42 protein-coding genes, 1 tRNA gene and 4 pseudogenes (1 of these 47 running past the window's edge) are annotated in these 57671 nt (G+C 56.5%); 12 read left to right on the forward strand and 35 right to left on the reverse strand.

Translation table 11 applies throughout. The features are described 5' to 3' along the window. Nucleotides 1-213: 213 nt before the first annotated feature. The gene (locus WD071_RS15090; protein ID WP_368049227.1) at nt 214-507 is read right to left on the reverse strand and encodes a hypothetical protein; all 294 of its coding nucleotides are present in this window, start codon (nt 505-507) and stop codon (nt 214-216) included. 199 nt (nt 508-706) lie between these two features. Between WD071_RS15090 and WD071_RS15095 the strand changes: the two genes are divergently transcribed. Further along, complete coding sequence (locus WD071_RS15095) at nt 707-11857, forward strand: DUF6701 domain-containing protein (protein WP_368049228.1); 11151 nt, start codon at nt 707-709, stop codon at nt 11855-11857. Between the two features lie 86 nt (nt 11858-11943). Continuing rightward, nucleotides 11944-13014: a S1C family serine protease gene (locus tag WD071_RS15100; protein ID WP_368049229.1), complete on the forward strand. Its 1071-nt coding sequence runs from the start codon at nt 11944-11946 to the stop codon at nt 13012-13014. A gap of 110 nt (nt 13015-13124) precedes the next feature. On the opposite strand, the gene WD071_RS15105 is transcribed toward WD071_RS15100, so the two are convergent. After that, nucleotides 13125-15068, reverse strand: coding sequence for an ATP-binding cassette domain-containing protein (locus tag WD071_RS15105; RefSeq protein ID WP_368049230.1), 1944 nt, complete (start codon nt 15066-15068; stop codon nt 13125-13127). Between the two features lie 109 nt (nt 15069-15177). Between WD071_RS15105 and WD071_RS15110 the strand changes: the two genes are divergently transcribed. Further along, the gene (locus WD071_RS15110; protein ID WP_368049231.1) at nt 15178-15879 is read left to right on the forward strand and encodes a response regulator transcription factor; all 702 of its coding nucleotides are present in this window, start codon (nt 15178-15180) and stop codon (nt 15877-15879) included. Nucleotides 15880-15887: 8 nt separating this feature from the next. Continuing rightward, nucleotides 15888-17186, forward strand: a complete 1299-nt coding sequence (locus WD071_RS15115; RefSeq protein ID WP_368049232.1) for a sensor histidine kinase — start codon at nt 15888-15890, stop codon at nt 17184-17186. Here WD071_RS15115 and WD071_RS15120 read toward each other — a convergent pair. From WD071_RS15120 to glnA, 6 genes and pseudogenes are all read right to left on the reverse strand, one after another. Next, a complete protein-coding gene (locus WD071_RS15120; RefSeq protein WP_368049233.1) occupies nt 17179-19107 on the reverse strand; it encodes a GldG family protein in 1929 nt (642 codons plus the stop codon). The genes WD071_RS15115 and WD071_RS15120 overlap by 8 nt on opposite strands. Nucleotides 19108-19116: 9 nt before the next feature. Further along, a complete protein-coding gene (locus WD071_RS15125; RefSeq protein ID WP_368049234.1) occupies nt 19117-19851 on the reverse strand; it encodes an ABC transporter permease subunit in 735 nt (244 codons plus the stop codon). 89 nt (nt 19852-19940) lie between these two features. Next, nucleotides 19941-20606, reverse strand: a pseudogene (locus tag WD071_RS15130) (ABC transporter ATP-binding protein); the annotation flags it as partial. Nucleotides 20607-20729: 123 nt separating this feature from the next. Beyond that, the gene (gene glnG / locus WD071_RS15135) at nt 20730-22151 is read right to left on the reverse strand and encodes a nitrogen regulation protein NR(I) (protein ID WP_368049235.1); all 1422 of its coding nucleotides are present in this window, start codon (nt 22149-22151) and stop codon (nt 20730-20732) included. A 137-nt stretch (nt 22152-22288) separates the two neighbouring features. Next, nucleotides 22289-23359: pseudogene (glnL, locus tag WD071_RS15140) on the reverse strand (nitrogen regulation protein NR(II)); the annotation flags it as partial. 283 nt (nt 23360-23642) lie between these two features. Further along, on the reverse strand, nt 23643-25052 hold the full coding sequence (glnA, locus tag WD071_RS15145) for a type I glutamate--ammonia ligase (protein ID WP_368049236.1): 1410 nt from the start codon (nt 25050-25052) through the stop codon (nt 23643-23645). A 442-nt stretch (nt 25053-25494) separates the two neighbouring features. Between glnA and thiI the strand changes: the two genes are divergently transcribed. Continuing rightward, nucleotides 25495-26955, forward strand: coding sequence for a tRNA uracil 4-sulfurtransferase ThiI (gene thiI, locus WD071_RS15150; RefSeq protein ID WP_368049237.1), 1461 nt, complete (start codon nt 25495-25497; stop codon nt 26953-26955). Here the strand turns inward: thiI and WD071_RS15155 are convergent. The 3 genes from WD071_RS15155 to WD071_RS15165 all read right to left on the reverse strand — a co-directional run bounded on the left by WD071_RS15155 (nt 26948) and on the right by WD071_RS15165 (nt 30874). Next, nucleotides 26948-28075 (reverse strand): HupE/UreJ family protein, encoded by a 1128-nt coding sequence (locus WD071_RS15155; RefSeq protein ID WP_368049238.1) that lies wholly within the window; start codon nt 28073-28075, stop codon nt 26948-26950. The genes thiI and WD071_RS15155 overlap by 8 nt on opposite strands. Then, a complete protein-coding gene (locus WD071_RS15160) occupies nt 28072-29313 on the reverse strand; it encodes a tetratricopeptide repeat protein (protein WP_368049239.1) in 1242 nt (413 codons plus the stop codon). Before WD071_RS15160 ends, WD071_RS15155 begins: the two co-directional genes overlap by 4 nt. A gap of 130 nt (nt 29314-29443) precedes the next feature. Further along, nucleotides 29444-30874, reverse strand: a complete 1431-nt coding sequence (locus WD071_RS15165; protein ID WP_368049240.1) for a DUF4331 domain-containing protein — start codon at nt 30872-30874, stop codon at nt 29444-29446. A gap of 438 nt (nt 30875-31312) precedes the next feature. Between WD071_RS15165 and typA the strand changes: the two genes are divergently transcribed. Then, nucleotides 31313-33139 (forward strand): translational GTPase TypA, encoded by a 1827-nt coding sequence (gene typA, locus WD071_RS15170; RefSeq protein WP_368049241.1) that lies wholly within the window; start codon nt 31313-31315, stop codon nt 33137-33139. A 170-nt stretch (nt 33140-33309) separates the two neighbouring features. Next, nucleotides 33310-33747 carry a D-aminoacyl-tRNA deacylase gene (dtd, locus tag WD071_RS15175; protein WP_368049242.1) on the forward strand — a complete coding sequence of 146 codons (438 nt, stop codon included), beginning with the start codon at nt 33310-33312 and terminating at the stop codon, nt 33745-33747. Nucleotides 33748-33972: 225 nt separating this feature from the next. On the opposite strand, the gene tatC is transcribed toward dtd, so the two are convergent. The 19 genes and pseudogenes from tatC to fabA all read right to left on the reverse strand — a co-directional run bounded on the left by tatC (nt 33973) and on the right by fabA (nt 49422). Further along, nucleotides 33973-34761: a twin-arginine translocase subunit TatC gene (tatC, locus tag WD071_RS15180; protein ID WP_368049243.1), complete on the reverse strand. Its 789-nt coding sequence runs from the start codon at nt 34759-34761 to the stop codon at nt 33973-33975. Nucleotides 34762-35175: 414 nt separating this feature from the next. Beyond that, nucleotides 35176-35406 (reverse strand): annotated as a pseudogene (gene tatB / locus WD071_RS15185) (Sec-independent protein translocase protein TatB); the annotation flags it as partial. A gap of 111 nt (nt 35407-35517) precedes the next feature. Continuing rightward, nucleotides 35518-35775: a twin-arginine translocase TatA/TatE family subunit gene (gene tatA, locus WD071_RS15190; RefSeq protein WP_368049244.1), complete on the reverse strand. Its 258-nt coding sequence runs from the start codon at nt 35773-35775 to the stop codon at nt 35518-35520. A 63-nt stretch (nt 35776-35838) separates the two neighbouring features. Continuing rightward, nucleotides 35839-36186: a phosphoribosyl-ATP diphosphatase gene (locus tag WD071_RS15195; protein WP_368049245.1), complete on the reverse strand. Its 348-nt coding sequence runs from the start codon at nt 36184-36186 to the stop codon at nt 35839-35841. After that, on the reverse strand, nt 36183-36593 hold the full coding sequence (gene hisI, locus WD071_RS15200) for a phosphoribosyl-AMP cyclohydrolase (protein ID WP_368049246.1): 411 nt from the start codon (nt 36591-36593) through the stop codon (nt 36183-36185). Before hisI ends, WD071_RS15195 begins: the two co-directional genes overlap by 4 nt. 17 nt (nt 36594-36610) lie before the next feature. Then, on the reverse strand, nt 36611-38179 hold the full coding sequence (ubiB, locus tag WD071_RS15205) for a ubiquinone biosynthesis regulatory protein kinase UbiB (protein WP_368049247.1): 1569 nt from the start codon (nt 38177-38179) through the stop codon (nt 36611-36613). Nucleotides 38180-38189: 10 nt separating this feature from the next. Next, nucleotides 38190-38828, reverse strand: coding sequence for a 2-polyprenyl-3-methyl-6-methoxy-1,4-benzoquinone monooxygenase (gene coq7 / locus WD071_RS15210; RefSeq protein ID WP_368049248.1), 639 nt, complete (start codon nt 38826-38828; stop codon nt 38190-38192). A 64-nt stretch (nt 38829-38892) separates the two neighbouring features. Then, nucleotides 38893-40200 carry a phosphoribosylamine--glycine ligase gene (gene purD, locus WD071_RS15215; protein ID WP_368049249.1) on the reverse strand — a complete coding sequence of 436 codons (1308 nt, stop codon included), beginning with the start codon at nt 40198-40200 and terminating at the stop codon, nt 38893-38895. 12 nt (nt 40201-40212) lie between these two features. Next, entirely contained in the window at nt 40213-41784 is a 1572-nt protein-coding gene (gene purH / locus WD071_RS15220; RefSeq protein WP_368049250.1) for a bifunctional phosphoribosylaminoimidazolecarboxamide formyltransferase/IMP cyclohydrolase, read from the reverse strand. 117 nt (nt 41785-41901) lie between these two features. Then, entirely contained in the window at nt 41902-42219 is a 318-nt protein-coding gene (locus tag WD071_RS15225) for a helix-turn-helix domain-containing protein (RefSeq protein ID WP_368049251.1), read from the reverse strand. Then, nucleotides 42216-43271 carry a tRNA dihydrouridine synthase DusB gene (gene dusB, locus WD071_RS15230; protein ID WP_368049252.1) on the reverse strand — a complete coding sequence of 352 codons (1056 nt, stop codon included), beginning with the start codon at nt 43269-43271 and terminating at the stop codon, nt 42216-42218. The genes WD071_RS15225 and dusB overlap by 4 nt, the downstream gene beginning before the upstream one ends. Beyond that, nucleotides 43264-43764 (reverse strand): DUF3426 domain-containing protein, encoded by a 501-nt coding sequence (locus WD071_RS15235; RefSeq protein ID WP_368049253.1) that lies wholly within the window; start codon nt 43762-43764, stop codon nt 43264-43266. Before WD071_RS15235 ends, dusB begins: the two co-directional genes overlap by 8 nt. A gap of 1 nt (nt 43765) precedes the next feature. Next, on the reverse strand, nt 43766-44653 hold the full coding sequence (gene prmA / locus WD071_RS15240) for a 50S ribosomal protein L11 methyltransferase (protein ID WP_368049254.1): 888 nt from the start codon (nt 44651-44653) through the stop codon (nt 43766-43768). A 33-nt stretch (nt 44654-44686) separates the two neighbouring features. Then, nucleotides 44687-46042 (reverse strand): acetyl-CoA carboxylase biotin carboxylase subunit, encoded by a 1356-nt coding sequence (gene accC, locus WD071_RS15245; RefSeq protein ID WP_368049255.1) that lies wholly within the window; start codon nt 46040-46042, stop codon nt 44687-44689. 12 nt (nt 46043-46054) lie between these two features. Continuing rightward, a complete protein-coding gene (accB, locus tag WD071_RS15250) occupies nt 46055-46513 on the reverse strand; it encodes an acetyl-CoA carboxylase biotin carboxyl carrier protein (RefSeq protein ID WP_368049256.1) in 459 nt (152 codons plus the stop codon). 53 nt (nt 46514-46566) lie between these two features. Then, on the reverse strand, nt 46567-47019 hold the full coding sequence (aroQ, locus tag WD071_RS15255; RefSeq protein WP_368049257.1) for a type II 3-dehydroquinate dehydratase: 453 nt from the start codon (nt 47017-47019) through the stop codon (nt 46567-46569). Between the two features lie 130 nt (nt 47020-47149). After that, on the reverse strand, nt 47150-47605 hold the full coding sequence (locus tag WD071_RS15260) for a protein-disulfide reductase DsbD domain-containing protein (protein ID WP_368049258.1): 456 nt from the start codon (nt 47603-47605) through the stop codon (nt 47150-47152). A 7-nt stretch (nt 47606-47612) separates the two neighbouring features. After that, complete coding sequence (fabB, locus tag WD071_RS15265) at nt 47613-48830, reverse strand: beta-ketoacyl-ACP synthase I (RefSeq protein ID WP_368049259.1); 1218 nt, start codon at nt 48828-48830, stop codon at nt 47613-47615. A gap of 64 nt (nt 48831-48894) precedes the next feature. Then, the gene (gene fabA / locus WD071_RS15270) at nt 48895-49422 is read right to left on the reverse strand and encodes a bifunctional 3-hydroxydecanoyl-ACP dehydratase/trans-2-decenoyl-ACP isomerase (RefSeq protein ID WP_368049260.1); all 528 of its coding nucleotides are present in this window, start codon (nt 49420-49422) and stop codon (nt 48895-48897) included. A 163-nt stretch (nt 49423-49585) separates the two neighbouring features. On the opposite strand from fabA, the gene WD071_RS15275 reads away from it, so the two are divergent. From WD071_RS15275 to WD071_RS15285, 3 genes are read left to right on the forward strand one after another with little or no spacing between them, the layout of a single operon-like run. Continuing rightward, complete coding sequence (locus tag WD071_RS15275) at nt 49586-51088, forward strand: mannose-1-phosphate guanylyltransferase/mannose-6-phosphate isomerase (RefSeq protein ID WP_368049261.1); 1503 nt, start codon at nt 49586-49588, stop codon at nt 51086-51088. A 15-nt stretch (nt 51089-51103) separates the two neighbouring features. Then, nucleotides 51104-51931: a UTP--glucose-1-phosphate uridylyltransferase GalU gene (gene galU, locus WD071_RS15280; RefSeq protein ID WP_368049262.1), complete on the forward strand. Its 828-nt coding sequence runs from the start codon at nt 51104-51106 to the stop codon at nt 51929-51931. 20 nt (nt 51932-51951) lie between these two features. Further along, nucleotides 51952-53322 carry a phosphomannomutase gene (locus WD071_RS15285; protein WP_368049263.1) on the forward strand — a complete coding sequence of 457 codons (1371 nt, stop codon included), beginning with the start codon at nt 51952-51954 and terminating at the stop codon, nt 53320-53322. Here WD071_RS15285 and WD071_RS15290 read toward each other — a convergent pair. The 4 genes and pseudogenes from WD071_RS15290 to pgi form a co-directional block, all read right to left on the reverse strand. After that, the gene (locus WD071_RS15290; protein ID WP_368049264.1) at nt 53309-53767 is read right to left on the reverse strand and encodes a GNAT family N-acetyltransferase; all 459 of its coding nucleotides are present in this window, start codon (nt 53765-53767) and stop codon (nt 53309-53311) included. The two genes, WD071_RS15285 and WD071_RS15290, sit on opposite strands and share 14 nt — an antisense overlap. Then, entirely contained in the window at nt 53764-54723 is a 960-nt protein-coding gene (rimK, locus tag WD071_RS15295; RefSeq protein WP_368049393.1) for a 30S ribosomal protein S6--L-glutamate ligase, read from the reverse strand. The genes WD071_RS15290 and rimK overlap by 4 nt, the downstream gene beginning before the upstream one ends. A gap of 51 nt (nt 54724-54774) precedes the next feature. Beyond that, a pseudogene (locus tag WD071_RS15300) lies at nt 54775-55200 on the reverse strand (ATP-dependent zinc protease); the annotation flags it as partial. Continuing rightward, entirely contained in the window at nt 55197-56861 is a 1665-nt protein-coding gene (gene pgi / locus WD071_RS15305) for a glucose-6-phosphate isomerase (RefSeq protein WP_368049265.1), read from the reverse strand. The pseudogene WD071_RS15300 and the gene pgi, both read right to left, overlap by 4 nt. A gap of 218 nt (nt 56862-57079) precedes the next feature. On the opposite strand from pgi, the gene WD071_RS15310 reads away from it, so the two are divergent. Next, nucleotides 57080-57157: transfer RNA gene (locus WD071_RS15310), tRNA-Thr, on the forward strand. A 28-nt stretch (nt 57158-57185) separates the two neighbouring features. Beyond that, a complete protein-coding gene (locus WD071_RS15315) occupies nt 57186-57578 on the forward strand; it encodes an acyl-CoA thioesterase (RefSeq protein ID WP_368049266.1) in 393 nt (130 codons plus the stop codon). A gap of 1 nt (nt 57579) precedes the next feature. Here WD071_RS15315 and WD071_RS15320 read toward each other — a convergent pair whose 3' ends face one another. Beyond that, a protein-coding gene (locus tag WD071_RS15320; protein WP_368049267.1) for a class I SAM-dependent methyltransferase crosses the window boundary here: on the reverse strand, nt 57580-57671 show its end. 913 nt of this gene lie beyond the right edge of the window; 92 of the gene's 1005 nt are visible here — the last part of the coding sequence; the start codon falls outside the window, past its right edge; it ends in the stop codon at nt 57580-57582.

Consider the following 57671-nt stretch of genomic DNA (forward strand, 5'->3'; position numbering starts at 1 on the left):
ACACCATCACCAGTGAGGGCATCTGTGGTGATATCAGTCGTACTGTGCAGGTGCGGACCAGCTTTGATGACTAACAGTTTGTTGAAAAACTATCTGCGTTGCCATTGTTTCGTTAAAAACGGGCTCAAAATGCTCATTTACTCCGTGTAAACTGCGCTTTTCGCCCGTTTTTGCCTCACACTGGCGGCCTCGAAAACGTTTTTCAGCTCCTTATTAAATGGCACCCACGCCGCGAAGAATCATTAACACAACAGCCGTGGTGATGACGGCAGCTGCGCTGTAGGTGACCCAGTTGCTCAGCCCAACCTGCGTACGGTAGGCGTCAACACTGTGGCTGGAATCACCGGTGCGGTGGCTGATGTCGCGCTGCAGACGGATCTTGTAGTTGTCGAACTTCTCAACCAGCTGCCAGCCGGACTGCGCTTCCTCATCCAGCACCGCTTTGAGATTGCTGGCTTTGGCGAAATGCGGTGTGGTTGATTGCACGATCTTGTATTCCAGTTCCATGTTGAGCTCCGTGTGATTGGCTTTAACTGTTCGTATTTTGTGTTCGGGTGCACAATTTTGCAATCTAAAGTAACTGGGTGTCGGGTAAATATGGGGACAAATAGCGGGCATATTGCTACTGTGTTCCGAATAAAATTGGCTATAGCCGATATAATGCCTAAGTGAATAAAAACCTTTAACTTGTTGGGATCCCCAGAAGATGCCCCAGGCCGGAAAATCCGCCGCCAGCGCCCGCAGTATCCGCACCGTCCGTGACGCCAGTCTGTGGCGTTGGCTGGCGCGTGGCCTGTGCGTCAGCGTCGGCTTGCTGGTGCTCGCAGGCCTGGTGATCGCCCAGGTGCCGGGTCCGGTGAATGTCCGGGGCACGGGTGGCACGATCACGCAGGTGACTTCACCGGTTATTGGCACCGGTGGCACGATCAGTACGCAGGGTGCTTACACGGTTCACGTGTTTAACGGCAACGGCACGTTTGTGCCGCCCCAGGGGTTGAGCAGTCTGGATGTACTGGTTGTTGCTGGCGGTGGCGGTGGCGGCGGCACCTACGGTGGTGGTGGCGGCGCAGGCGGTCTGCGCTGGCTGACCAATGTTACGGTAAACCAGCCTTCTTATGCTGTCGTTGTAGGTGCCGGTGGTGCGGGCGGGGCAGGGATATCGGTAGTTGGTGATCCGACGGGCAGCGGAACCAAAGGCGGTGACTCCTCCTTTGGCGCTAATGTGGCTGAAGGAGGAGGTTTTGGCCAGGGCGGTGCACAAAACAATTCAGGCGGCGGAGGGGCCGGTGGCTCAGGTGGCGGCGGCGGTGGTATTACCGCTGGCACCGCAAGGCCCGGAGGCGCCGGTGCTGTAGGCCAGGGTTCAGCCGGGGGCGCGGGTAACGGGGATACCGGTGCCAACAACCGATCAGGCGGTGGCGGTGGCGGTGCTGGCGCTGTCGGTGCTCCGGGTACCAACGGCGCGGGCGGGGTCGGTGGTCAGGGCCAGAATTTCAGTGCCACTTTCGGTACCGGTGTTGGCCAGGCGGGCTGGTTCGCCGGTGGTGGTGGTGGTGGCAAACGCAGCGGCGGCAACAGCCTGGGCGGTGCCGGTGGCCAGGGTGGCGGTGGTGCTGGCGGAGGGGCGCAAAACGCGACACCGACTGCCGGACAGGCCAATACCGGCGGTGGGGGTGGTGCTTCAGGAGGTACCGGGGGAACACCTGGCGCCAACGGTGGTAGCGGTATCGTGATTGTGCGCTACATTGCACCAATACAACCATTCATAGTTCATACGTTTACTTCGTCAGGCACATTCACGCCGCCTCCCGGTGTCACCCAGGTTGATACACTGGTCGTGGCTGGTGGTGGTGGCGGTGGTACCTCGCAGGCATTTGGCACGGCCGGCGCCGGTGGTGGTGGTGCCGGTGGTCTGGTCTATCGTACCGGGTTTGCGGTGGGTGGTCCGGTGTCGGTGACGGTGGGCGCTGGCGGCACCGGTGCCGATGGTCCGGGTCACGAATTTGGTGTCAATGGCGGCAACTCGGTGTTTGGTTCCTTGACTGCGCTGGGCGGCGGTGGCGGCGCCGGCGGTAATGCGCAGGGTGCCAGTGGTGGCTCCGGCGGCGGGTCCCGTGGTAACAACGGCGGTGCCGCAACACAGCCGGGCGCCGCCACACCGGGCGCGGGTTTTCGGGGTGGCAATATGCCCGGTTCTCCGGGTGGTGCGCCTGCGACGGGCGGTGGCGGTGCTGGTGGCGCGGGTCAGGACATCCCTGGCGTCGCAAACGAAAACGGCGGGCAAGGGGGTATTGGCCTGCAGTACAGTATTTCCGGCACCGCCACGTTCTACGCGGGCGGTGGTGGTGGCGGCGCAGCACAGAACCTGTCTACGCCCGGCGCCGGTGGCCAGGGTGGTGGTGGCGCCGGTGGTCGTACTGATACCCCCGCAACGGCCGGTACACCAGGCAGAGGCGGCGGTGGTGGCGGTGGTAACAACGCTATCAATGGCGCGGCAGGTGGTTCGGGTATAGTCATCGTGCGTTATGCCCCGCCAACGTTAACCATGCAGACGCAGCCATCAGCAACGGCCGATGAAGACGAAGTCTTTGATGACGCGCCAGTTGTACTGTTGCGTGATCGCAACAACAGCCCGGTGGCCAATGCCACGGTGACTGTGGTTATCGAGAGCGGTGGTGGCACGCTGAATGGCACAACATCCGTGCAGACCAATGCCAGCGGTGAGGCGGTGTTTAATGGTCTCAGCATTTCTGATTCCTCAGGTGTACACACCCTGCGTTTCACGGTGAATGGTACAACCGGATCGGTGATTTCCAACGAAATTGATGTGTTCGGTCCGCCGCATTTTGAAATAGAGCATGCCGCACTCAGCAGCACCTGTTCGCCATTCACGCTGGTAACGATCAATGTCGTTGATTCCGGTGGTAACCCGGTCACGGACTACGAAGGTACCGTCACCATTACCAATAGCGAAAATCAGGGGGACTATGCCCTGGTTGCAGGATTCCCGGGCAATTTCACCAATCTGGGCAATGGCTCTGCGACCTACGAGTTTGTCGCGGCGGATAACGGGACCGTCGAGTTGGAATTCAGCACCACTGTCGCCGCCGCCAGTCTTTCGTTTGATGCTAATTCCGGATCGATGGGGACTGAAAACTATGGCCCACCGCTGGAGGTTGGCCAATGTTCGTTCACTGTCGAACACAATATTCAGGGCGGGGTCTGCGCCGCGTCACCCGTCACCTTCACGGTGCTGGGCGCAGACGGCAACCCTCTGGTCGACTACGTGGGCCAGGTGGAGGTCAGCAGCTCATCGGGTACCGGCAACTGGAGCAATATAACCAGCGCCCCCGGGGCGTTCAGCAACGGTACCGCCGGTGATGGCATTGCGACTTACACCTTTGACGCCAGCGATGACGGTGAGGTTGTGCTGGGTTACACCAATGTTGCTGGCACCTATACCTTTGACATCACCTCTCAGGACGGTGATGTGGCAACAGTCAGTGAGGATGATGGTCAACTGACAGTCTCTGCATGTGCGTTCCGTGTGTTTGTTGAGGGTGATGTCGCCGCGCTGGACTCCAGCGTCTGCCGTGTCGAGGAGGTGCGCATCCAGGTCGTTAACGCATCAGCAACGGTTATTCCCTACACCGGCACCATCAATCTCAGTACGGTTGGCGTGACCACCGGCGACTGGAGTAAAACCGGGGTTGCGGCCGATGCCGTTGGTACCTTGACCCCCGGACCAGGTGACGGCAGCGCCACGTATCCTTTTCAGGTTGCGGATGAAGGCGAAATCACCCTGGACTTTGCTGTCGAGTCAGATGAAACCATCAACTTTAATATTGTGGCGGCCAACGTGGCACAGCCGTCGGGTGGTTTCGATCCTACCATCGACTACGAGTCCTGTGTGTTCCGGATTTCCTTCCCTGACGGGACAAATTCTGATGTCTGCTCAATTGTCCAGGTTGATATCACGCTGGTTGACCGTGACGGCGCTGCGGTCACTGACTATGAGGGTCAGGTCGAACTGAGCACGTCGACCGGTTTTGGCAGCTGGGAAGACATCGGGCTGTCCGACGGCACGCTGACCGATGCGTTTGCCGAAGACGGTTCTGCGACTTATCAATTTATTGCCAGCGATCTGGGGACCATATCTCTGGGGTTCCTGCATCGCCGGGGCAACGGTACTGTCAATATCAACCTGTCTGACGGTAACAGTCAGGATGCTGGCAGCAGCGCCAACATGTTTGACCAGAACCTTGAAATTGACCTGTGTACTTTCGAAATCATCCTCCCTGAGGCGCAGAGCAATGCCTGCACTATTACCCAGGTGCAGTTTAATGTGCGTGACCGCAATGCCGATCTGGCAACAGATTTCCGGGGCACCATGCGTATCACCAATAATGCCGGTCGTGGCGACTGGTTTGAAGACGGCGGTACCTACGATGCATTGCCAGCGCCATCCGGCGCCGATGCCGGAGTCGCGGACTACACGTTCACAGCCGGAGATGCGGGCCAGGTTACGCTGGTCTTTAACAGCGAGTCGCCGGCACAATACAATTTCGATGTGGTGGATGATGAGGGCCTGATTGTCGAGACACCGGCGGCGGACCCCAGCCTGTTTTATACCGGTTGTTTCCCGACAATATTCGCCGGCCCGGTTTGTACTGACCGAAGTGCTACGCCCACCAATCTGGCCAGTGTTGCGATTCCGGCGGCCAGTCCAATCGCCGGTACCGACTCCAGAATGGTACTGATGACCTCGCACCAGATCGAAAACCGTGCCAGCGCTAACACGGGTACCTCAGCGACATTCGATGGCGACGCCATGTCACTGGTCAAACGGCAGTTCAATCCGGATGGGCCCTACGCAGACGATGTTGCTGTTGAGATGTGGGCGATATTCGGGGCTGATCTGCCCTCCGGTGCCGGTACTTTCGAAGGGGTATTCAGCGGCGGTGCCGCCGGTACCAGCACCACCATCTGTCTGACCAGTGTGGTGGGTGTGGCGCAGCAGCTGCCAGTCGAAACCGCAAACCCCGAAGCGGGTCCGGTTAATGGCACCAATTATAGCGAGTCAGTAGTAAACGGCGAGTTCCGCCATGATGCAAAAACCACCATCTCGACTCAATCGAACAATTCTTTTGTTTACAGTGTGACCGCGAACGATACCCAGAACGGCGCATCCGGTGCGCTTTACTATTATCTTGCCACGCAACCAAATCCACTGGTGGGCTTGTGGGGCGGCTATGATACCGGACAGTTGAACCCACCTCCGAGAACCGCGGAACTTGAAGCAAGACCGAACAATGGTCGCTCCGGGGGCTCGGCCGGCGTGCTCAGTTCGCTTGGCGTACTCACCGTGGTTGAACCGTTTCAGTCCGGCAATTCCATCGATCTTAATATTGAGCCGACGCGTAACGCCCATATTGTGGCCGCCTTCGAACCGCGTGTGGCAGGAGAGCCGTTGGCGGAAGACTTTGAGCCTGTCATTCTTTACAAAACATTCTCCGGCGCGATGAATTATCGCGCCATTGGCGCATCGTTGCGTGCCCAGCCATCCGGCGCCACCGTGTCCGCCGATGATTGTGCATTCGTTGATTTTGCAGTCGGGACGCAGGCGCCGCTGGATATGCCACCCAATTCAACGGTAACTGCGGCTTATCTGTACTGGGCCGGTCAAGGTGCTACGGGACAGGATCCCGAGCAGATCGACGACACCGTTACCTTTGGCCGTGTCGGCGCACCGTCGGAGTTTCAGGTGGTAGCCGATGACGTGTTCAATATTTTTGGTGCGTCGACGGCCAGTGTTGACTTTTTTGCGGCCTATGCCGATGTCACCGATATCGTGACGCAGAGCGGCGACTACCGTGTGAAAGACTTCGCTGTGTCCAACGACGGAGACTGGGGCGACAATGCAACCTGTGCCGCCGGTTGGTCATTGATTACTATTTACGAAAACGATGACGAACAGCTGCGCGTCGTCAACCTGTTCCACGGTTTCCAGCCGTTCCAATGGGCTTCGTTCACGCTGGTACCACGAAACTTCCGGATGGCGACATACGACGATAGTCGGTATTTGCCAAATGGCCAGGTCACCCACTTTACTCTTGAAGGTGATGAAGCGCTTGCCAATGGTGATGAGTCGCTGAGTATCCAGGACGAGCCTGACTCGGTTGTGTTCAACAATATGTCCCAGGAACACTTTAACAGTTATAACCCGGTTAACAACGAATTTAACGGCACGATCACGCGCCCGATATATGAACTCTATGACAACGGTGTTGATCCGCCGTTTTACTCGTGGATCGGGAAAAATGATCCTCCCGGGCTCATCAACAACAGCCAGAACAATGATGGTTATGAGATCGATTTCGCTGGCCCGGATGCACAGTTTTCGGGTCGCGATGGTGATCAGATCGGCAGCAGCTACGGCGTGGATGTTGATACCCACTATCTGGGCAACGATACCCTGTTTGATTTTTCGCAGCCAAGCAACGAGGCTGAACGAATTACTACACGCTACAGTTCTGGACAGGATCTGGTAATGCTGGTGTCCGAGGTTATCAGTGTGACCAATTTCCCGATCGCTGACCTGGAAGTTTTTATCAGTGAAAACGGTGATTTTAAAGTTGATAGCGAAGGCGAAAACAGCTATGAGATAGTCGTGACCAATAATGGTAACGGCACGTCGACCGGAGGTGAAGCTACCGGGGAAATCATTCTGGCCATGCAGTTGCCCAATGGCATGACATTCTCAAGCGCTGGCCAGGTGTCCGGCACAGGGTGGTCGTGTACGGTAGATGTGGCGCCGGCCAATGGCGCATTTACCTGTACTTACAATATCGGCACAGGGTCGCCGCTGGCATCCGGTGCGAGTCTGCCCACGGTAACGGCTACGATTGACCTGGCGGGTCCGGATATTTTTACCCTGAACGAAAATAACCGGACAGTCACGGCGCGCACTGTGCACACCGGCGGTAACTGTTCCGCCACAACAACAGGTCTGCTGCCGCTGGAAAGTAACTGTGATCGTTCGCCACAGTTCGACAACAAATATGATCTGCAGGGCGGCGCCATCGACGTCAACACACTGATCGCTAAAACAGACAGCAATAACAACGTCGCCAGTGTTGTCACTACAGTGCAGGGCATACGTACCAATCTGCGCATTGTCAAAACCCTGGTGGATACGCTGGAGGTTGACCAGCCTGGTGAATATGAGCTGGTGGTCACCAACCTGGGTCCGGATGACACCTCGGTACCGTTTACCATCTCTGACGCACAACCTTCCGGTGTCACTTTTACCGGCACCAGCAGCGCGGATACAGAATGGTCATGCAGCACACTGACGCCGACACTGAATTGCGAATTCGACGGTGTGCTGGCGTTGAATCAAAGCACCACGCTGACGCTGGAAGTACTGGTCACCGGCAGCGCGCGTGCCAACGTGGTAAACACTGCCCAGGTGGTGGTGGGTACCGGTAATTTTGACAATTTCCAGAGCAATAATACCTCGACCAACAGCACCACCATCGTCGGACCGCCGGTGGGTTCGCAGGAGCGTTTCTTGTTGTCAGTGTCAACACCGGGCAATGACACATCGATTGGTGGTCTGGCGAATTTCGAGAACGATGATCTGATCATTTATGATCCGCAGACTGACGAAGCGATCATGTTTTTTGATGACAGCGGCACCAACGCCGGTCGTATTGATGACATCAATGCCGTGCACCTGCTTAAAAACGGGCACATAATATTGTCTGCCAACGGCAGCAGTGTCATCGGCAGCAATAACCTGGCGTTTGAGCCCTGGGACCTGGTGCGTTACGACCCGATTTCCGGTATCGCCTATATGTTCCTGGAAGGCTCCACAGTTTTTGATGATCATGAGTCCGTCAATATCAACGGTGTTTATGTCAACGATGACTGTCCGACCAGCGCCGAACATTCGGAATGTACGGTGTTGATCTCAACAACAGGTGGTGCGACGACCAGTTTCGACAGCCTGGCATTTACCTCGTCAGACATTATCGCGCTGGATCGCAGTGGCGCCAATGTCACCGCATCCGTCTACATGGAAGGCAGTGACAATGATGTGTTTGGCGCCACCGAAGGCAACGGTAATGTGGATGTTGATGCCTTCTACATTCGTGTTGACCCCAACGATCCAACCGCAACCATTGATTCCATCGCGATCTCGGTAGACAACGAGACCGCCACCATTGGCGACGACCCGACCATGGATCCGGTGGATGGCACCATCGTGACCCGTGACGACGTCACTGAACTGAACCGTACCGACAATACCACCGAGAACCTGTTCCTGGGCGACCAGGAACTGGGTGTGTTTACCCCGGATGCGCTGACTGAACCGACCGCGGCACAGCGTCGGCTGGACGCGCTGCACCTGGTGGAAGACGGGTATATCGGCCACTTCAGTATCAAGGTTGAGCAAAGTGGCAGCGTGTGTGCTTTCGCGCTGGTGCGCATCAGTAAACATGACGGGCTCACGCACACCCGCGACAGTGACTATTATGGATCCGTGCGGCTCGCCACCAGTACCAATCTCGGCAACTGGTCCACCCATACCGGCGTGCAGGGCGTGTTGAATAACGGCACGCTGGACGACGGCGCGGCCATTTATACCTTTGATCCCGACGACAATGGTTCGGTGGTACTGCGACTGAGTTACGATCAGGCAGCCAGCATCAATATCACCGCGACCAATGGCATCGCGTCGGTGCTGGCGAGTGAAAACCCGACGTTTACCTTTAACGAAGAGCTGACGGATATCACCTGGAAAGATCTGTTTGATACGGTGTCTTACAGTCGTAACGATGGTACACGCAACTGGGTTGGTGACTGGATAGAAGTGGACGGTGAAAGCGCCAGCACCGGCGCCGGCCCCGCCGTCGGCAATGTGCAGGTGATCAACGATATCAATAACAGTGCGGGCCACCAAAAGCTGCGCCTGCGCTCCAACAGTTACGCGGTCAACAACAGTATCCAGCCGTCCCTGGCCAGAACGTTCAATCTGGCGGCGGTGCCGGCATCGGAAGATGTGATTCTGAATTTCAATTACAACTTTACCGGGGTAGCAGCAAGCGACGAAGTTGTTGTTGAGGCGCGTGGCACCACCACTGGCGATCCGGCCTGGACTGAGCTGGCGGCGTATACCAGCGCCAGTGCAACTGGCAGCGGCGTAGCATCGCTCAACCTCACCACGGCGCTGGGCGGCAACCCGAATCTGACCACCACATCGCAGATCCGTTTCCGTATTGAAAATGGTTATGCAATCACCGGTCGTTTCTTTGTTGACAACGTGACGGTCGCCACGGCCACTGATGAGTGCGGCTTTACCGGCTCCGGCTCTCTGGATCACTACGCCATTTCGCATAGCGGGTTTGGTATTTCCTGTGTCGGTACACCGATTACGATCACCGCACATGACGCCGCCGATGACCCGATTGATGCCAACGGTGAGACCATCAGTATCACCACCTCGCCGGCTAAAGGTGTGTGGGCCCGGGTTCTGGCTGGCAACGGTGTGCTGACGGCAATAGGCAGTCAGGCCGACAACGGCGCTGCCACCTATACCTTCCCCTCCGGCGAAAACTCGGTGAGCCTGCTGTTGAACTATACTGTGTCAGCGGGAGCGGTGGCGCCAGTCAATATCAATGTCGAAGGGCAGACCAGTACCGCGGTCGAGCTTGAGGACCCGACGCTGCAGATCGCCGAGGCCGGCCTGGTGTTCTACAATGAAACTGAGCTCAGCAACACCATCCTGACACAGATTGCCGGCAAACCATCTAACGTGGCCCCGCTGGGGCAAGTGCTGACCATACAAGGCGTCAGAAGTTCGGATCAGGACCCGATGCAGTGTGTGCCGTTGTTCGACGACGGTCAGACACTGCCCATTGAAATCGCGGCTGAATGCACTGACGCCGACAACTGCGTCAGTGGCGAGAGCTTCAGTGTTAATGGCGAGGCGGTTTCGCTGGTTGACGACAACGGCGCCGCCAGCGCCAGCGCGTACACCGAGATCGATCTGGATTTCATCGAACAGCCTTCGGGTGACATCGGTGCCACCATTGTGCTGAATTATTCCGATGTGGGCATCATGCAGCTGCACAGCCGCTACAATATTCCATTCGGGTTCTTTGGTGACACCAACCCGATCACCTCAAACTCGATTATTCCAAGCGATCCGCTCTCACCACCGGGCGTTTCCGGCGACTACATGCTGGGCAGCAGCAATGAGTTTGTGGTCAGGCCCTTTGGTTTTGCCATCAATTTCCCCGGCGACGAAGGCCTGGACCGCACGCAGGCAGAGGGTTTGCTTGCCGATAACTTCCCGGACCGTGCCGGCAATCCGGCGGATTCATTTGCCGAAGATGAAGACGGTACCGTCTTTGTTTACGCCGGTGAGGGCTTCGACACGGTGGTGACCGCCATGGGCTGGCAGGCTGGCGATGATGTGGATCAGGACGGGCAACCGGATACGGATGCCAACCTCTACGATAACCGGCCGACTCCGAACTTCTTTTATGACACAGTGGGGGCAGCGGATGGTTATGCCGTCAAGCTCACGGTGCTGGAAAACCAGGCTGAGGCGCTGGGCGGTGTGCGAGGCGAGTTGACCAATGACACCCTGACGTTTAATAACTTCGATAACTATGCCGCCATCGCGGGCACTGGCAGTGTCAGTCTGAGCTACAACGAAGTGGGTATCATTGATGTTCAGGCAGCGCTGGTGGATACCAACGATGATCCGCTGACCTATCGCGGCACCGATGTCATTCGCGGTGTGGTTAATGATGTGGGGCGCTTCTACCCACGCCGCTTTGATGTTCTGACCACCATGTTACTGCCGCGTATCGATGCCAGCTGTGTACCGCCGTCCATCTTCACCTACATGGATGAGCCGTTTGCCATTGAGCTGGAACTGGTGGCGCGTAATATTCAGGGAGCCACAACGGTGAACTACCGTGGCGGGTTTGCCAAGCTGTCGGCCTACGCTGACCTGAACTTCCGCGCGATTGAGGAAGTTGCCAGCGCAGACAATAATGATTTGAGTGCGCGGCTGGATAACGTATCGGTACCGACTGACTATGAAGCCGACTGGTCTGCGGTGCAGGGCGGAGAGCTGGCGCTGGAGGGTAACCTGGCGTTCAGCCGTGCTGATCCCGCCGCGCCCGATGGCCCCTTCGCGGATCTCAAGATTGCTTTTGTGCCCATTGACAGCGACGGTGTCACGCTTCCGCCTTATGACTCGGGCGACCCGAACAACCCTGATAATCTCAATACCGAGATTGTTCAGGGGGAGCGTGATTACTATCTGATAGCTGAACATGACTTCCGTTACGGACGTCTGCTGATCAATAACGCCTTTGGTCCGGAAACCGAAGACCTGGCGATTACGTTCCGGGTTGAATACTTTGATGGTGAGCGCTTTGTGGTTAACACCGATGACAACTGCACGGTGATTGATGCTGCGGAGCTGACACTGGTGCCGGGCACCTACACCGGCAACCTGGACGATGGCGACACAGAGATTGTCACGCCCCAGACCACGGAGTTCTATGCCGGACAGGTACAGGGTGTTGAGGCAGCCACCAGCCCCAGTGATGCCACCTTCACCGCAACGGCGCCGGGCGAGAACAACAGTGGCACTGTGGATGTCGAGATTGATCTGGATGCGCTGAACCTGCCCTTCCTGCAGTTCCGCTGGCCTGAAATCGACGCTGACTACGATGAAAACCCGCGCGCCCAGCTTGAGTTCGGGCAATTCCGCAGCCATGATCGGGTGATACACTGGCAGGAGATCTACAACGGTCCCTCCACGCCCTGACGGCATGGCCACTGATCCAGGGTCTTGAAATCAGTGGTCACTGCCGCCATCATCGTCAGTATCTGACAGAAATACCGGAGCGCCGTATGAATCGCCTGTTCGCCCTGCTGCTGGTTGGTTTTGCTGCCATCGCAGCCTCTGTGCCGGCAACTGCCGCCGACTACGAAAGTTTCCGCACCAACGACGAAGAAAACAACATTGATGTGTTCAAGCGCGCCAGCCCGTCCGTGGTGTATATCACCAATTCGCGTATGGTACGGCGTTCAGTATTCAATCTTAATCCGGAAGAAATTCCACAGGGCAGTGGATCAGGTTTTATCTGGGACAAGCGCGGTTATGTGGTCACCAATTTCCATGTCATCCAGAATGCGTCGCGCGTCACGGTAACGCTGCAGGATGGCACGGCGTGGCAGGCACAGGTGGTTGGCGCCGAGCCGGACAAGGACCTGGCCGTGCTGCGCATCGACGCGCCGCCGGAACAGCTGACCCCGGTTACGCTGGGAGACTCATCACTGCTGGAAGTAGGGCGCAAGGTTATTGCGATAGGTAATCCGTTCGGCCTGGATACCACGCTGACGGTAGGTGTGGTTAGCGCGCTGGGCCGGGAGATAAATTCCGTGACCCGGCGCATCATCCGCGATGTGATTCAGACTGATGCGGCCATCAACCCGGGCAACTCCGGTGGTCCTCTGCTCAATTCGCTGGGCCAGCTGGTTGGTGTGAACACCGCCATTTACAGCCCCAGCGGCGCCAGTTCCGGCATTGGTTTTGCCATCCCGGCCAACACGGTGAAAAAGATTGTGCCGGAACTGATTCAGTACGGACGTGTGCAGACACCGACCCTGGGCATCAGTCTGTTTCCGCCGCAGTATGCCGACTATTATCGTAACCGCTGGCGCATCAACGGTGTCATCGTGCTGGACGTGGTGGAGGACAGCAGTCCCGAGCGCGAGGGTATGCGCGGGCTGCGGGAAACCAATCGCGGTATTATTCTGGGCGATGTCATCGTGGAAGTGGATGGTGTGCCGGTGGTCAATGAAGATGATCTGTTGACGGTGCTGGAGAACCGGGAAGCGGGTGATGTGGTTGAGGTGGTTAGCTTGCGCGACAATGCGCGCGTACGCTACCAGATCGAGCTGCAGGCTACCCGTCAGTAGGCAGGAGCCCGCCCAGTACTGCGGGACGTCCGTCGAGGAACAATCAGGGCGTCGCAGACGACCGTTTCGAGACCGACTCCCGTAGTGCTGGGTGGGATCCTGTGGGGCAACTATTGAGTAATCGCCTCCAGCTCGGTGCTCTTCTCCAGCCAGCCTTCTTCGGCCTGGCTCAGTTCGGCTTTGCAGTAGCCTTGCTGTCGCAGTAGCTCAGTCAGCTCATCGCGGCGGCTGTCTTCGTAGAGCGTGGTGTCGCCCAGCTTCTCTTCCAGCGCGGTCAGCTCGGCGCTGAGTTTTTCCATGGTCTTTTCCAGAGTGCGGACTTCCCGGCGCAGCGGTGCCAGCTGCTCGCGTTGCTGGGCGGCCTGTTTGCGCGCCTCCTTTTTATCGACTACCGGCTCTGGTGCAGGCTTGCGCTCAGCGGGCTTGCTGGCACCGGGTTTCAGGTGATCCTTGTTGGTGCCAGGCTGAAAGTCGGCAGTAGCGCCTTTGCCTTGATCCTGCATCCAGCGCGCATAATCATCCAGATCTCCCTCAAAGGGTGTGACCCGGCCTTGATGCACGGTGAAGAATTCGTCGACGGTGTTGTTCATCAGGTGTCGATCGTGTGATACCAGTACCAGTGCGCCTTCAAAACCCTGCAGGGCGACCGTCAAGGCATGCCGCATTTCCAGGTCCAGGTGGTTGGTGGGCTCATCCAGAAGCAACACATTGGGTTTTTGCCAGACGATTAATGCCAGTGCCAGGCGCGCCTTTTCGCCGCCGGAAAAGTTGATAATGGGCTCGGATACGCGATCACCGCGGAAGTCAAAACCGCCCAGGAAATTGCGGATCTCCTGTTCTCTGGCCGAAGGGTCCGCCCGCTGTATCAGCGTAGTCGGACTGGCCTTCATGTCGATAACATCAACCTGGTGCTGGGCAAAATAACCGATGCGCAGATGTTTGGAGGCCACCACTTCGCCACCAAGAACCGGCAACTGCTCAGCCAGTGTCTTCAGCAAAGTGGATTTGCCTGCGCCATTGAAACCCAGCAATCCAATGCGCGTGGTGTCGTGCAGTTTCAGGTTGATGCCCTGCACCAGAGCTTCGTCAAAACCGATACTGACCTTCTTGAAGCTGAGCAGATCACTGGCTGTCTTGTCGGGAGCAAAAAACGAGAAACGAAACGGCGAATCGATATGCGCCGGAGCTATATCTTCCATGCGCGACAGTTCTTTTAATCGGCTTTGTGCCTGCTTGGCCTTGCTGGCCTTGGCGCGAAAGCGACGCACAAAGTCTTCGATCTCGGCTTTGCGGCGCATCTGCTTCTCGGCAGCTGCCTGCAGCTGGGCCATACGCTCGGCGCGCTGGATTTCATAGGCCGTGAAATTGCCTTTGTACATGAACAGATTGTTCTGCTCAAAACTGACCACGTGGTCGATAACCTTGTCCAGAAAACTGCGGTCGTGTGAAATCAGCAGCAAGGTGCCCTGGTAACGATTCAGCCATTGCTCCAGCCAGATCGTGGCTTCCAGATCCAGGTGGTTGGTGGGTTCGTCCAGCAGCAACAGGTCCGAGGGTGCCATCAGTGCAGCCGCCAGGTTCAGGCGCACGCGCCAACCCCCGGAGAAGGCCGATACCGGTTGCTGAAAGCTGTCCACCGCGAATCCCAGGCCCGACAGCAGCTGCTCGGCCCGCACCTGCACACTGTAGCCGTCTATTTTGTCCAGTTCATGGTGCAGATTGGCGATGGCATGGCCGTCATTGCTGTCTTCGGCGCTGCCCAACTGGTCTTCGATCGCACGGTAGCGTTCATCGCCGTCAATTACGTAGTCCAGCGCGGTGCGTCCGGAGCCGGCCGTCTCCTGTTTCATCCAGGCACAGCGCAGACCGTCGGGTATGAACAGGTCGCCGGCATCCAGCGCAATCTGTCCGGTCAGACAGGCGAACAGGCTCGACTTGCCGCTGCCGTTGCGTCCGATGACCCCGGTTTTCTGGCCTTTGTGGATAGTGATGCTGGCGCTGTCGAGCAGGGTATGCTCACCGCGCATCAGGCGCGCGTTGTTAAGACTGATCATGCGTCAACCGTAGTTGTTGTGGTGTGTTGAGGTGCGAAAACGGGCATTATACAGCCAGACGATCACGACAGATTGATTTATGTCCGGCAAATTCGTAAACTTCGGCCCTATGAAGCAGATACTAATAATAGATGATGATGAAAAACTGGGCCAGCTGCTGACGCAGTATCTGGATCGTTATGACATGAAGGTCACGGTCGCCCACACGCCGAGCAAGGGATTCGAACTGCTCAAGCGCTCCAAGCCCGATCTGCTGATACTGGATGTCATGTTACCTGAAAAAGACGGCTTTGAAATCTGCCGTGAAATTCGTGCCAAAACCTCTGTCTACGGCCACCTGCCCATCATGATGCTCACTGCCCACGGAGAAGTGACCGACCGTATTGTAGGGCTGGAGCTGGGCGCTGACGATTACCTGCCCAAGCCTTTTGAGCCCCGTGAACTGGTGGCCCGCATCACCAACATCCTGCGCCGCGCCGGTGACGAGGGTCGTGCCGACGCCGATCTGCCGCGCATTGAAGGGCTGGATGTGGACACCAACCGCCGCACCGTCCATCTTGATGGCGAGCTGGTTGAGCTGACCACCATGGAGTACGAATTGCTGGTGCTGTTTATCCAGTCGCCCAACAAGACGTTTACCCGTGACGAATTGATGAACCGGTTGCGCGGTATCGACGCTGAATTGTTTTCCCGTGCGGTGGATACCCTGGTCAGCCGCCTGCGTCACAAGCTCAAGGATACGTCCAAGACGCCTCGCTTCATCAAGACTGTGTGGGGGCGCGGCTACACCTTTGTCGGTCAACTGCAATGATATCCCTGATGCCGAAAGTGACCGGGTCTTTGTACTTCCGGCTCTTTCTGATATTCAGCGCCACTGTTATTCTGTTTTTTCTGGTTATCACCTTCTCCATACGCCAAATAGATGAGAACTGGCGCCGTGAGCGCCTGAATCCCCTGCCGGTGTTCTACCTGGATAACGTGCGATTGCTGGTGGATGCCATTGGCATCCCGCCCGACCTGCAACGGGCTGCCGAGCTGGCCCGTGATCTGTCACTGACCATCATCATCCGCAGCCCTCATATCAACTGGCAATCCGATGACGAATCCGACCTGGATATTTCCAGTACGGTTTTTGTCCGCACCCTGTCCGATGACTCACAAATGCTGGCGGCGGGTAACGAACAGGTGATTCGTGTCGCACGGGGCGGTTACGAGTATTTTCTCAATCGCAAGGCGCCTTCACTCAGCGACTATGACTACATTGTGGTCTATATCGGTTTGGGTTTTGCGCTGTTCATCCTGTTCTCGAATTATTGGCTGGTACGCCGGTTAATGGAGCCGGTTGGCAAGTTGCGCCAGGGTGCCGAAAAAATATGCGAAGGCGATTTGAGCTACCGGGTTGAAGTAACGCGCAAGGATGAGCTGGGTGAGTTGACTGAAAGCATCAATCATATGGCGGATTCACTGCAGTCGATGCTGGAAGCCAAGCGCCAGTTACTGTTGGCGATCAGTCACGAATTGCGCACGCCGGTCACACGCGCCAAGTTGCAGCTGGAGTTCATGGAAGAAGGCAGTCTGCGCGAAAACCTCAGCGATGATATCAATGAAATTGATCTATTGATTAGTGATCTGATCGAGGCCGAACGTCTCAGCACTCAGCACTCAGCCCTGATACTGGATGAGGTTGATTTTGCTGACTACATACGCATGCTGGCGGAACAATTCCAGCACTATGAAGGCGGACTGGTCGTGGATCTGCCGGACGAAGATCGCTCCATGAGTCTGGATAAATTGCGTATCCGGCTGCTGGTGGCCAATATCGTAAACAATGCAATTCGCCACGGTCGCAACCGGCCGATCACGATAAAGGCCAGCTTTGAGGGGCAGGAGGCGGTGCTGTGTATCTCGGATCAGGGCGAAGGTATTGCTGCCGAGCACCTGCGCCATATCACTGAACCGTTCTACCGCGTGGACAGCGCGCGCTTGCGCAACACCGGTGGTTTTGGCCTGGGTTTGTATCTGTGTAATCTGATTGTTGATGCCCACGGTGGCAGGCTGGTGATCGAGAGCCAGCCCGAGCAGGGCACCCGGGTCAGCGCATACCTTCCTATCAATTAAAAGCCTTTGGTTTTCTGCGTCGGTTGCGCAGTATGGCTGCGGCGAGCACACCGATAATGATTAACGCCGGAATCAGGGCGGTGTTGATTGCTTTCAGCACGGCGCCGAGCCTGTCTATCTCATTGTTGAGCTCAAACTGTACCTCACGCAGGTCGCGCCGGGTTTCCAGCTGCAGTGCGATGAAGCGCTCGATCTCGGCTTCCTGCTCTGGTGATATGCTACCGCTGCCCTGATTCAATGCCTGCAGCTGTTCCTCGGTTTCTGACAGTCTTTCCAGCAGATTGGTTTCGCGCTCACGCAGGCGTTCATCTGCTTCGCGTTGCAATGCCAGCACGCGGGTAAAGGGCCGTGCGTAGCGTCCCCGGCTGCGGATATTGATCAACTCGGTGCTACCGCTGAGGTTGTCCAGCGCATTGATGACAAAGTCGCCATTGCTGGCGAAGGCATTAATCACGCGTTGTCCGGCGACCTGTCGGGATTGCGCCCACATGCGATCCGCTAGCACGTCAGAGTCAGCTACCACAATCACGCCGATGTCGCTGACAGAGGCGCTCAGGTGTTGCTCAGGGGCGGCGCTGCCGTTGTCGGCGGGCTGTGCGTCATCAGCAGAGGCTTCAGCGCTATCGGTACTGTCTGCTGTCGGCGGGCCGTCGGGGAATGCGCTCTGTGCCGGGCCGGAGACCCGGGCGGCCAGTGTGCGGGTCTGTTCTTCGGAGACAAAGTCATCGATCAGCAGCGTCGGGTCGCCCATTTCACGGAAAAAGGCGGTTCCCATCAACATGGTCTGCTCACTGGTCTGAATCAGTGGCTCAAAGGTGGTCGTGGCGCCCGCAACCGGATTCAGTGCGCCGGCGGAGGACAGGTTCATGACCTGCAGTTGGCCGCTGACAATATCATTGGCGAAGTGTTCGCGAGGTACGCCCAGCATGCCATAGTGCGCAGTGGGGCGTTGACCCTGGGCCAGGGTGACAAACAGGGCCAGTTCCTGGTCAGTCACCACCTGGGTGGCGTCATAGTCTATGCCCCAGGCGCTGAGCAGTCCGGGCAGGTCTGAGCCCAGGTTGTCGCGGTAACCGCCACCACCCACCATGATCTGGGTCTGGGTGTCCGAGTTAGGATCGGTAAATACCAGTGCCCGCCCACCGCGCATCACGAACTGATCAATGGCATACAGGGTTTGCTCGGGCAGTTCCTGGGGATGCACCAGCATCAGGATGTCGATGTCTTCATCAATGCTGGCAACCTCTTCCTGCAGGCGGCGCACATCGTACATGTAGCGCACAGTGTCCATGATGGCCCAGGGGCCGGTGGTCTGTTCGGTGGCCGGATTAAAGCCGCCATCAATATCGAGCGAGGTGATCAGTCCCACGACAGTTGGATCAGGGTCCAGTACGCGGGTGATCAAACGGGAAAATTCGTACTCCAGGAATTCTTCCTGATCGGGGCGTACCAGCGGGATGGTCTCGTATACTTCACTCTCGCCTTCGACACGGGTAGCGGGGTCTGCGGCAACAACACCAAAAAACACTTCTTCGCGGCCCGCAGCCAGGGGCACTGCCTGAATGCCATAACCGGTGGCCAGATCTTCCTGTTCAGAGAACGGTTCCGGATCGATGATGTCCAGCGTCAGGTTGCCGTTGCTGGCAATGACCATCTCCTGCAGCAGCTCCTGCACGCGATTGCCGTAGGCCCGCACTTGTGGCATCTGGCCGATGGCTTCTTCGGAATAGAAAAAAGTCAGTTCAATGGGGCGCTCAAGGTTGTCCAGCACCTCCCGCGTGCCATTGCTCAGGGTGTACAGATTGTCCTGCGTCAGATCAATACGCAGCCGTGGCAGTGCGCTGATAATTACCACGACAATCAATAGGGCAACGCCAATCAGAGCGAGGCCGGCGGGGGAAAATAATGCTTTGTTCTTCATGGCCAGCTCCTAGTTCGCTTTCTTGATTTCGATGACAACCGCACTGGCCAGCAGCCAGGCGGCAATGACGGCAGCAAAGAACAGCAGGTCCCGGATATCCAGCACCCCCTTGCTGATGGCGTCAAAATGCGTCAGAAAACTCAGCGTGGCGATGGCGTCGATCAGCAGTTGTGGTGCCCAGCCGGTAAAGGCATTCATGACAATAGCTGAGCCTGATACCACAAACAGAAAACAGATGGCGGCGGTCAGAATAAAGGCGATGACGGCATTGCGCGTCAGCGCCGACATGCATGAGCCGATGGCCAGAAAACCACCCGCCATCAGCCAGCTGCCAATGTAGGCTGCCAGAATGACACCGTTGTCCGGGTCGCCGAGGTAGTTGACTGTAATCCAGACAGGAAAAGTCAGCAGCAGGGCGATACCACTGAGCACCCAGGCGGCGAGGAATTTGCCGAGCACAGCTTCGTGCAGCTTAATGGGCAGTGTCAGCAACAATTCAATGGTGCCGGTTTTGCGTTCATCGGCCCACAGACCCATGGCCAGCGCCGGAATCATGAACAGGTAAAGCCACGGGTGGAAATTGAAAAAGGGTTGCAGATCGGCCTGGCCGCGTTGATAAAACCCGCCCAGATCGAACGTGGCGACGCCGTTCATGATCAGGAATATGACAATAAACACGTAGGCCAGCGGGGTGCTGAAATAGGCGGCCAGTTCACGTTTGAAAATAATACCGGTGGTTCCCATCACAGTGCTCCCTGTTCAGTGACGCTACGGAAAAAAGCTTCCAGTCTGCCCGGTGCGGACTGCGCTCCGAGCAGGGCGGCATCGGCCGGTGCCTGTGCCTCCAGTTCCTGAGGCGAGCCGTCGGCCACAATGCGGCCGTTGGCAATGATGATGGCGCGTGTGCACACGGCGCTGACTTCTTCCAGAATATGGGTGGAGACAATAACAATCTTGTCTTTCGCCAGGTTGCGGATAAGCCGGCGTACCTGATGCTTCTGGTTTGGATCCAACCCGTCGGTGGGTTCGTCCAGGATCAGCACTTTGGGGTCATGCAGAATGGCCTGTGCCAGCCCGACGCGACGTTTGAAACCTTTGGAGAGCGTGTCGATGGTCTGTTCGCAGACACTGCCCAGTGCAACATCTTCGATGACCTGTTTGATGCGGCGTGCTTTTTCGTCGCCCCTAAAACCACGAATCTCGGCAATAAAATCGAGAAAATCCAGTACCGTCATATCGGGGTAACTGGGCGCGCCTTCGGGCAGATAACCTACCAGTGCCTTGACCGCAATCGCATTCTCGGTGATGTCGTGGCCGTCAATCCTGACAGTGCCGGAGGTCGGTGCCAGGAATCCGGTGATGATCTTCATGGTGGTGGACTTGCCGGCGCCATTGGGGCCCAGAAATCCCAGTACTTCGCCTTCGGCAACAGTGAAGCTGAGGTCATCAACGGCAGTAACATGTTCAAACTTGCGGGTGAGGTGACTGATTTCAATCATATTGTTATTTGCCTGTCAAAGATGCCTCGCATAGTTTGCGCGGCAATGGCTGAGGGGCAAATATAGGTGTATGGGGCTGATTTTTCAACCTGCCCCCACAGATCGTGACAATTGGGCAGCGATTCAGTCGTCGTCGCTACCGGCATCCTCGATATTCAGTTCCTTGATTTTGCGGGTCAGGGTATTACGCCCCCAGCCCAACAGCAGGGCTGCGTCGCGGCGACGGCCCAGGGTGTGTTTGAGCGCAACCTGAATCATGGTGCGTTCAAACTCGGGCATGGCTTGCTCGAGTATGGCCTTGTGGCCCAGATTGAGCTCCTGATCGGCCCACTCTTCCAACAGCTGTGTCCAGTCCCGGGCGCTGCTGTTTTGTGCCTGGTGCTCCATCAATTCGGGCGGCAGGTCATCAATGCGCACCTCGCGGCTGGATGCCATGACTGTGACCCAGCGGCAGAAGTTCTCCAGCTGCCGCACGTTGCCCGGCCAGTTGAGTCCGGTGATGTACTTTTCCGTTTCCGGTCGCAGTACCTTGGACTCCACGTCAAGTTCTTCGGCTGCGCGTGCCAGGAAGTGGCGGGCCAGGCGGGGAATGTCCTCACGGCGGTCACGCAGGCGCGGAATATGGATGCGGATAACGTTCAGGCGGTGAAACAGATCTTCGCGGAACAGATGCTGCCCGACCAGCTTTTCCAGGTTCTGGTGCGTGGCAGCAATGATGCGCACGTCAACCTTGATCGGCGTGGTGCCGCCAACCCGGTAAAACTCACCGTCGGACAACACACGCAGCAATCGGGTCTGGGTATCCGGCGGCATGTCACCGATTTCGTCAAGAAACAGGGTGCCGCCGTTGGCCTGTTCAAAGCGGCCCGTTCTATGTGCAGTGGCGCCGGTGAACGAGCCTTTTTCGTGGCCAAACAGTTCTGATTCAATCAGCTCCTTGGGAATAGCCGCCACGTTCAGGGCGATAAAGTGTTTTTCGCGGCGAGGGCTGTGTTTATGCAGCGCATGTGCCACCAGTTCTTTACCGGTGCCTGATTCGCCGTTAATAAGCACGGTGATGTTGGACTGCGACAAACGGCCGATGGCACGAAATACTTCCTGCATGGCAGGCGCTTCGCCAATGATCTCTTTACTGCTCTCCAGTACGGGTGCAGGAATATCCAGATCCTGCTCGCGTGCGTGCTCAAGGGCGCGCTGAGTCATCGCCACCGCTTCATCTATGTCAAAGGGTTTGGGCAGATATTCAAAGGCACCACGGCTGTAAGAGGAGACGGCACTGTCCAGGTCGGAGTGGGCGGTCATGATGATCACCGGCAGTTGCGGAAAACGCTCGTGCACGGTGGATAGCAGGTCCAGGCCGTTGATGCCGGGCATGCGAATATCACTGATAATGGCGTCGGGTCGCTCTTTTTCCAGGCGATGCAACAGATCGTCGCCATTGTCGAAGCAGTGTGTGCTCATGCCGGAACGGGTGAGGGATTTTTCCAGCACCCAGCGTATGGACTTGTCGTCATCCAGTACCCAGACCGTGTTATGTTTGCTCATGGTAATAATACCCCGTTTAGACTACTTGCCAAACTGACCGTTGAAGGCTATTTCCCAAACTGACCGTTGAAGACTCCGGAGCTGAGTGCTCCCGAACCATTGCCGCAATAGTCTGGTGGTGCCGGCGCCTGTGTCAGGACTGGCAGAAATATGGAAAAACGCGTACGGCCAGGTTCACTGCTGCACTCGATGATGCCTTTGTGCTGGTTGACGATTGAATGGGCAATGGACAGGCCCAGACCCGTACCTTCGGCACGTCCGCTGATCATCGGAAAAAAAATGTTGTCTATGAGTTCCGGTGGTACCCCGGGACCGTTATCCACGACTTCCAGTCGAGCTACCAGACGGTGAAACACCGTGCCGATGGTGACGTTGCGCATGACCCGGGTTTTCAGCTCAATCAGCCCCGAGCGATGTTTGACATGAGGGCTTTCCAGTGCCTGCACTGCGTTACGCACGATGTTGAGAACAGCCTGAATGAGCTGTTCAAAGTCACCCTGCAGCTCCGGAATGCTGGGGTCGTAGTCACGCACCAGGGTAATGTCCCGGTCGCTGACTTCCGCGTCAACCAGGTTGCGCACCCGCTCCAGCACTTCGTGCACATTGAGCGAGCGGTAGTCCATGGGTTTGCGCGAGCCCACCAGTCGGTCGACCAGCTTGTGCAGGCGGTCGGCCTCTTCGATGATAACGTTGGTATAGTCGGTCAGATCGGAGCCTGGCAGCTCGCTTGCCAGCAACTGTGCGGCGCCGCGAATGCCACCCAGCGGGTTTTTGATTTCATGTGCCAGGCCGCGCACCAGTTCGCGGGTGGTTTCGTGCGTTGAGATCAGGGTCTCGTCGCGACTGATGCGCTCTGCATAGTTCATACTCTGAATTTCAATCACCACCGCGGCATCGGGGAAATCATTCAACGGGGTCACGGTGTAATCAACCTGCAGCGTCTTGCCATTGATCAGATGCAATTGAGTCTTGCGTTTGGTGAAACTGTGATGCCCGTCAACGGCCTGGCGGATGTCTGTGACGTCCTGGTCGGCACTGAGGAAAATGTCGCCGACAAAAGCGTTGTTGATCTGGCGGCCACTGATGGCCAACAGGCTTTCCGCCGCCAGGTTGATATATTGCAGGCGCAGGTTCTGGTCCAACACCAGTATGGATGTTGCCAGAGTATCTAATAGGCGTTTATATGAATTGCTACTACCGGATTGCATGGTTTGTCGGCGTACCTCGTTGCTTAGGTCAAGGCCATGCAATAAACAAACCATCTTCGGCCAACCGGTTCATTGGGGAGCATGGCGTGATTGATGTCCTTTTTTGGCGCGTTTGGGCTGGTTGCTGTGCCGAGCGGTGAGGGCTCGGGTCGGGCAGGGTTCAGATCAATGCACCAATATAGTGCGCAAGACAATTTTTGTTGTCAATATGGGCTACTGTGGCGCAAAAAAAAGCGCCTGCCGAAAACTTCGGCAGGCGCTTTTTTTACTGCATCTGCAATGATCAGCAGCTGTAGTACATATCAAACTCAACGGGGTGAGCAGCTGCGTTCAGGCGTGTGCAGTCCTGTTGCTTGAGCGCGATGTAGCCGTCGATCAGATCGTCGCAGAATACGCCGCCCTGCTTGAGGAAGTCGCGATCCTGGTCCAGTGCTTCCAGAGCCTGATCCAGTGAGTAGCAGACCTTTGGAATTTCCGCTTCTTCTTCCGGCTCCAGGTCGTACAGATCTTTGCTGGCAGGGTCGCCAGGGTGGATCTTGTTCTTGATACCGTCCAGGCCGGCCATCAGCAGGGCCGCAAAGTACAGGTAAGGGTTGGCAGTACAGTCACCAAAACGCACTTCGATTCGAACGGCCTTCGGATTGCCGCCCAGAATGTACGGAATACGAATGGAAGCTGAACGGTTGCGTGATGAATAGGCCAGTAGTGTTGGTGCCTCGAAGCCCTTGACCAGACGCTTGTAGCTGTTGGTAGAGGCGTTGCCGAACGCATTCAGTGCCTTGGCGTGCTTGATGATACCGCCGATGTAGAACAGGGCAGTCTCAGACAGGCCGGCATAGCCGTCGCCGGCAAACATGTTTTTGCCATCTTTGGAAATGGACATATGAACGTGCATGCCTGAACCGTTATCACCAACCAGCGGTTTGGGCATGAACGTTGCCGTTTTGCCAAAAGCATGTGCGGTATTCAGTACGCAGTATTTCAGGATCTGAACTTCATCGGCCTTGTATACCAGAGAGTTGAACTTGGTGCCGATTTCGCACTGACCTGCGTTGCCCACTTCGTGGTGATGCAGCTCGATTTCAAGGCCCATGGCTTCCATGGTGTCGCACATGGCGCCGCGCAGGTCGCTCAGGGAATCAACCGGAGGCACGGGGAAGTAACCACCTTTGACTTTCGGGCGGTGGCCCATGTTGCCGCCGTCAATGCTCTTGCCTGACGACCAGGCCGCTTCTTCGCTGCCGATCTTGAAGAAGGCGCCGTCCATTGCGATATTCCATTTGACTTCGTCAAACACAAAAAACTCTGGCTCAGGGCCAAAAAACGCCTCGTCGCCGATACCGGTCGACTTCAGGTATTCTTCAGCACGACGCGCCACGGAGCGCGGGTCACGGTTGTAACCCTGCATGGTGCGTGGTTCGATGATGTCGCAGCGCAGGTTTACCTGCACTTCGTCAGCAAACGGATCCAGCACAGCTGTGGTGTCGTCAGGCTTCAGGATCATGTCTGATTCGTTGATGCCTTTCCAGCCGGCTACTGAGGAGCCGTCGAACATGACGCCATCCATGAAGCCTTCGTTAACAACGGCTGCAGGGAAGGTCACATGCTGCTCTTTACCCTTGGTATCGGTAAAGCGCAAGTCAACCCACTTGGCATCGTTCTCTTTGATTAAGTTTAAAGTCTTCTCAGACATTCCTGATCCTCCGTGTGATCGAGAATTGGGTGACGGTTAAAGTCACAGTTTATAATCTGATACGACCACAATTCGCGGTCGTTGCTCAGTGTTCATTTCTTCTATGTCGATCGTGTGCCACTCACTTTATCCTCATGGCACTCAACAAGCTGGGCATTCGGCATTATAATGGCGTACGCGTACCATGCCCGAGTAGCTGAGAATGAGCAAGATATATGCCATCGTTCACAACTGCCAGGAGCCCTGTATATCAGGAGTCGACCGTCGGCTTAGCATCGGGCGATGCGCAAAAACGCACCAATATAAAGCATAATTCAGGCGCTCGCACATAAATGGTGCATAATGCCCTGTTTTGATGCGCCAGCCCCAATCCCGGCTCGGAAAATCATGCCTGCCAGTCTCATCGGGCTTGCCACACACGTTGTACACAAGGTCAGCAGCAATGTTATTCGTTATCCGCTTTTTCCCCGAAATTACCATCAAAACGCGTCCCGTGCGCCAACGTCAGATCAAGGCGCTACGGAGGAATCTGCGGATTATGCTCGGCCGTCTGAATGCGAACATCAGTGTAACCGGTGACTGGGATCTTCTGGAAGTGGAAACCGTCAGCGATGACAAAATTCTTGTCGATCAGGTCGTTGATATTCTGCGCAATACCTCAGGCATTTCCCTTATCAGTCAGGTCAGCAAACAGCCATTGCCTGATTTTGACGGCATTGTGGCGGAAATACTGCCGTTTTATCGTGATCGTCTGCAAGGCCGCAGCTTTGCCGTGCGCAGCAAGCGGCAGGGCAATCATGACTTCAACTCCATGGAGCTGGAGCGATACCTTGGTGCGGCCCTGCTGCGCGAAACCGGTGCAGCAAAAGTCGATCTGAATCGGCCGGATATTACTGTGCGGGTGGAGATACGCCAGCAGATTCTGTATGTGGTCAAGGAGCAGTGGCGTGGTTTGGGCGGTTACCCGATGGGCACACAGGAGCCGGTGTTGTCATTGATCTCCGGCGGTTTTGACTCTTCGGTGTCCAGTTACCTGTTCATGCGCCGTGGTATACAGACGCATTTTCTGTTTTTTAATCTGGGCGGCAAGGAGCATGAACTGGCAGTAAAAGAGGTGGCGTTATACCTGTGGATGCGCTTTGGTTCCTCGCACCGGGTCAAGTTCGTCAGTGTTCCGTTCGAGCCGCTGTTGAGTGAAATCCTCGATAAAGTCGACAGTGGTCATATGGGGGTCGTGCTCAAGCGCATGATGATACGCGCGGCCGACACGGTGGCGCGCGAAATGAAGTTGTCGGCGCTGGTGACCGGGGAGTGCGTGGCACAGGTGGCGAGCCAGACCCTGCCGAACCTGAATGTCATTGATCAGGTGACTGACATGCTGATATTGCGGCCGCTCATTGTCACGGATAAACAGGACATCATCGACATGGCGCGTCGTATTGGCACGGAAGAGTTCTCCGCGCAGGTGCCGGAGTACTGTGGCGTGATTTCGGTAAAACCCACCACCAATGCCAGGCCACATCGTGTCATTGAGGAAGAGGCAAAAATCGATCCGGCGCTGCTTCGCGCGGCAGTAGATGCACGCGAGGTGCAAATGATTGACCGGGTTGTTGAGGTGATCGAGCATCGGGATGTCGAGCCTGAGCAAATGGCCACGGTGCCGGCAGGCGCCGTGGTGGTCGATATCCGGCACCCCACTGAACAGGAGCGATCACCCTTGAGTACGGACGACTTTGATGTGGCTGTTGTGCCTTTTTATCAGCTCAGTACCCGGTTTGCGACCCTGGATGCTTCCCGGCACTACCTGCTGTACTGTGACAAGGGCATGATGAGTCGTCTGCATGCCTCGCACCTGAAGGATGCCGGGCATGACAACGTGGGTGTTTACCGCCCCCCTAGCTGACCAGGGTAGGCAATGAACGTTGCGCCAGCCACAGCAGGCCAAAGCCGGTTATGGCAATGCCACTGGCAGCCACAGTCAGGCGTCGGGTGAGCGCGAGCCGACCCAGCAGCCATAACGCGGGTACCAGCAGTACCACGATCACCAATTGACCGATTTCAACACCAATATTGAAGCTGAGCAGGCTGCTGATGAACAGGTGCGTGGGCAATGCCAGGTCGCCGAGTACGCCGGCGAACCCGAAACCGTGAATCAGGCCAAAGCCGAAGGCAATCTGCCAGCTATGGCCACGAAATATCGGGAAGATTATATTCAGTCCGGTCACCGCAACGGACAGAGCAATCACTGATTCAACCAGGCGGGAAGGCAGAACAACAATCTGCAATGTCGCCAGAATCAATGTTACCGAATGGGCCACAGTAAAAGCGGTGACCACCTTGAAAATATCAACCAGTATCCTCGCGCTGGCGCCGGGTTCACGACGCAGCGGAGTGCTGCGGAAAACACCTGAGCCCAGCACAATCGGGATGATAAGTGCACACAGGAACAGGATGTGGTCCAGCCCTATCCAGATGTGCCAGACGCCTTCGACCAGGAAAGTCCACAGGTTTGCCATCGCTGAGGAGCCTGCCGGGTCTATGTTGTGTGATGGTTCGGCAGGAGAGAACAGGCGCAGGTGCGATTCGCCGTTGTAGGTCAGGTTCAGTATGCCGCGATGAGAAGAATCAATATCAAACAACAGGTTGTAATCGATAAGCAGGTCGCCGGTGCTGTTGCAGGCCCCGCTGATGGGCATGAACAGGAACATGCCTGCATTTCTTTGCTCAACCTGGAAAGTTCCTGATGCCAGTGAGCAATCGTTGTCTGCGATGCTCAGGTCAAGCCGGGACAGCGCGTATTGCTCAATTGCAGAGCTGCGCTGCTGTATCTCCCCCCAGGTGACCTGATCGTCGCTATTGCCGTCCAGGCCAACAGCGAGCTCGAGATCACGTACGGCAATCAGCCAGTGTCCGGAGATCTGTGCATTATCTACCGTCAGATCCAGAAAGCTGTCGCTAAGGCTATGGCCAGATGCGGCAGCAGGCCAGATCAGTAATGCAAGTAACACAGTCAGTATTTTCATGGTGACGTCTCTCTGGCACTGTCCTGGTTTTGGCCCTGACCCTGGCCTTCGCTTTGGCCTTGTCTGTGGCTGTCGAGTATGCGTTGTAGCCGGACATCCTGGGTGCCGGTCGTCCTGATCCACCGATCAACTTCGTCCAGCGTATCCTGATCGTCGTTCGCAGCGGCGGCGCTTGCCAGCAGCAGCGTATCGGAAGGTTCTTTTTGCAGCTGCCAGTTGTCTTTTGCAGCGCTGAGAGCGGCTTCGGGCAGGTCGGCGAGGTAAAGCGCGAATTGTGCATACTCCTTATGCGGTATAGCTTCATCGCGCAAAAAAGCCAATTGAAAATCCTCTTCCAGGGTGGCGAAAAAATTCTCTGCACGTTGTTGATCGCTGCCGGTGTTGCGCGCACGTAGCGCCCTGGCCATGATGATGCGCAGTTCTGTATTGAGCTCTTCATCAGAATATGATGACAGTAAATTAATGACGTCTGCCGACCTGCCGCGCTCAAGCAACAGATTGCTGTAATTCACCACCAGGTATGTGTTTCCGGGAGAAAGGCTCAGTGCTGCCCGGTAGTATCGTTCTGCCTGAGTCGCATCTCCGGTGCGATGAGAAATCGCTGCAGCTGTTGTCAGTAACTCCTGGTAGTCCAGGGCATTGAGATCGTTACCGTTACTCAAAGTGGTGGTCAGTGTGTTGAGTGCTTCCTCTGCGTTACCGCGTATGCCGTCAAGCTGCGCCTGACAATTTAGAAATACCGGCTGTCGTGCAGAGGATCGCAACGCCGTGCAGCTTTGTTCAACCAGATCGTAGTCGCCAATGACCAGGCCGATCTGTGCCTGCATCATCAGCGACTGAATGATGACCGTCCGATTGTTATTGGTATCAGAGGTCAGTGGCTGTAAATGTTCGAGTGCGGCATTGAATTCATGATTGTGCTGCAGTACCGCTGCCATCAGTATGTGATAGGTGGCGGGTTTTTCTGTGCCTTCGGGCCAGCGCTGCAGGATAGACAGCGTGCGGCCGTAGGCGCGGGCCTCGCCGCTGGACGCTGCCAGCTGATAAGACTCCATGGCCAGTTGCAGGAGTGCCTGCGCGTTGATGGGGCCGGCTCCTGTCTCTGAGGCCTGCAATTCCCGGATATCTGCGGACAGTTCAATGATAGCGGCAGGCAGTACTTCCACCACGCTGCTATCGCTTTCCGGCGTGTAGGGTTGCGCCAGACTGTATTGAGTCGTAAAAAAGCACGTCGTCACCAGCATAAGCCGGGCAGCGACTGAGCGCTTAATATTATTGAACAGGAATATCATGTCGGTAGGGCCTTTGTCTGTCGGTCAAGTGGGTTGCGACACATCCCTGTGCCGCTGGTAGAAACACCACTTAATCTTACTGCACGGCAGAGCCGGGCAGGGGTGCGTTCAGGTACGGAAATGCGGTATTAAAATCCGTCGCCTTAACAGTTGTCTGATCGGTGAACGGTGCCGTTCTGTTAGGTGCGATCTCGGCATCTTCGATCAGTGCGCCCATCATCACGCGGAGGGCGATGTCGACAACATCGTCACCCGGTCGACGGCCGTTGGGGAAGCCAGAGGTGTCGCCGGCAAGAACGCCCATGTTCATTTGCTCCGGGGCGGCTTTGGCAGCGATGGACGTGTTGAGGCGCAGCATTTCGCTACGCGGGAACATGTCGCTGGCTATATTGGCTGGTAGGTTCAGGTCTGGAACCCCCGTGACTGCGGCTATCAAATCAGCGCGTGGGAAGTTTGTCGGCGCCTTGGCCCCTGCATCGGAGAACAGCAGTTCAAGCAGGAAAGGCAGCGTAGGATTTTGCACATAGTTAACGAACTGTGCATCGTTGTGCGGGTGACTGCCGTTAAATTTGTCCTTATCGGGCAGCCCGATAATAACTTCGTTTACCAGCGGAAACCCGAGGCGAGATACCTGCATGGGTTCCTGGTCTCCCATATTAAGACTGGACGTTGTCCAGGCGCCAATGACCGGATCGCCATCGGTCAGACAGGAAATCGGAACCTCCATGGCCAGTGAAGTCACGCTGGAATCGCCAATCGGGTTGGCAATGGCGTCTTCCGAGCCGAGTGGGTTCAGGTTGACCAGGTCGAATACCTGGCCCAGGTTGACTGCAAAACCTTCTCTGCGTTGACCAACAAAAACACGACCTTCGGCGCTGCAGCCTGGGAGGCTGACCGGATATATGTGCGTGCTGGCATACTGCTCATAGTTCGGGATCGATTTTGTGCCGATGTAATCGACTGGTTTTCGGAAAGTTGTCGCGTTTGTGGTCAGGTTGGTTGCGGCTTCAACATTTCCGGTGCGTCGTTCGCCAGTGATCACATTAAGTTTATATTCTTGCCTGGAGTTGACATTGTCGGTGTCCGTTGCATCCGGGCCGATGCCGCCCGCGTTGATCAACGGGATGGGCACATTTTCATCGCCCACGGGCACTGCAACGCCTGCCAGGATGGTTGAGAAATCGAACTGGAAGGTGATGTCCTCAATGGAGTCGCCGTCATTATCGATATGAATTTCATACAGACCTGCCGTTTCCAGGTCGAAATAGTTGGGGCCGCCGTAAGCCGCCTGTAGCGGGAAATAGTTTGCAATGATGGTCACATAATCTTCCCGGCCTTCTTCATAACTGCGAAACATGTAAAGGTCGGTGGCGTCCAGCCTGGGCATGCCGGCGATCATCGGCGCTTCGCGGTGACTTGAGGCGAAGCTTAACGCTGAAACGCTGGTGATTGCGGCTGCCAGTGCATAACGTGTCCACTTCGAAGGATTGCTGTTAAAGGTCTTCATGGTTAACTCCTTGTGACGAGTTGTTGGTTTTCCACAGGCTCTGAAAAGCATACGAATGATTTCCTTGTAAGTGACTGTGAAGGTTGTCGTCGGTTCTGTTACGTCGCTGCACTGGCCCGTGGACCTGTATATCTGAACGAATAGCCTGTTTTGTTACCAAACTGTGATGTAGTGCTCAGAATGCAATAATAACTGTGTGAGTCACGTCACAGTTTGACTAGATGCCCGGAAGGGTGGGTTCGGGAAGAACTGCGGGCGAGAGGGGCCCCGGGCCTGTGGCATTGGCGTTGGGTTGACCCCGGGGTATCGGCAAGGGAAGGTGCTGAAGGCGGCAATTTTCCCAAGTACAGCTGTGGTAATGGAATTGTCAAGATAGCTGTAGTATAATCTCCCACCTTTTTTTCGGCAGTGCCCCCCTTTCAGTAATAGGTGTCCCCAGTGATTGAGAAGATCCGCAATATCGCCATTATCGCCCACGTCGACCATGGTAAAACCACCCTGGTTGATAAACTCCTGCAACAGTCCGGTACGCTGGGGGATCGTGGTGGCTCTGTGGAGCGCGTGATGGACTCCAATGACCAGGAGAAAGAGCGCGGGATTACCATTCTGGCCAAAAACACGGCTATTAACTGGAATGGCTACCATATCAACATCGTGGATACACCCGGACACGCCGACTTTGGCGGCGAGGTTGAGCGCGTGATGTCCATGGTGGACAGCGTGTTGTTGCTGGTTGATGCGGTTGACGGACCCATGCCACAGACGCGTTTTGTGACCATGAAGGCCTTTGCCCAGGGGCTGCACCCGATTGTGGTGATCAACAAGGTTGACCGCCCCGGCGCCCGGCCTGACTGGGTGCTGAACGAAGTATTCGACCTGTTTGACCGTCTGGGCGCCACTGACGAGCAGCTGGACTTCCCGGTGATCTATGCCTCTGCCCTGAACGGTATCGCCGGTATGGAAGCCGATGAGCTGGCTGAGGACATGACACCGCTGTTTCAGACCATCATCGACAAGGTGCCGCCACCCCCGGTTAACGCTGATGCGCCATTCCAGATGCAGATCAGCGCCCTGGACTACAACAGCTACGTTGGTGTCATTGGTATTGGCCGTATCACCGGCGGTGTCGCCAGGCCGAACATGCAGGTTACTGTCATCGATAAGGACGGCGAAACCCGTAAGGGCAAGATTCTGCAGGTGAAAAGCCACCTGGGTCTGGATCGTGTTGACGTCACCGAAGCCCGCGCGGGTGAGATCATCTGTATCACGGGGCTGGACAAACTCAACATCTCGGACACGCTGTGTGATCCCGACCACGTGGAAGCCATGACGCCGCTGACGGTTGATCAGCCCACCATCACCATGACATTCCAGGTTAACGATTCACCGTTTGCCGGCCGCGAAGGCAAGTTTGTCACCACGCGTAATATCAGGGAGCGGCTGGACCGCGAACTGATCCACAACGTGGCGCTGCGCGTCGAGGAAGGCGAGACGCCTGACAAATACAAGGTATCGGGTCGTGGTGAATTGCATCTGTCGGTGCTGATCGAAACCATGCGCCGCGAAGGTTTTGAGCTGGCAGTATCGCGTCCGCAGGTGATCATGAAAGAAATCGACGGCGTGCTGAGCGAGCCATTCGAGATTCTGATGATCGACTGTAACGACGAGCACCAGGGCTCCATAATCGAGGAACTGGGCCTGCGCCGTGCGGAAATGTCGGACATGCTGCCCGACGGCAAGGGACGTGTACGTTTGACGTTTACCGTGCCGACGCGTGGCCTGATCGGTTTCCGCTCCATGTTCCTGAGCATGACCTCGGGTACCGGCATGATGAACCATGTGTTTGACCACTATGGTCCGGCCAAAGCCGGTGATCTGGCAGCCCGCAAAAATGGTGTGCTGGTTTCCATGGTAACCGGTAAGGCGCTGGGTTATTCGCTGTGGGCATTGCAGGAACGCGGCCGTTTGTTTATCGAGCCTAACGTGGAAGTTTACGAGGGTATGGTTATTGGTCTGCACAGCCGTGACAATGATCTGGTGGTTAACCCGATCAAGGGTAAGCAGCTGACCAACGTGCGTGCTTCGGGTACCGATGAGAACATCGTGTTGACGCCGCCGGTGAAGCATACGCTGGAGCAGGCGATGGAGTTTATCGATGAGGATGAGCTGGTTGAGATTACGCCGGCCAGTATCCGTATCCGCAAGAAGCATTTGACGGAGAGTGATCGCAAGCGTGCCAGCCGCGGTGGTGTTGCCCGGGGCTGATCAGTGGGCTGCGCGGGACGCTCGCCAACAGGGGGGAGGTTCCTTGGCCTGCAAATGCTCCTGCATTGCAGGCATTTCCGCCATCCCTGGCGGTCACGTACACCCTCGCTCACTTCCCGCTGGTTCCGGTGCGGGCGGTGGCTCCACTGATAATGCAGGGTGTTAGCTAAATGATCGCGTTGATACAGCGGGTTAACCATGCAAGCCTCCGAATCGATGGTGCAGAGCATTGCGCCATGGGTCGGGGGCTTGTTGTTTTTCTGGGTATCGAGAAAGCGGATTCGCGTGCGAGCGGGGAGAAGCTGTTGCGCAAGGTACTCAATTACCGTGTCTTTGCGGACAATGACGGGCGCATGAACTGCAGTGTTGTGGATGCTGGCGCAGAGGTGATGCTGGTGTCGCAGTTTACGCTGGCGGCGTCGACTGACAAGGGGTTGCGGCCCAGCTTTACTTCGGCGATGGCGCCGGCAGATGCCAAAATTTTGTATGATCAGCTTGTTGCGTGGCTGCGGACTGAACATCCTGCGACGGTCACGGGTCAGTTTGGCGCGGACATGAAGGTGCTGCTGGAGAATGATGGGCCGGTAACGTTTGTTTTACGGCAGTAAGACCCGCTCGGTGGCTTTGTTGGGGAGCGCCGGGCGTGACTGGGTGTCACCTTCAGGGGACGCCGTGAACCTTTTCTGACCGCCATGGATGGCGGAAATGCTAGTTTTGCAGGAGCAAAAACTGGCCCTGGAGGCTCTTATGCGACTTCCCTGTCGCATAAGCCCCTTCAGTTGACATCCAGTCCCGCCCAGCTTCGCGGTTAGATCGGGAAGGGCATCGGGCTGTCACGACTCCGGGTTCTGGGCCTCTTCTGCGGCTTTCTTCTTCAGGAACGCGCTGCCAAAAAACACGCCCACTTCGAACAGCATCCACATGGGTATTGCCAGCAGCGATTGTGTGAACGGATCCGGTGGTGTCAGCAGCATGGCGACCACAAAACAACCGACTATGACGTACGGACGTTTCTTTTTCAGATCCTCCGCCTCAATCAATCCTGCCCACATGAACAGGAAGACGGCAATCGGTATCTCGAAGGCGAAGCCAAAGGCAAAAAATATCTTCAGTACAAAGCTCAGATAGCTGGCGATGTCCGGTGCCACGGCAATGTCTTCCGGGGCTACCGAGACGAAGAAGCTGAACACGACGCCGAAAAGTACGTAGTACGCGAACGCCATGCCTGCGTAGAACAGCAGAACGCTGGAGACAAACAGTGGTATGGCCAGCGACTTTTCGTTCCGGTACAGCCCCGGGGCGATAAACGCCCAGATCTGGAACAGAAGGTAAGGCGCGCAGACAAACAGAGAGGCATAGAAAGTCAGTTTGAATGGCGTGAAGAACGGAGACGTTGGATCGATCGCAATCATGCTGGTGTCGGGCGGCAGGACTGACACCAGTGGCGAGGCAACGAATGTGTAAATATCATTGGCGAAATAAATCAATGACAGGAATACAACCAGCAAAGCTATGATGCATCGCAGGAGACGATCCCGCAGTTCGACCAGATGGCCAACGAGAGTTAGATCACCGCCGACTTCCGGATCCTGCTTTGTTCCCGTTGAAGGGTCTTTCGCCATGTCAGTCTCTCAATTCTTGCCGGATGATGAGTCCGACGTTGTCGGTTTGTCATTCACGGCAGAAAATTTTCCGTTTTGCATACTTACAATACCGGAAGGCGGGGTGCTGTAAATATCCTGCGATGGTCTGGTGTCTTCGGTCTCCGGCACGGGCTCCGGAGCAGGCTCGTCTGTTGCCTGGGGCTTTGGTGCTTCGGGTTCAATTGTCGTCTCAGACTCGTCCGCCCTGTGCTCTGATATGGCATCCTTGTTTGCGACGTAGTTCTCCGGTGGCGGCGTCGGGATGCCTTCGTCTGCGCTGGTGGTTGCTTTGACGGAGGTGATGCTCTTGCCCGTTGTGTCCATGGAGCGCTTGACGCTGTCTTCAGTGCTTCTGATTTCCGACTGAGTGTCCTTGATCAGTTTGTCAGCGTTTTTGCGTGCCTCTTTGATGTCACCCAGAATGGATTCGTTGTGGAGCTGGCGTCGAATCTCGTCAGTATTTATTTGTTGTTCGATTTCAGATTTTACCTTGTTGAAGCTGCGTTTGGCACGACCAAACCACAAGGCACCTGTGCGGATTGCGCCCGGCAGTTTGTCCGGACCCAGCACCAGCAGGGCCACAATGCCAATCAGTAGCAGCTCCATAAAGCCTATATCAAACATCGCTGCGATCCACGTGTTATACCCATGAAACTTTTAATAGTTTGCGAGACTTGCCGTTTGTGAGACACAAAGCCGGAAGGCGCCCAACAGGACGCCTTCCGGCTGTTGCATTTACTTGTCTTGTGGTTTTTCTGTCTGTGTGTCGGTGTGCGCATCTTTGCGCATCGCTTCGGTGCCTAGCTGTCCGGGCGGGTTTTCTGCAGAGGAATCATCACTTTCTTCATCCTTGTCTTTGACCGCCTGTTTGAAACCCTTTAACGCGCCGCCCAGGTCAGAGCCCAGTGTGCGTAATTTCTTGGTGCCAAACAGCAGCACAATGATCAATGCGATGATTAACAGTTGCCATATACTGATGCCGCCGATACCCATGATTCCTCCGATGTAGCCTGTAAATGGTCAACTTGATGACCTTGTGTGTTATGAAGCTGTAATTTAAGACCCGGTCCTGGATGCCTTTTCTGTCAGGCCGGATATGTTAAAGCGCTTTGTCAGTTCTTCCAATACCTGCTCGTGGCTCAAGCCGAGGTGGCTCAGCATGACCATGCTGTGGAACCACAAATCGGCGGTTTCGCTGATCAGTGCGGAGGCGTCGCCTCCGGCGTCGGTGTCGCGCGCGGCCAGAATGGTTTCTACCGCTTCTTCACCGACTTTCTCCAGGATTTTGTTCAAACCTTTCTGATGCAGACTGGCAACATAGGACGTGTTGGCGTCCGCCTGTCTGCGCTCGGCAAGAATGCTCGCCAGTTGGGTCAGAGTGTCAGGGGCCGGGGTGGTTGTCATGATCGTGTACCATACATCGCTGACGGGTCTTTAAGCACCGGATCGGTGATCTGCCAGGATGGTTTGCCTTCAACGGTTGTCAATTTTTGATAAAAGCAGCTTTCGCGACCGGTGTGACAGGCAATGCCGCCGATCTGCTCGACCAGGTAGCATACCGTGTCACCATCACAGTCCAGCAGGATATCCCGGATTTTCTGCACATTTCCGGACTCCTCGCCTTTGCGCCAGATTTTCTGCCGTGAACGCGACCAGTACACGGCACGACCTTCGGCCAGGGTCAGGGCCAGCGCATCGCGGTTTATCCAGGCATGGGTTAACAGGCGGCGGGTTTGGCTATCCTGCGTGACAACAGGCACCAGACCATCGCCATTCCATTTGATCTGATCCAGCCAGGATGTATTACTCATGATACCAGTATGCTCTTTCACTGCGTAAAATACAAAAATACGAAAAGCAATCCTGCAACCACCAGCAGCGTCAGCAATCGCCGCGAGCGCCGACGTCGACGCTTCTCCAGCTGGCGCTGCTGGTCAATGACTGTCTGCAGCGTGTCGCTGAGTGTCTGGACTTTTTCATGCTGGTTAAGACTGTTCAGAACCAGTTGCGGCAAGTGGGGAAATTGTTCGACCCAGTCGGGCGCATTGTTCTTCAGCTCGCGCCACAAAAACGAGGGTTTCATGCGGCGCCGGTTCCAGCGCTCCAGAAACGGCAACGCAGTCTGCCACAAATCCAGCTCCGGATACAACTGACGTCCGAGCCCTTCGACATTGAGCAGCGTTTTCTGCAGCAACACCAGTGATGGTTGCACTTCCATGTTGAAGCGTCCCGCAGTCCGGAACAGCTGTATCAGGAGATAACCGAAGGAGATGTCTTTTAATGGTTTCTCAAAAATGGGTTCGCACACCGTGCGCATGGCCGCTTCGAACTCAACCACTTTTGTGGTTTTTGGCACCCAGCCGCATTCCACGTGCAGCTCGGCAACCTTGCGATAGTCACGCTTGAAGATTGCCAGCAGGTTGCGCGCCAGGTATTGCTGATCTTCGTTGCTCAAAGAGCCGATGATGGCGCAGTCGATGGCGATGTAGCGGGGATTCTGCGGGTCAGCCGGATCGACAAAGATGTTGCCGGGGTGCATGTCGGCATGGAAAAAACTGTGTTCGAAGACCTGGGTAAAAAATATCTCCACCCCGGTTTCGGCCAATTTCCTCAAATCCACCTGCTTTGCCTGTAGCTGCACCACATCGGACACCGGAATGCCATTGATGCGCTCGGTCACCAGCATGCCATCGCGACTGACATCCCAATAGACCCTGGGTACGTACAGTAACGGGGAGTGTTCAAAATTGCGGCGCAACAAGGTGGTATTGGCACCTTCTGCCATCAGGTTCAGTTCACCCAGAATGACATGTTCATAGTCAGCGATCACTTCGCGCGGGCGCAGGCGGCGGCCATCAGGTACGTAACGCTCGATCAGCCGGGCCAGCCATTTGAGCACAACGATGTCCTGCCGGATGGTTTCATTGATGCCAGGTCGCAGTACCTTGATGACAACGTGTTCGCCGCTCAGCAGGGTGGCTTCGTGTACCTGGGCGATGGAGGCGGACGCCAGGGCCTCAGGGTTGATGTGGTTGAAATGATTCTGCCAGGGACTTTCGAGAGCCGTTTCAACAATGGTTGTGATGGCCGGCGAAGTAAAGCCGGGGACCCGGTCCTGGAGGCTTTGCAGCTCGTCAGCCAGGGCATGAGGCAGAAAGTCGCGGCGCGTGGATAACAACTGACCAAACTTGATGTAGATCGGTCCCAGCTCTTCCAGCGCGGTGCGCAGGCGCTGTTCGGGCGACAGGTGGCGCGCAGCATTGCCGGTCCACGGCAGGCCCACAATAGCCATGACGCTGCGTATTACCCACGAGCGTGCCGTCAGCGGACTGAGTTGATGCAGCCGGTATTTGGCGGCGACTGAGGTGATTTTGAGCAGACGAGGCAGATGCGACACCGCTTGCGTCTCAGATCCGGTAGGTCAGAGTTTTCATGACCCCGGCCATCAGTTTCATGCCGGCTTTGACCGGCAAGGGCAGTTCAGCGCCGCCAGCGGCCATGGCCGATTCGCCGTGGCTGCGCTCGTCCGCAATCATTTGCGTCAGCACCGCTTTGCTCTTCAGGTCATTGGCGGGCAGCTTGTCGAGGTGATCTTCCAGGTGTTCACACACCTGTCTTTCGGTTTCGCCAACAAAGCCCAGGCTCCATTTGTCACCGACCAGCCCGGCAGCGGCGCCCATACCGAAGGACATCGCGTACCAGAGCGGGTTGAGCATGCTGGTGCGGCTATCCAGCTCCTGTAACCGGGTCTCGCACCAGGCCAGGTGGTCAATTTCTTCGCGGGCGGCAAGATCCATGCTGGTGCGCACATCAGGCAAGCGTGCGGTCAGGGCCTGGCCCTGGTAAAGGGCTTGCGCGCATACCTCGCCGGTATGGTTGATGCGCATCAGCGCTGCGGCCTGCTGGCGGTCCGTAGCGGACAGTTCGGTCTCGTCAACAGCAGTAGCCGGAGTGTGCCGGGCAGCGGCGCTGCTGCCCGGCATCAGGGTATGCAGAGCCTGATCAAGCTGCAGGACCAGCCGGTCAGCCAGATTGAATGAAAACATGTTCGGCCTCTTACCTGTCTCATTGCCCGTGCTTTGCACCATTACCCCTGTCCTCGTGGTTTCACTATGCGGGAGTCGCTCGCTGCATTTCCCGGGTTATCGCCCGGTGACCAATGTCGCGCCGACAGACCATTTTGTCCCAACTGATCCTGTCAGCCAGCGCATAGGCGGCCTTCTGCGCCTCCGTGACTGTATTACCAAGTGCCACAGCACACAACACACGACCGCCATTGGTGACTACTTTACCATCTTTCAGGGCAGTACCGGCATGGAATACCTTGGCGTTGATGTTGTCGCCGGCGGCATCGTCAAGGCCATTGATGGGCACACCCTTGTCGTAGGCCTCGGGGTAGCCGCCACTGGCCAGCACGACGCCGATGCTGGCGCGTGCATCCCACCGGGCGTCAACCTCATGCAGGCGCTGGTCCAGGGCAGCGTTGCACAGTGCGGCAAGGTCTGATTGCAGGCGCATCATGACTGGCTGTGCTTCGGGGTCGCCAAAACGACAATTGAATTCAATGACATTGACGGCCCCTTGCGGGGAAATCATCACACCTGCATACAGAAAACCGGTATAGGGATTGCCTTCAGCGGCCATGCCGCGCACCGTGGGCATGATGACCTCGGCCATGATGCGATCATGGACTTCCTGTGTCACCACGGGCGCGGGCGAGTAGGCACCCATGCCGCCGGTATTGGGCCCCTTGTCACCATCGTCGCGTGCCTTGTGATCCTGGGAGGTTGCCAGTGGCAGTACATGCTCCCCATCAACCATGACAATAAAGCTGGCTTCTTCGCCTTGCAGAAAGGTTTCAATCACCACGCGGCTGCCGGCGTCGCCAAAGCGGTTACCGGACAGCATGTCGCGAATCGTGGCTTCCGCTTCGTCCTGATGCTGCGCGATGATCACACCTTTGCCGGCCGCCAGACCATCGGCCTTGATTACAATGGGGGTGCCTTGCGCCCTGACGTAGGCGATGGCGGCATCAGCGTCGGTGAAGTTCTGATAACTGGCAGTGGGGATGTCATGACGGGCCAGGAAGTCCTTGGTAAAGGCTTTGGAGCCTTCCAGCTGGGCCGCTCCTTTGCCGGGTCCGAAACAGCGCAGGCCCTGTTCGCTGAAATAATCCACCACGCCCGCTACCAGCGGTGCTTCCGGACCGACCACCGTCAGTGCAACATCATTGGCTTTGGCAAAGTCGACCAGTGCAGCAAAGTCCAGCGGATCAATGGCGACGTTCTCCACGCCGGTCTCAGTAGCCGTGCCGGCATTTCCCGGCGCCACAAATACCTTTGCCACGCCGGCTGACTGCGCCAGTTTCCAGGCCAGTGCGTGTTCACGCCCGCCGTTGCCAAGTACCAGAATATTCATAGTTGACTCTCGTTAATGGCGGAAGTGGCGGATGCCGGTGAACACCATGGCCATGCCCGCTTCATCGGCTGCGGCAATCACTTCCGCATCACGCATCGAACCACCTGGCTGAATAACAGCGGTAATGCCGGCAGAGGCAGCGGCATCAATGCCATCGCGGAACGGGAAAAATGCATCCGACGCCATCACCGATCCGGCAACGGTCAGATTTTCATCGGCTGCCTTGATGCCAGCGATCTTTGCGCTGTAGACCCGGCTCATCTGGCCGGCGCCGACCCCGATAGTCTGTTGATTCTTGCAATAGACGATGGCGTTGGATTTGACGAACTGGGCAACCGTCCAGGCAAACATCAGGTCGGCCAGTTCCTGTTCGGTCGGCTGGCGCTTGCTGACCACGGTCAGGTCGCTGTGGCTGATCTGGTGGATGTCACGATCCTGTACCAGCAGGCCGCCGTTGATGCGCTTGAAGTCCCAGGCCGGTGCAGCTTCCGGGGACCACTGACCACAGCTCAGCACGCGCACATTGGGCTTGGCTTCCAGCACAGCCAGTGCGGCATCAGACACGGAAGGCGCAATGATAACTTCGCTGAACTGTTGGTCAATAATGGCCTTGGCTGTGGCGGCGTCAAGCTCGCGGTTGAAGGCGATGATGCCGCCGAAAGCGGATGTCGGATCGGTTTGAAACGCCAGTTGATAGGCCGCTTCAATCGTATCTGCCACGGCAACGCCGCAGGGGTTGGCATGTTTGACGATGACGCAGGCTGGCTGGGTGAAGCTTTTGACACATTCAAGTGCCGCATCCGTGTCGGCAATATTGTTGTAGGAGAGTTCTTTGCCCTGAAGCTGCTCAGCGGTACTGACGCTGGCGTCCTGAGGGTTGCTCTCAGTATAGAATGCGGCTGTCTGATGCGGGTTTTCGCCGTAGCGCAAGTCCTGCTTTTTATGGAACTGGGTACTGAAAGTCCGCGGGTACTCGCTGTCGGTGACGATGCGGCCAAGGTAGTTGGCAATCGCACTATCATAAGCGGCGGTATGTTCAAATGTTTTGACAGCCAGGTTAAAGCGGGTTGCCTGATTCAGGGCGCCGTTATTGAGTTTCATCTCTGCAATGACAGAAACGTAGTCGTCGGGACTGGTTACCACGGCGACCCAGGCGTTATTTTTGGCGGCGGCGCGCAACATGGTGGGGCCGCCAATATCAATGTTTTCGATGGCTGTGGGCAGGTCGCAGTCCGGGCGTGCCACGGTGGCCTCGAAGGGGTACAGATTGACCACCACCAGATCGATCGGCGGAATGTCGTGCTGCTGCATGACTGCGGCGTCAATATCGCGCCGGGCAAGGATGCCGCCGTGCACTTTCGGGTGCAGGGTCTTGACCCGGCCGTCCATCATTTCCGGAAAACCGGTGTAGTCGGCAATCTCGATGGCAGGAATGTTTTCTTTCTGCAGCAGACGGAAGGTGCCGCCGGTTGACAGGATTTCCACGCCCGCCTGGTGCAGGGCGCTTGCGAAGTCGGCAATACCGGTTTTGTCCGAGACGCTGATCAATGCGCGTCGGATAACTGCAGGTTTATCTGTAGACATAAGCTAATCTTTAATTTGAATGCAGGGTGAAAAGGTGGGATGAGCGTTGTTTATTTGCTGGCCGTCATGCGTAACAGGATGGCCATAAAAGAAGTTATTATAAGCTTTTTTTGCTGCCTAGCGCACGCCGTGCTGCTTCATTTTTTTGCGAAGAGTACCACGGTTCAATCCAAGCATGGTAGAAGCGCGGCTCTGGTTGCCACCGGCGCGCTTGAGCACGGCCTGCAGCAATGGCGCTTCAACTTCGTTCAGCACCAGTTCGTAGAGGTCGCTGATAAGCGCCTCGTCATCAACATCGGCGAAATAATCCGCCATTGCCCGCTCCACGGCCTCACGCAGGCTGCAGCGAGAGCTCTCCAGGCTGAACAATGCATGTTCCGGCTGTGACAGCTGCTCAATAGATGGCTTGCAGATGGCCGGATCTTCTTTCTTCATCGAACGTGTACCTGAGAAATCGAGTATTGTGTCTGATGCTGTGCCGGAAACGATGATTCAGGGGGCGGCTGATGGGGGTCAGCGCTGGCTTCGTGATACCCGCCCAGCAAATCCAGTTGCGCCTCAGCGCTGCTGAGCTGCATGAATGACTGCTTGAGCTCCTCGCCCTGCGGCAGAACCTTACTGTACCAGTCAATGTGTTTGCGGGCAAAGAGCGCACCACGGAAGTCCCCGTAGAAAGCATGCAGGGCGCGGATGTGATCGATCATCAGGCTGCTGACATGATGTGGCGACGGGGTGTCTGGCGCCGATCCTGTGTCCAGATACTGACGAATCTGGCGAAAGATCCAGGGACTGCCCTGTGCTGCCCGTCCTATCATCAGGCCGTCTGCCCGGGTGTAATCGAGCACATACCGGGCTTTTTGCGGGCTGTCGATATCGCCGTTGGCGATGACCGGAATGCTGATACCTTGCTTGATCTCAGCGATAGTGTCGTACTCGGCTGTGCCCAGAAAGCGACATTCCCGGGTACGGCCATGCACGCTGAGCATGGCGATGCCACAATCCTCGGCAATGCGGGCAATGTCGACACCGTTACGGTGTCCTCGGCTCCAGCCGGTTCTGATTTTCAGGGTCACCGGCACATCCACGGCCGCCGTGACGGCGCGCAGGATGCGTTCGACCAGCTGCGGGTCTTTAAGCAGAGCCGAGCCGGCGGCCTTTTTTAACACCTTCTTCGCCGGGCAACCCATGTTGATATCAATCACCTCTGCGCCCTGGTCGGCATTGAGTCGGGCAGCATCAGCCATCATCTGTGGGTCAAAGCCGGCTATCTGGACGATATCGGGGCCGCAGGTTGTTGAGCGTTTCAGGCGCAAGCGGTTTTTTTCGCTGTCCCAGAGCGCCGGATTGGAGGTCACCATTTCCGCCACCGCCAGGGTGGCGCCCTGCTGCAGGCAGATTTCACGAAATGGCAAATCGCTGACACCGACCATGGGGGCCAGAATCAGCGGTTGCCGAAGCGTGTGATGACCAAGCGTGAAACTATTCATATACGAATCGTACCCGATAATTCACTGCATCGGCAGCCGGATTGGCGATTTCGAGCTGCGCAGTAACGCTTTCGCCAGCTGACATCAGGGTCGCGGGCTCAGGGAGTATTGCCGAGAGGCGCGGCAGGTACTCTTCCGCGCCAAAGCGCCGCCCTGCGATGTTGCGTCCTTGTATGTCGGAGAATACCAGTTCTATTTGTGGCAAGGGCTGCGAGAAACCGGCGGTATTGGTGAAATCGAGTTTGATCTGCGAAACATCCTGATACAGAGGATGCGGTTCAACAGATAACTGCGTACTGACGATCAGCTTGCTGTCCCGTCGAGTGGGCAGTGCACATTGAGCATAATCACAGAACGCCAGCAGCCAGGGGCGATAGGTTTCGTGCTGGCTGATGCTGGCCAGGTGGCGATAACTTACCTGCGCCACCAGTGCGGCAGCCAGCAACAGGATGCCCAGAGCATAGGCCAGGAAGCGCCAGATGAAGGTCCACATATCAATTACCTGTGTGCAGGCGAGTGCCCTCTATCCTCACCCATTCGTCCTGAATGACGGGCGCCTGCATGGCAAAGAAGGGTGTGTATGACGCCATCAGCTGTTCGGTCTGCTCAGACAGCACGCCCGACAGAATCAAGGTGCCACCGGGTTTGGTCAGGCTGGTCAGGACCGGCGTCAGCTCAGCCAGCGGCCCCGACAGAATATTGGCCACGACCACGTCGGCCGGTTCGTGGGATTCGCCGGGCAGGTGCACCGTCATCAACTCTGCCGGGACACCGTTCAGGTCCCGGTTGTTGCCACTGGCAGTCACTGCCTGCGGATCGTTGTCCACCGCCACCACATGGCTGGCGCCAAGCAGCGCTGCCGCGATGGCCAGGATCCCGGAGCCACAGCCATAGTCAATCACGGTTTTGTTGACAAGTTGCTGGCTGTCCAGCCACGCCAGACACAGCGCCGTGGTGGGATGTGTGCCAGAACCAAAGGCAAGTCCGGGATCGAGCATGATGTTCACAGCATCCGGCTCCGGAGGTTCGCTCCAACTGGGGCAGACCCAGAGCCGGTTGCCAAAGCGCATCGGTTTGAAATCCGCCATCCAGGCGCGTTCCCAGTCCTGGTCAGCGATTTTTTCTGTCAACAGATCGCTTTCCTGCAGGCGGCTGGCGGCAGTGATCAGTGCGATAACGCTGTCAGTGTCGGCATTGTCCTCAAACAGCGCACAGAGCATGGTTTGCTGCCACAGGGGTGTTGTGTCAGGGTCGAGTTGAAAAACGGGTTCGTCTTCGGCGTCCAGCAGGGTCACCGATACCGCCCCCGCAGACTGGAATAGCTGTTCCATCTGCGGGGCTTCGGCGTCAGTTATCCGCGCCTTTATTTGTAGCCATGGCATAGAGCTTACCTGTGTTTCAATACCCTGTTGGTGTCAGGCCTTCTTTTTCCCACCACTGAGCATGTTTTCCAGGTAGTGGATATTGACGCCGCCCTTGCGGAAATTGTGATCGCGCAAAATATCCTTGTGCAAAGGTGTGTTGGTACGTATGCCGTCGATCAGCAGTTCATCCAGCGCGTTTTGCATGCGCACCAGTGCTTCATCGCGGTCAACGCCGTAGCTGATCAGTTTGGCGATCAGTGAGTCGTAATACGGTGGCACGGTATAACCGCTATAAATGTGCGAGTCGACCCGTATACCATTGCCGCCCGGCGCATGGAACAGGTTGATCTTGCCCGGGCAGGGCATGAACGAGGACGGGTCTTCCGCGTTGATGCGGCACTCGAAAGCATGGCCTTTGATTTTGATATCTTCCTGCTTGATGGCCAGGGGAATGCCGCTGGCGATCTTCAGCTGCTCCTTGACGATATCAATGCCGGTCACCATTTCTGTGACCGGGTGTTCAACCTGAACGCGGGTGTTCATTTCGATAAAGAAGAACTGTTCATCCTGATACAGGAATTCCAGGGTGCCGGCGCCGCGATATTTCATCAGTTTGCAGGCCTTGATGCAGGTTTCCGCCACTTCAGCTCGCACATGATCAGGAATGCCCGGCGCCGGCGCTTCTTCTATCACTTTCTGGTGGCGGCGTTGCATGGAGCAGTCGCGATCACCCAGATAAATGGCACCGCCCAGGCCGTCGCCCAGCACCTGGATTTCCACGTGGCGCGGATTTTCCAGGAATTTCTCCAGGTAGACAACGTCGCTGCCGAAAGCGGCTTTGGCTTCAGACTGGGTGACGTAGATGGCTTTCAGCAGCGCGGCTTCGCTGTGCACCACGCGCATGCCGCGACCACCGCCGCCAGCAGCGGCCTTGATGATCACCGGGTAGCCAATGCGTTTGGCGATAGCCAGAGTACGCTCGGAATCAGTGTCCAGCGGACCGTCGGAGCCCGGCACGGTGGGGACACCGGCTTCGATCATGGCCTTGATGGCGGAGACTTTGTCGCCCATCAGGCGGATGGTCTCGGCGCGCGGGCCGATGAACACAAAACCGCTGCGCTCTACCTGTTCGGCGAAGTCGGCGTTTTCTGACAGGAAACCGTAACCGGGGTGGATGGCCACGGCATCAGTGACCTCGGTTGCGCTGATGATGGCTGGCACATTGAGGTAGCTTTTGGCGGCGCTGGCCGGGCCAATGCAGACAGATTCGTCGGCAAGACGCACATGCATCAGATCACGGTCGGCACTGGAGTGCACGGCAACGGTTTTGATGCCGAGTTCTTTACAGGCGCGAAGAATTCGAAGAGCGATCTCGCCGCGGTTGGCAATCAGGACTTTCTCAAGCATTGGTGTTAACCCTTAGACGATGGTGACCAGTGCCTGGTCGAATTCAACGGGTTCGCCGTCCTGAGCAAGAATCGCCTCAACGACGCCACTGTGATCAGATTCAATCTGATTCATCATTTTCATGGCTTCGACAATGCAGATGACATCGCCCACTTTTACGTGCTGGCCGACCTCAACAAAAGCGGGTGACGACGGTGACGGGGAGCGGTAAAAGGTGCCAACCATCGGCGACTTCACGACGTTGCCACGAATCTTTTTGTTGTCCTTGGCTGCCTCAGGTGCCGGTGCGGGCGCTGCTGCCGGGGCGGGTGCGGGTGCCGGCGCCGGAGCGCTCTGGTACTGAACGGGTGGTGGCGTTACTTTGCTGGCGCGGCTGATGCGAACCGCTTCCTCGCCTTCTTTGATCTCGATTTCCGCAACGTCGGAAGACTCAAGTAGTTCAATGAGTTTTTTTACTTTTCTGATATCCATAATAGCGTCTCTGTTTACCTGGGATTTGCGTCTGTAAGGTTTTTGTTTTTGCTTTATCTGGTTTTTGTTTCCTGTGTTCGCTGCAGCGCCGCCTGCAGAGCGAGGTCATAACTCAGCGACCCCAGTCCGGCAATGGTGCCGGCGGCGATGTCGGAAAAATAGGAATGATGGCGAAAGCTCTCACGCTTGTACACATTGGACAAGTGCACTTCGATAAAGGGGATGTCAACGGCCAGCAGTGCATCGCGTAACGCCACGCTGGTGTGGGTCAGCGCTGCGGGATTGATGATAATGAAGTTGATACCTTCGCGGCGGGCATCGTGAATGCGATCAATCAGCTCGTACTCAGCGTTGCTTTGCAGGTGCATCAAATGATGCCCGGCGTCCATGCAGGTACTGCTGAGACGGGCGTTGATGTCGTCCAGTGTTTCCGAGCCGTAGACTTGAGGTTCGCGTGTTCCCAGCAAATTCAGGTTGGGGCCATGCAGAACAAGAATCGTCGCCATAGTGTGTTCCGTTAATCGGACTTATTGCTTTGATGGCGGCATTTTGTCAGAAATTTCACAGATGTTCACCCTCAAATTGTGGTTTTTCTCTGATCTTTTCTGTTTTGCTCATGCTGGCAGGTGGCGTTGTTCAGGGTGATATTTCGACCAGTCGGGTCTGCGGGGGGTAGCACAGGCCCGCCTCGGCGCAGCCCTGGTACCGAATCTGCAGGCGGTAGCCGTCGCTTCTGGCGGCAACCGGCAGGTCAATGCTTATCGACAGATCCTGGTAATAAACCTCAACATTGCCGAAGAATTCATCATGATGACTGATCCCCGCGGGCATGGTGTGCGTCGTCTCAAGGTTGCCTTCATCGGGCGCGATGAGTTCAAAGCTGAATTTGTCCCGGTACAGGTAATACGCTGGTGCAATCGTCCAGTGGACGGATACTTTGTCGCTGGCATCAAGGCTGGTATGGAAGCGGAAGGCTTCGTCGACGTCCAGAAAGCTCGGGCGGCTGTCGCCAAACAGGCCACTGGGCTGCGCTGATACCGATGCACTGGCCAGCAGCGCCGCGGCCAGCAGCACCGTCGCCTGCCATGTCATTACGTGATTACTCTTGATAGCGTTCAAACACCAGTGTTGCATTGGTACCGCCGAAGCCGAAGCTGTTGGACATCACACAGTCAAGTTTCACATCGTCCATGCGCTGTGTCGCAATATTAAGACCGGCTGCCTCGGGAGCAAGTTCCGTGACATTGATGGTTGCGCTGACAAAATTGTTTTCCATCATCAGCAGGCTGTAGATCGCTTCCTGGGCGCTGGTGGCACCCAGCGAGTGGCCAGTCTGTGATTTGGTGGAATTGATGATAGGTGCTTTGTCACCAAACACCTCTTTGATCGCGCGTAATTCGCTGACGTCGCCCACCGGCGTGCTGGTGCCGTGGGTATTCAGGTAGTCGACGGGGCGGTTGATGGTGGCCATTGCCATTTTCATGCAGCGGATAGCGCCTTCGCCTGACGGTGCGACCATGTCGTAGCCGTCCGACGTGGCACCGTAGCCGGTGATCTCGGCGTAGATTTTGGCGCCGCGGGCCAGGGCGTGATCCAGCGATTCGATAACCAGCACCGCGCCGCCGCCAGCGATCACAAAACCATCGCGGGAAACGTCAAACGGGCGAGAAGCCTTGCCCGGCTCATCATTGTGCGTGGTGGTCAGCGCGCCCATGGCGTCGAAGAGGTTGGTCAGCGTCCAGTGTTCGGACTCGCCGCCGCCGGCAAACACGACATCCTGCTTGCCCAGTTGAATCTGCTCAACCGCGTTACCTATACAGTGGGCACTGGTGGCACAGGCAGAAGAAATGGAGTAATTCACGCCTTTGATTTTGTAGGGCGTGGCCAGACAGGCCGACACCGTGCTGCCCATGGTACGTGGCACGCGGTAGGGACCGATTTTACGCAGGCCCTTGGTGCGTAGAATGTCGGCAGCTTCTACCTGATCCTGCGACGAAGAACCGCCCGCGCCCATGATAATGCCGGTGCGCTCATTGGAAATATCCTTTTCTTCCAGGCCGGCGTCCTTGATGGCTTCGTCCATGGCGATATAGCCGTACGCGGCGGCATCGCCCATGAAGCGCAGCACCTTGCGGTCGATATGATCCTCGAACTTGATGTCAACCCGGCCGGAGATGAGCGCGCGCAGGCCCATTTCTTCGTATTCGGGGTTGTAGGTGATGCCGCTGCGGCCATCGCGCAAGGCGTCAAGCACGATCTGCTTGTTATTACCTATGCAGGAAACAATACCGATTCCGGTGACAACAACGCGTTTCATAATTACCTCTTTAAAACCAAGTAGTGCTGTAGAACAGATTTTTCGATTTGTCAGAACCAGTAAGTCAGAATCTGGCTTCCGGGGTGAACAGGCCGACCTTCAGACCCTTGGCGGTATAAATGACCTTGCCATCCACGGCGACAGTGCCATCGGCAACGCCCATGACCAGTTTACGCTCAATAATGCGGCTGAGCGAAATTTCGTAGGTGACTTTTTGGGCATCAGGCAGAATTTCGCCGCTGAATTTGACCTCACCGGAGCCCAGCGCACGGCCCCGGCCCAGGTTGCCGCGCCAGCCCAGGAAAAAACCGACCAGTTGCCACATGGCGTCAAGGCCAAGGCAGCCGGGCATTACCGGATCTTCCGGGAAGTGGCAGTCGAAAAACCAGAGATCCGGGCGGATGTCGAGTTCCGCGATGATCAGGCCCTTGCCATGCTCGCCGCCATGACTGTTGATTTCGACAATTCTGTCCATCATCAGCATGTTGCCGACAGGCAGCCTGGCGTTGCCGGGACCGAACATGCGGCCGTAACCACAGTCGATCAGCTCTTCGCGCTCGTATGAGCTTTTTGGGGTAAATCCTGTATTCATAAGCTATTTTGGCACCAGATTGTCACAAAGCGTGCAATATTATCGCGAGCGGACTAAATAATCGATACTATTTTACCGCAGTGGCTGTTGCAATGATGTGACTGCCGCACTGCGTCGCCTGTTTTGGGTTAGACTTGCAAACCTGATTTTCAAAGGAATTCATATGATAATCCCGGTAATTCTGGCGGGGGGCGTTGGATCTCGCCTGTGGCCATTGTCGCGCCAGCTTAATCCCAAACAGTTTATCTCATTTTCTGACACTGCCACGGGGCCCGCCAGTCTGACCCTGTTCCAGGCGACGCTTCAACGACTGCAGGGCATAGACGCCCTGGCCGCGCCGATTGTCATCTGCAATGAGGAGCACCGGTTTCTGGTGGCCGAGCAATTGCGTGTGCTCGGCATCAGCAATGCCAGCATTCTCCTGGAGCCCGAGGGACGTAATACCGCGCCGGCGGTGACCCTCGCCGGCTTGCTGGCAGACATGCATGTCCGACAGCAAGCAACGCCCGACAGCGCCGAACCGGTTCTTTTGGTGCTGCCTGCAGATCATGTTATTCGCGACCCGGAGATTTTTCATCGCTGTGTCGAATCCGGTGCCAGGCAGGCACTGGCGGGGCGGCTGGTCACCTTCGGCATTGCAGCAACGTACCCTGAAACCGGCTACGGATATGTCAAGCGTGATGCGTCCGGCCCCGAGCAACGCGGTGTAAACCTGTCGCCGCCGGGCAGTGCGGAAGCATTCGCAGTGGCGCGATTCGTGGAGAAACCCGATGCAAAAACGGCCGCCGCGTATCTGGCTGATGGTTCGTATTACTGGAACAGTGGTATGTTCATGTTTACCGCCAGCAAGTGGTTGCAGGAACTCTCGCGCCTGCAGCCCGACATGGTGTCTGTGTGCCAGGAGGCGAGCCGGCAGCCGCAGCAGGACGGCGATTTTGTCAGAATTTCAGCCGACATATTTGCGTCCTGCCCGTCCGATTCCATCGACTATGCCGTGATGGAGAAAACCGCAGACGCCGTGGTGATTCCGATGGCCGCCGAGTGGAGTGACATGGGGGCGTGGAGTGCACTGTGGGACGTCAGCGAGCACAAGACCCCCGAGAACAATGTGATCATTGGCGATGTGCGCTGTGTTGACGTCAGCAACAGCTATCTGCGTTCAGAGTCGCGGCTGGTGGCAGCGGTTGGCATCGAAAATGCAGTTATCGTGGAAACGGCCGACGCGGTGCTGGTTGCCAACAAGGACCAGGTGCAGAACGTCAAACAGATCGTGCAGTGGCTGGAGCAGCATAAACGTTCCGAGGCGGTCAGTCATACACTGGTATACCGGCCCTGGGGTTCCTATGAAAGCCTTGCCCACGGGCCGGGCTTTCAGGTCAAGCACATCCGGGTCCGTCCTGGTGCTGCCCTGTCACTGCAAATGCACCATCATAGGGCAGAGCACTGGGTGGTGATCAGCGGGGAGGCAACGGTGACATGTGACGAGCGTGTTTTCACGCTGACTGCCAACCAGTCGACATTTTTGCCGCTGGGTTGCAAACATCGGCTACAGAATAAATGTGATGAATGGATTGAATTGATTGAAGTTCAGACGGGTGACTATCTGGGCGAAGACGATATAGTCAGATTCGAGGACGTATACGGTCGAGTTCCGGCCGGCAAGTAAAGGAGCTTATTAGCTATGATCAAGAAATGTCTGTTTCCGGCGGCTGGCTACGGCACCCGCTTTCTGCCCGTGACCAAAGCCATGCCCAAGGAAATGCTGCCGCTGGTGAACAAGCCCCTGATTCAGTACGGCGTTGAAGAGGCGCTGGCGGCGGGCATGGCGGGTATTGCCATTGTTACCGGTCGTGGCAAACGTGCCATTGAAGACCATTTCGATATCAGTTTTGAACTGGAATCGCAGATAGCGGGCACATCGAAAGAGGACGCGCTGAAAGAAGTGCGTCACATCATGAAGGAGTGTACTTTCTCCTACACCAGGCAGGTACAGATGAAAGGCCTGGGGCATGCCATCCTCACCGGTGAAACCCTCATTGGCAATGAAGCCTTTGGCGTGGTGCTGGCGGATGACTACTGTGTCACCGAAGGCGACGGGGTGCTGGCGCAGATGGTTGCCTTGTACGAAAAATACCAGTGCTGCATTGTCGCCATTGAAGAGGTGCCGCGGGAAGAAACCTACAAGTATGGTGTGATCGACGGTGAAGAAGTGGAACCCGGGGTATTCAGGATCAGTCAGATGGTTGAAAAACCCGACCCTGCTGACGCGCCTTCCAATCTGGCCATCATCGGGCGATATATTCTGACACCCGACATCTTCGACGTTTTGCAAACCACACCGCCGGGACGCAACGGCGAGCTGCAGATTACCGATGCGCTTATGACGCTGGCGGAGCAGGGCAGGGTGCTGGGTTATCGATTCAAGGGCCGGCGCTTTGATTGCGGCAGCGTAGAGGGCTTTGTCGAAGCAACCAACTACAATTATCAGAACATCTATACGCGCCGCTGAAACATGCGGCAGGGTTTGATATGGACATTACGTGTTTTAAAGCCTACGACATCCGGGGCCGGGTGCCGGATCAACTTAACGCAGATATCGCTTACCGTATAGGCCGTGCTTATGCTGTTTATCTGCAGCCCGAAGAGGTTGTTGTGGGCCACGATATTCGCCTCAGCAGCCGGGAGCTGTGTGACGCATTGATCCGTGGCCTGATGGACGGTGGCGTGGACGTCATTGATATTGGCCAGTGCGGCACAGAAGAGATTTATTTTGCCACTTCGCATCTGAAAACGGACGGTGGCATTGTGGTGACCGCCAGTCATAATCCGATGGATTACAACGGCATGAAACTGGTGCGCGAGGATTCACGGCCCATCAGCGGTGACACCGGGCTGCATGACATCAAGCGGCTGGCAGAGGCAGGAGATTTCCCCGGGTTTGATGGCCGACCGGATAAAAAGCCTGGCAAGCAAGGCTCATTGCGCAAGGATGATACCCGCGCAGCCTATATCTCACATTTGCTGTCCTACATCGACATATCCGCGCTAAAACCGCTGCGCCTGGTGATCAATGCCGGCAACGGCGGCGCCGGCCCGGTGGCCGATGCACTTGCCAGTGAGTTGCCGTTTGAGTTTGTGCGTGTCCATCATGAGCCTGACGGACGTTTTCCCAATGGCGTGCCCAACCCCTTGCTGGAAGAAAACCGGGCGCCAACCATTGCGGCCATCAGGGAGCACAAGGCAGACCTGGGTATTGCCTGGGACGGCGATTTTGACCGATGTTTCTTTTTTGATGAGAACGGCGATTTTGTTGAAGGGTATTATATTGTGGGTCTGCTGGCCCAGAGTTTTCTGGAGCGCGAAGCGGGTGCCAGCATTATCCATGACCCGCGTCTGACCTGGAACACTATCGAAATCTGTCAGCAGTACGGTGGCAAAGCTGTGCAGTGTAAAACCGGCCACGCCTTTATCAAGGAACGTATGCGCCAGGAAGATGCCATTTACGGTGGCGAGATGAGCGCGCATCATTACTTCCGTGATTTTGCTTATTGCGACAGTGGCATGATTCCCTGGTTGCTGGTCTGCGAACTGATTTCACGCAAAAACAAGCCCTTGTCGCAACTGGTCGCTGAGCGCATGGCCGCATTCCCGGCCAGTGGTGAAATCAATCGCACCGTCGAGGATGCGGCGGCTTTGCTGGCAGCAGTGGAAAAAGCGTATGCGCCACAGGCACAGGCAATTGATCATACCGATGGTTTGAGCATGAATTTTTCCGACTGGCGTTTCAATATGCGCATGTCAAACACCGAACCGGTTGTGCGGCTGAACGTCGAGTCGCGCCGGGATGCCGCGCTGATGAAAACAAAAACAGCAGAGTTGCTGGCGCTTATGCAGTCCTGATCATGCGATAACGGATGCTGTCCTCGGATTCAACAACAAAACCCAGGCGCTGGTAGAAATGGAATGCGGGATTGATTTTTAGCACGCTGAGTCGAACAGGTGCATTGGCCCGCGCCGCCTGTCGCATGACTTCCGACATGATGGCAGAGCCATAACCCTGCCGCTGCCATGAGGGGTCAAGTAACAGCATCTCCAGAGACAGGTGGTCTGCTTTTTTTTTCAGGCAATAACCACCGATATCGACGCCGCGTTGACCAGGCATGTCTATGCTGGCGATAACAAAGCTGGCTGCGGGCAGGTTGTCGAAAAAACTGTGCTCCTGGAACAGCTCATTCCAGCCCCAGGTGCGGGTAATGTAGGATTGCATACCGGTCTTGAAAATCTGGTATATCCAGTCCATTTCCCCGGCCTTCGCTGTTCGGTAACTCAGCCTGACGTCGTTCATGGCTCCGGATCGTTGCTGTTGATGGGAGATGCCAGTCGCCGTTTCCAGCCCAGATGTTTTTCAATGGCGCTGATCATTGCCCCGGCCAGATCCTTGCCGCAGACGTCTTCCATATCATCCAGTGACGGCGAGCTGCTGACTTCAAGCAGCAACGGGCCTTTACGGGCACGAATCATATCAACGCCGGCGACCCGCAAACCGATCGCTTTGGCGGCCTTGATGGCAATTCTGCGCTCCTCGCTGCTGATGCGGGTGGCAACAATGCTGGTACCGTGCTGTCTGTTACTGCGGAACTGGCCGGGCAGTGCCTGTCTTTCCACGGCGCAAACCACTTTGTTATCGACAACCAGTAAGCGCAGGGATTTGCCTTCGGCTTCCTTGACATATTCCTGCACCAGCAGGTTGGCCTGCAGGGATTTGAACGCGTTGATCAGGCTGTCGGCAGCGGTTTTTGATTCGGCCAGCACCACGCCGCGTCGCTGCGGGCCTTCCAGCAATTTCACCACCAGCGGCGCGCCATTGACCATGTCAATCAGGTCATCGGAATCAAGCGGGCTGTCGGCAAACCCCGTGGTGGGGATAGGCAGTCCCTGTTGCAGTAAATGCTGCAATGAATACAGTTTGTCGCGGGAATGACTGATGGCGGCGGCGCTGTTCAGTGCATAGATGCCGAGATTCTCGAATTGCCGCACCAGTGCGCAACCATAAAATGTCAGATCCGGCCTGATTCTGGGGATGACGGCGTCCAGGCCGTTAAGCAGGCGTCCGCCGCGGTAGTGTATCTCAGGGTGCTCGGCATCCAGTTTGATGTAGCACTGCCGCACATCGTAGAAGCGGATTCGGTGGCCGCGCTCTTCACCCGCTTCCATGATGCGCTGGTTGCTGGGCAGATCCGGGTTGCTGGCCAGCAGGCCGATACTGAGACCCGACGTTTCCCGGGTATGCTCCTGGTACAGGGCGTCGATCTGTTTATTCCGGATGTCACCACCGAGAAAGCCTGCCGCCGGATCGACCAGTATGCGTCCGTTCATGGCTTCGCGCCCCAGCAGCATGCGGTAACCCATGGAATCGCGGTTGGTCAGTGTCAGTTCGATATCCCATTGCTGATCACGATGCTGCAGGCTGGTGCGCACCACATAACGTTTTTCGCCGATGCCGCTGGAGCTTTTGATGACTCGCTTGTCGATTACTTCAGCTTCACAGCGAATGATGGTGCGCCGGTTGTTTTGCAGCGGGTGTACTTCGAAGCTGACCCAGGAGCTGCCGGCACGCAGAAAGGGCCGGATGTTGAACGCGTGCAATGATGAGGTTTTGGCGCCGGAGTCGACGCGCACCTTGACTGCCGGAATTCCCAGTGTGGGCAATGCGCACCACTCTTCGCTGCCGACAATGATCTTGCCAGCGTCTGTATTGTGGTCTTTTGTACTGCTCATGACGGGTCTCCGGGCTTGTTCAGGCAATGGTGGATCAATGCCCGGCTGGAGGGGTCCAGGGAGCGGTCGGCAGCGTCGTCGCCATTCAGTGCGTCAAACGCTGGTTTACTGAGCTGCTTGCCGATTTCCACACCCCATTGATCAAATGCATTGATGTTCCAGATGGCGCTTTGCACAAAAACCTTGTGTTCATAGATAGCGATTAGGCTGCCCAGGTTGCGGGGGCTCAGGTCATCAAGCAGCAGCGTGGTGCTGGGGCGGTTGCCGGGCACGGCTTTATGTGGCGCCAGGACCTCGGCGCGGGCCGGGTCCTCACCGGCAGCGAGCAGTTCTGCTTTGGCCTGTTGCCTGGTTTTGCCTTCCATCAACGCGCGGCTCTGGCTGAAACAATTGGCCAGCAGGTGGCGGTGCTGTTGCTGGTTATCGGCGACGGCTGGCTGCGCGATGGCAATAAAGTCAGCGGGCACAAATTCTGTGCCCTGATGCAGCAACTGGTGGAATGAGTGCTGACCATTGGTGCCGGCGCTACCCCAGATGACCGGTCCGGTGCTGACCTCAACGGTGCGGCCGTCGCGATCGACAGACTTGCCCAGGCTCTCCATTTCAAGTTGCTGCAAAAAACCGGGAAACAGTTCCAGATCCTGAGCATAGGGCAGGGTCACGTGGCTGCCGGCATCCCAGAAGTTGCGATACCACACGGCGAGCAGGCCCATCAGCACCGGCACATTTGATGCCAGCGGTGTCTCCATGAAGTGCTGGTCAACGCTTGCCGCGCCATCCAGTAACTCGCGAAATTGTGCCATGCCGACAGCCATCGCAATAGGCAGGCCGATGGCTGACCACAGCGAGAAGCGGCCGCCGACCCAGTCCCACATCGGGAATATATTATCTTCCCGGATGCCGAATTCGACGGCGGCTTTTTTATTGGTTGATACCGCCACAAAATGTTTGTGCAGATGCGTTTTGGCCAGTGCCTCGTTGTCTGCCTTTGAGAGCAGCCAGCGTCGCGCCAGATCTGCATTCTGCATGGTTTCCAGCGTGGTAAACGATTTTGATGCCAGTACAAAAAGCGTGGTTTCCGGCCGTAGCTGTGCCAGACATTTGTGCAAGTGCGCCGGATCGACGTTGGAGACAAAATGGCTGCGAATACTGCCCTGGTGATGGGACTGCAGAGCGCGGGTAACCATTGCCGGGCCCAGGTCCGAGCCGCCAATACCGATATTCACGACATCACATATGCGGTCACCGGTGTATCCCGTCCAGGTGCCGGCATGTACCGCGCTGACCAGTGCATCCATTTTTGCCAGTGCCGCGCTAACGTCCTTGCCTATGTCTGGCCGTGCCGGCACATTCAGGCCACGCAGCGCCATGTGCAGGGCGGGTCGCTGTTCGGTGTTGTTGACCTGTTCGCCACTGCAGAGGTCGGCAATTGCCTGCGTCAGGCGCATGGTCCTGGCAAGCTGTAACAGAAGATCAAGGGTATCGGGGGTCAGCAGTTGCTTTGACAGGTCGACCAGGATATTGCCGCAGTCGAAACTCAGTGTGGCGACCCGCTGCGGATCCTGTGCAAACAGATCAGAGATCCGGGTGCCAGACGTGGACAGTTGTGTTTGATGAGCCTGGAGCTGACGCCATGCTTCCGTTTCCTGAGCCCTTGCCATCTACTGTCTGCCATAATTGCGGGTAAACCACTAAATTATCTTATAATCTGCAGGGGTTCAATTGATCCTTTGGCCACGGACGCGGTTTAGCCTGTGTGGCTGGCAAAAACGCTGTGCAGAACAGGTGACAAAAAAATGTTGCCGAGCGAATTGTTCACTGTTAGTATGCGCGGCCTGAAAGTGTTGACCACAAGTCTACGGTCATACACGTTTTTGACGCCGACATAGCTCAGCTGTGGTAGAGCAACTGACTTGTAATCAGTAGGTCCCGGGTTCGACTCCTGGTGTCGGCACCACTTTCAAGATCTCCTTTTAATATCTCCCATGACCCTATTCCAGCACGCCATGGAAGTCCGCGACTACGAATGCGATTTGCAGGGCGTTGTCAATAATGCGGTCTATCAGAACTACCTGGAACACGCCCGGCATGAATTTCTGAAGACACGCGGCCTCGATTTCGCCCGGCTCACGGCTGACGGGGTCATTGTGGTGGTGGTACGGGCCGAGATTGACTACCTGGCATCCTTACGCAGTGGCGACAGGTTCCATGTATCGGTAGAACCGACCCGGGAATCCCGCATCCGGCTGGCCTTCCTTCAGGAAATTCGTCGCGCCGGGTCAGATGAATTGATAGTCAAAGCCAGAATTATCACCACGGCAGTGAATGCGCGCGGCCGACCTTATTTGCCGGCAATGCTTGACGTGCTGCTCGACTGACTCAGGTCCGCTCAGCAATAACCACCCAGCCCACCAGATCGCCGCTTCTGTGCAGCTCCCTGCTGCTTTGGCAGAAGAGACCGCAGGCCTGTG

The organism is Pseudohongiella sp. (assembly GCF_040877505.1).
Classification (GTDB): domain Bacteria; phylum Pseudomonadota; class Gammaproteobacteria; order Pseudomonadales; family Pseudohongiellaceae; genus Pseudohongiella.

What these genes read in the sequence shown, in the direction of transcription:
- WD071_RS15090 (WP_368049227.1), bottom strand. Translation starts at nt 507, where the DNA reads ATGGAACTGGAATACAAGATCGTGCAATCAACCACACCGCATTTCGCC.
- WD071_RS15095 (WP_368049228.1), top strand. Translation starts at nt 707, where the DNA reads ATGCCCCAGGCCGGAAAATCCGCCGCCAGCGCCCGCAGTATCCGCACC.
- WD071_RS15100 (WP_368049229.1), top strand. Translation starts at nt 11,944, where the DNA reads ATGAATCGCCTGTTCGCCCTGCTGCTGGTTGGTTTTGCTGCCATCGCA.
- WD071_RS15105 (WP_368049230.1), bottom strand. Translation starts at nt 15,068, where the DNA reads ATGATCAGTCTTAACAACGCGCGCCTGATGCGCGGTGAGCATACCCTG.
- WD071_RS15110 (WP_368049231.1), top strand. Translation starts at nt 15,178, where the DNA reads ATGAAGCAGATACTAATAATAGATGATGATGAAAAACTGGGCCAGCTG.
- WD071_RS15115 (WP_368049232.1), top strand. Translation starts at nt 15,888, where the DNA reads ATGCCGAAAGTGACCGGGTCTTTGTACTTCCGGCTCTTTCTGATATTC.
- WD071_RS15120 (WP_368049233.1), bottom strand. Translation starts at nt 19,107, where the DNA reads ATGAAGAACAAAGCATTATTTTCCCCCGCCGGCCTCGCTCTGATTGGC.
- WD071_RS15125 (WP_368049234.1), bottom strand. Translation starts at nt 19,851, where the DNA reads ATGGGAACCACCGGTATTATTTTCAAACGTGAACTGGCCGCCTATTTC.
- glnG (WP_368049235.1), bottom strand. Translation starts at nt 22,151, where the DNA reads ATGAGCAAACATAACACGGTCTGGGTACTGGATGACGACAAGTCCATA.
- glnA (WP_368049236.1), bottom strand. Translation starts at nt 25,052, where the DNA reads ATGTCTGAGAAGACTTTAAACTTAATCAAAGAGAACGATGCCAAGTGG.
- thiI (WP_368049237.1), top strand. Translation starts at nt 25,495, where the DNA reads ATGTTATTCGTTATCCGCTTTTTCCCCGAAATTACCATCAAAACGCGT.
- WD071_RS15155 (WP_368049238.1), bottom strand. Translation starts at nt 28,075, where the DNA reads ATGAAAATACTGACTGTGTTACTTGCATTACTGATCTGGCCTGCTGCC.
- WD071_RS15165 (WP_368049240.1), bottom strand. Translation starts at nt 30,874, where the DNA reads ATGAAGACCTTTAACAGCAATCCTTCGAAGTGGACACGTTATGCACTG.
- dtd (WP_368049242.1), top strand. Translation starts at nt 33,310, where the DNA reads ATGATCGCGTTGATACAGCGGGTTAACCATGCAAGCCTCCGAATCGAT.
- tatC (WP_368049243.1), bottom strand. Translation starts at nt 34,761, where the DNA reads ATGGCGAAAGACCCTTCAACGGGAACAAAGCAGGATCCGGAAGTCGGC.
- tatA (WP_368049244.1), bottom strand. Translation starts at nt 35,775, where the DNA reads ATGGGTATCGGCGGCATCAGTATATGGCAACTGTTAATCATCGCATTG.
- WD071_RS15195 (WP_368049245.1), bottom strand. Translation starts at nt 36,186, where the DNA reads ATGACAACCACCCCGGCCCCTGACACTCTGACCCAACTGGCGAGCATT.
- hisI (WP_368049246.1), bottom strand. Translation starts at nt 36,593, where the DNA reads ATGAGTAATACATCCTGGCTGGATCAGATCAAATGGAATGGCGATGGT.
- coq7 (WP_368049248.1), bottom strand. Translation starts at nt 38,828, where the DNA reads ATGTTTTCATTCAATCTGGCTGACCGGCTGGTCCTGCAGCTTGATCAG.
- purD (WP_368049249.1), bottom strand. Translation starts at nt 40,200, where the DNA reads ATGAATATTCTGGTACTTGGCAACGGCGGGCGTGAACACGCACTGGCC.
- purH (WP_368049250.1), bottom strand. Translation starts at nt 41,784, where the DNA reads ATGTCTACAGATAAACCTGCAGTTATCCGACGCGCATTGATCAGCGTC.
- WD071_RS15225 (WP_368049251.1), bottom strand. Translation starts at nt 42,219, where the DNA reads ATGAAGAAAGAAGATCCGGCCATCTGCAAGCCATCTATTGAGCAGCTG.
- dusB (WP_368049252.1), bottom strand. Translation starts at nt 43,271, where the DNA reads ATGAATAGTTTCACGCTTGGTCATCACACGCTTCGGCAACCGCTGATT.
- WD071_RS15235 (WP_368049253.1), bottom strand. Translation starts at nt 43,764, where the DNA reads ATGTGGACCTTCATCTGGCGCTTCCTGGCCTATGCTCTGGGCATCCTG.
- prmA (WP_368049254.1), bottom strand. Translation starts at nt 44,653, where the DNA reads ATGCCATGGCTACAAATAAAGGCGCGGATAACTGACGCCGAAGCCCCG.
- accC (WP_368049255.1), bottom strand. Translation starts at nt 46,042, where the DNA reads ATGCTTGAGAAAGTCCTGATTGCCAACCGCGGCGAGATCGCTCTTCGA.
- accB (WP_368049256.1), bottom strand. Translation starts at nt 46,513, where the DNA reads ATGGATATCAGAAAAGTAAAAAAACTCATTGAACTACTTGAGTCTTCC.
- aroQ (WP_368049257.1), bottom strand. Translation starts at nt 47,019, where the DNA reads ATGGCGACGATTCTTGTTCTGCATGGCCCCAACCTGAATTTGCTGGGA.
- WD071_RS15260 (WP_368049258.1), bottom strand. Translation starts at nt 47,605, where the DNA reads ATGACATGGCAGGCGACGGTGCTGCTGGCCGCGGCGCTGCTGGCCAGT.
- fabB (WP_368049259.1), bottom strand. Translation starts at nt 48,830, where the DNA reads ATGAAACGCGTTGTTGTCACCGGAATCGGTATTGTTTCCTGCATAGGT.
- fabA (WP_368049260.1), bottom strand. Translation starts at nt 49,422, where the DNA reads ATGAATACAGGATTTACCCCAAAAAGCTCATACGAGCGCGAAGAGCTG.
- WD071_RS15275 (WP_368049261.1), top strand. Translation starts at nt 49,586, where the DNA reads ATGATAATCCCGGTAATTCTGGCGGGGGGCGTTGGATCTCGCCTGTGG.
- galU (WP_368049262.1), top strand. Translation starts at nt 51,104, where the DNA reads ATGATCAAGAAATGTCTGTTTCCGGCGGCTGGCTACGGCACCCGCTTT.
- WD071_RS15285 (WP_368049263.1), top strand. Translation starts at nt 51,952, where the DNA reads ATGGACATTACGTGTTTTAAAGCCTACGACATCCGGGGCCGGGTGCCG.
- WD071_RS15290 (WP_368049264.1), bottom strand. Translation starts at nt 53,767, where the DNA reads ATGAACGACGTCAGGCTGAGTTACCGAACAGCGAAGGCCGGGGAAATG.
- pgi (WP_368049265.1), bottom strand. Translation starts at nt 56,861, where the DNA reads ATGGCAAGGGCTCAGGAAACGGAAGCATGGCGTCAGCTCCAGGCTCAT.
- WD071_RS15315 (WP_368049266.1), top strand. Translation starts at nt 57,186, where the DNA reads ATGACCCTATTCCAGCACGCCATGGAAGTCCGCGACTACGAATGCGAT.